Annotated in this window: 40 protein-coding genes and 1 riboswitch (2 of these 41 running past the window's edge); of the genes, 22 read left to right on the forward strand and 18 right to left on the reverse strand. The window is 66.6% G+C overall.

Annotated elements, in window-relative coordinates:
- Positions 1-242: the 3' portion of a hypothetical protein gene (locus tag CYU59_RS12965; protein ID WP_292989984.1), read on the forward strand. 655 nt of this gene lie to the left of the window's left edge; only the last 242 of its 897 coding nucleotides appear in the window; the start codon falls outside the window, past its left edge; its stop codon occupies positions 240-242.
- A 56-nt stretch (positions 243-298) separates the two neighbouring features.
- Here the strand turns inward: CYU59_RS12965 and CYU59_RS12970 are convergent, their stop codons facing one another.
- The 4 genes from CYU59_RS12970 to CYU59_RS12985 form a co-directional block, all read right to left on the reverse strand.
- Positions 299-604: a hypothetical protein gene (locus CYU59_RS12970; protein WP_292989986.1), complete on the reverse strand. Its 306-nt coding sequence runs from the start codon at positions 602-604 to the stop codon at positions 299-301.
- Between the two features lie 47 nt (positions 605-651).
- On the reverse strand, positions 652-3429 hold the full coding sequence (locus CYU59_RS12975) for a LuxR family transcriptional regulator (RefSeq protein WP_292989988.1): 2778 nt from the start codon (positions 3427-3429) through the stop codon (positions 652-654).
- Between the two features lie 223 nt (positions 3430-3652).
- On the reverse strand, positions 3653-3964 hold the full coding sequence (locus CYU59_RS12980) for a DUF732 domain-containing protein (RefSeq protein WP_292989990.1): 312 nt from the start codon (positions 3962-3964) through the stop codon (positions 3653-3655).
- Positions 3965-4105: 141 nt separating this feature from the next.
- Positions 4106-5164 (reverse strand): dihydrodipicolinate reductase, encoded by a 1059-nt coding sequence (locus tag CYU59_RS12985; RefSeq protein WP_292989992.1) that lies wholly within the window; start codon positions 5162-5164, stop codon positions 4106-4108.
- A gap of 489 nt (positions 5165-5653) precedes the next feature.
- Here CYU59_RS12985 and CYU59_RS12990 point away from each other — a divergent pair, with 489 nt between their 5' ends.
- The gene (locus CYU59_RS12990) at positions 5654-6754 is read left to right on the forward strand and encodes a ParB N-terminal domain-containing protein (RefSeq protein ID WP_292989994.1); all 1101 of its coding nucleotides are present in this window, start codon (positions 5654-5656) and stop codon (positions 6752-6754) included.
- A gap of 41 nt (positions 6755-6795) precedes the next feature.
- Here CYU59_RS12990 and CYU59_RS12995 read toward each other — a convergent pair whose 3' ends face one another.
- The 5 genes from CYU59_RS12995 to CYU59_RS13015 form a co-directional block, all read right to left on the reverse strand.
- Positions 6796-7446 (reverse strand): GAP family protein, encoded by a 651-nt coding sequence (locus tag CYU59_RS12995; RefSeq protein WP_292989996.1) that lies wholly within the window; start codon positions 7444-7446, stop codon positions 6796-6798.
- A 34-nt stretch (positions 7447-7480) separates the two neighbouring features.
- On the reverse strand, positions 7481-9217 hold the full coding sequence (locus tag CYU59_RS13000) for an AMP-binding protein (protein ID WP_292989998.1): 1737 nt from the start codon (positions 9215-9217) through the stop codon (positions 7481-7483).
- Between the two features lie 45 nt (positions 9218-9262).
- Positions 9263-10405 (reverse strand): PE-PPE domain-containing protein, encoded by a 1143-nt coding sequence (locus CYU59_RS13005; RefSeq protein WP_292990000.1) that lies wholly within the window; start codon positions 10403-10405, stop codon positions 9263-9265.
- Between the two features lie 57 nt (positions 10406-10462).
- Positions 10463-13462 carry an MMPL family transporter gene (locus tag CYU59_RS13010; protein ID WP_292990002.1) on the reverse strand — a complete coding sequence of 1000 codons (3000 nt, stop codon included), beginning with the start codon at positions 13460-13462 and terminating at the stop codon, positions 10463-10465.
- Between the two features lie 100 nt (positions 13463-13562).
- Positions 13563-14984: a condensation domain-containing protein gene (locus tag CYU59_RS13015; RefSeq protein WP_292990004.1), complete on the reverse strand. Its 1422-nt coding sequence runs from the start codon at positions 14982-14984 to the stop codon at positions 13563-13565.
- 338 nt (positions 14985-15322) lie between these two features.
- Here CYU59_RS13015 and CYU59_RS13020 point away from each other — a divergent pair, with 338 nt between their 5' ends.
- A complete protein-coding gene (locus CYU59_RS13020; protein ID WP_292990006.1) occupies positions 15323-26437 on the forward strand; it encodes a type I polyketide synthase in 11115 nt (3704 codons plus the stop codon).
- Positions 26438-26516: 79 nt separating this feature from the next.
- Here CYU59_RS13020 and CYU59_RS13025 read toward each other — a convergent pair whose 3' ends face one another.
- The 3 genes from CYU59_RS13025 to CYU59_RS13035 are packed head-to-tail and all read right to left on the reverse strand — an operon-like array spanning position 26517 to position 29231.
- Positions 26517-26939 carry a PPOX class F420-dependent oxidoreductase gene (locus CYU59_RS13025; RefSeq protein ID WP_292990009.1) on the reverse strand — a complete coding sequence of 141 codons (423 nt, stop codon included), beginning with the start codon at positions 26937-26939 and terminating at the stop codon, positions 26517-26519.
- An 8-nt stretch (positions 26940-26947) separates the two neighbouring features.
- Complete coding sequence (locus CYU59_RS13030) at positions 26948-28057, reverse strand: acyl-CoA dehydrogenase family protein (protein ID WP_292990012.1); 1110 nt, start codon at positions 28055-28057, stop codon at positions 26948-26950.
- Positions 28058-28070: 13 nt separating this feature from the next.
- On the reverse strand, positions 28071-29231 hold the full coding sequence (locus CYU59_RS13035; RefSeq protein ID WP_292990015.1) for an acyl-CoA dehydrogenase family protein: 1161 nt from the start codon (positions 29229-29231) through the stop codon (positions 28071-28073).
- A gap of 180 nt (positions 29232-29411) precedes the next feature.
- Here CYU59_RS13035 and CYU59_RS13040 point away from each other — a divergent pair, with 180 nt between their 5' ends.
- The 3 genes from CYU59_RS13040 to holA are packed head-to-tail and all read left to right on the forward strand — an operon-like array spanning position 29412 to position 32785.
- A complete protein-coding gene (locus CYU59_RS13040) occupies positions 29412-30245 on the forward strand; it encodes a ComEA family DNA-binding protein (RefSeq protein ID WP_292990018.1) in 834 nt (277 codons plus the stop codon).
- A 5-nt stretch (positions 30246-30250) separates the two neighbouring features.
- A complete protein-coding gene (locus tag CYU59_RS13045) occupies positions 30251-31810 on the forward strand; it encodes a ComEC/Rec2 family competence protein (protein WP_292990021.1) in 1560 nt (519 codons plus the stop codon).
- A 12-nt stretch (positions 31811-31822) separates the two neighbouring features.
- Positions 31823-32785 (forward strand): DNA polymerase III subunit delta, encoded by a 963-nt coding sequence (gene holA / locus CYU59_RS13050; protein WP_292990024.1) that lies wholly within the window; start codon positions 31823-31825, stop codon positions 32783-32785.
- Between the two features lie 136 nt (positions 32786-32921).
- On the opposite strand, the gene rpsT is transcribed toward holA, so the two are convergent.
- A complete protein-coding gene (gene rpsT / locus CYU59_RS13055) occupies positions 32922-33188 on the reverse strand; it encodes a 30S ribosomal protein S20 (RefSeq protein ID WP_292990026.1) in 267 nt (88 codons plus the stop codon).
- Positions 33189-33482: 294 nt separating this feature from the next.
- Here rpsT and CYU59_RS13060 point away from each other — a divergent pair, with 294 nt between their 5' ends.
- The 4 genes from CYU59_RS13060 to CYU59_RS13075 all read left to right on the forward strand — a co-directional run bounded on the left by CYU59_RS13060 (position 33483) and on the right by CYU59_RS13075 (position 37432).
- Positions 33483-35057 (forward strand): circularly permuted type 2 ATP-grasp protein, encoded by a 1575-nt coding sequence (locus CYU59_RS13060; protein ID WP_292990299.1) that lies wholly within the window; start codon positions 33483-33485, stop codon positions 35055-35057.
- Entirely contained in the window at positions 35057-36037 is a 981-nt protein-coding gene (locus CYU59_RS13065) for an alpha-E domain-containing protein (protein ID WP_292990028.1), read from the forward strand. Before CYU59_RS13060 ends, CYU59_RS13065 begins: the two co-directional genes overlap by 1 nt.
- Entirely contained in the window at positions 36037-36876 is an 840-nt protein-coding gene (locus CYU59_RS13070) for a transglutaminase family protein (protein ID WP_292990031.1), read from the forward strand. Before CYU59_RS13065 ends, CYU59_RS13070 begins: the two co-directional genes overlap by 1 nt.
- 127 nt (positions 36877-37003) lie before the next feature.
- Complete coding sequence (locus tag CYU59_RS13075) at positions 37004-37432, forward strand: CBS domain-containing protein (protein ID WP_292990033.1); 429 nt, start codon at positions 37004-37006, stop codon at positions 37430-37432.
- Position 37433: 1 nt separating this feature from the next.
- Here the strand turns inward: CYU59_RS13075 and CYU59_RS13080 are convergent, their stop codons facing one another.
- Entirely contained in the window at positions 37434-38012 is a 579-nt protein-coding gene (locus CYU59_RS13080) for a type II toxin-antitoxin system PemK/MazF family toxin (protein ID WP_292990035.1), read from the reverse strand.
- A gap of 444 nt (positions 38013-38456) precedes the next feature.
- Between CYU59_RS13080 and CYU59_RS13085 the strand changes: the two genes are divergently transcribed.
- The 9 genes from CYU59_RS13085 (at position 38457) to cobM (ending at position 49533) form a co-directional block, all read left to right on the forward strand.
- A complete protein-coding gene (locus CYU59_RS13085; protein ID WP_292990038.1) occupies positions 38457-40166 on the forward strand; it encodes a hypothetical protein in 1710 nt (569 codons plus the stop codon).
- 352 nt (positions 40167-40518) lie between these two features.
- Complete coding sequence (locus CYU59_RS13090) at positions 40519-41559, forward strand: hypothetical protein (protein ID WP_292990040.1); 1041 nt, start codon at positions 40519-40521, stop codon at positions 41557-41559.
- A gap of 315 nt (positions 41560-41874) precedes the next feature.
- Entirely contained in the window at positions 41875-42960 is a 1086-nt protein-coding gene (locus tag CYU59_RS13095) for a hypothetical protein (RefSeq protein WP_292990042.1), read from the forward strand.
- A 129-nt stretch (positions 42961-43089) separates the two neighbouring features.
- Positions 43090-44940 carry a translation elongation factor 4 gene (gene lepA / locus CYU59_RS13100; protein WP_292990302.1) on the forward strand — a complete coding sequence of 617 codons (1851 nt, stop codon included), beginning with the start codon at positions 43090-43092 and terminating at the stop codon, positions 44938-44940.
- A 2-nt stretch (positions 44941-44942) separates the two neighbouring features.
- On the forward strand, positions 44943-45701 hold the full coding sequence (locus CYU59_RS13105) for a sensor domain-containing protein (protein WP_292990044.1): 759 nt from the start codon (positions 44943-44945) through the stop codon (positions 45699-45701).
- Between the two features lie 13 nt (positions 45702-45714).
- Positions 45715-46602, forward strand: a complete 888-nt coding sequence (locus tag CYU59_RS13110) for a nitrite reductase (RefSeq protein ID WP_292990046.1) — start codon at positions 45715-45717, stop codon at positions 46600-46602.
- Positions 46599-47264 (forward strand): precorrin-8X methylmutase, encoded by a 666-nt coding sequence (locus tag CYU59_RS13115; RefSeq protein ID WP_292990048.1) that lies wholly within the window; start codon positions 46599-46601, stop codon positions 47262-47264. Before CYU59_RS13110 ends, CYU59_RS13115 begins: the two co-directional genes overlap by 4 nt.
- Positions 47261-48772, forward strand: a complete 1512-nt coding sequence (gene cobJ, locus CYU59_RS13120; RefSeq protein WP_292990050.1) for a precorrin-3B C(17)-methyltransferase — start codon at positions 47261-47263, stop codon at positions 48770-48772. Before CYU59_RS13115 ends, cobJ begins: the two co-directional genes overlap by 4 nt.
- A complete protein-coding gene (cobM, locus tag CYU59_RS13125) occupies positions 48760-49533 on the forward strand; it encodes a precorrin-4 C(11)-methyltransferase (RefSeq protein ID WP_292990305.1) in 774 nt (257 codons plus the stop codon). Before cobJ ends, cobM begins: the two co-directional genes overlap by 13 nt.
- A gap of 2 nt (positions 49534-49535) precedes the next feature.
- On the opposite strand, the gene cbiE is transcribed toward cobM, so the two are convergent.
- Positions 49536-50750, reverse strand: a complete 1215-nt coding sequence (gene cbiE / locus CYU59_RS13130; RefSeq protein WP_292990053.1) for a precorrin-6y C5,15-methyltransferase (decarboxylating) subunit CbiE — start codon at positions 50748-50750, stop codon at positions 49536-49538.
- A 10-nt stretch (positions 50751-50760) separates the two neighbouring features.
- A riboswitch (cobalamin riboswitch) is annotated at positions 50761-50931 on the forward strand.
- An 86-nt stretch (positions 50932-51017) separates the two neighbouring features.
- Between cbiE and CYU59_RS13135 the strand changes: the two genes are divergently transcribed.
- The 3 genes from CYU59_RS13135 to CYU59_RS13145 are packed head-to-tail and all read left to right on the forward strand — an operon-like array spanning position 51018 to position 54885.
- Positions 51018-52922 carry a VWA domain-containing protein gene (locus CYU59_RS13135; protein ID WP_292990308.1) on the forward strand — a complete coding sequence of 635 codons (1905 nt, stop codon included), beginning with the start codon at positions 51018-51020 and terminating at the stop codon, positions 52920-52922.
- Positions 52922-53536 (forward strand): cob(I)yrinic acid a,c-diamide adenosyltransferase, encoded by a 615-nt coding sequence (gene cobO / locus CYU59_RS13140; protein WP_292990055.1) that lies wholly within the window; start codon positions 52922-52924, stop codon positions 53534-53536. The genes CYU59_RS13135 and cobO overlap by 1 nt, the downstream gene beginning before the upstream one ends.
- Entirely contained in the window at positions 53530-54885 is a 1356-nt protein-coding gene (locus CYU59_RS13145) for a cobyrinate a,c-diamide synthase (protein WP_292990057.1), read from the forward strand. Before cobO ends, CYU59_RS13145 begins: the two co-directional genes overlap by 7 nt.
- A 30-nt stretch (positions 54886-54915) precedes the next feature.
- Here CYU59_RS13145 and CYU59_RS13150 read toward each other — a convergent pair whose 3' ends face one another.
- The 3 genes in view from CYU59_RS13150 to cobN are tightly spaced (each overlapping or abutting the next) and all read right to left on the reverse strand, a layout consistent with a single transcriptional unit that may run on beyond the window.
- Positions 54916-55659: a cobalt-precorrin-6A reductase gene (locus CYU59_RS13150; protein WP_292990060.1), complete on the reverse strand. Its 744-nt coding sequence runs from the start codon at positions 55657-55659 to the stop codon at positions 54916-54918.
- Positions 55659-56417, reverse strand: a complete 759-nt coding sequence (gene cobF / locus CYU59_RS13155) for a precorrin-6A synthase (deacetylating) (RefSeq protein WP_292990063.1) — start codon at positions 56415-56417, stop codon at positions 55659-55661. The genes CYU59_RS13150 and cobF overlap by 1 nt, the downstream gene beginning before the upstream one ends.
- A protein-coding gene (cobN, locus tag CYU59_RS13160; protein WP_292990065.1) for a cobaltochelatase subunit CobN crosses the window boundary here: on the reverse strand, positions 56410-57671 show its 3' portion. It continues 2332 nt past the right edge of the window; 1262 of the gene's 3594 nt are visible here — the last part of the coding sequence; its start codon lies off the right edge, out of view; the stop codon is at positions 56410-56412. The genes cobF and cobN overlap by 8 nt, the downstream gene beginning before the upstream one ends.

Here is a 57671-nt window from a genome sequence, read left to right on the forward strand (position 1 = left end):
TGGCAATCACCAACAAATCGAGTCTGCCCGCGAAATGTAGCTACACCGCCACCAAGAACAGCGGGGTAGGGCCTGGGCAAGTCGACCGCAACATCGACGTCGACGCGAACAGCACCGGCACGATCACCGACCTGTTGTGGCCGACCTTGGGCTCCAGCTACAGCGCCACGGCCAAATGCACGGTCACCTACGACGGCAAACAGACCTCGATCGGTCAGGCCAGCCAAAACGTGAGCGGCTGATCAGCCGGTTGTTCGCTGCAGAATTCACCCCGCTCGCCTCGGCGAGCGGGGTGTTTCTATTTGTGAATCTCCGGTCCGCCGTTGCGATCGGCGATCGCGGCGCTGAGCCGCGTCGGCGGTCGGCCCGCACGCCGGCACGCCTGGGCGACCACGTCCGCCGAGTCGGCCTCGAAAATTCCGAACACCACCTCGTCAGCGGGAACCGCGAGCGCGTACACGCACCGCACCGGCGAGCCTTCGGCGGTCAGCGATGTCGATGAAAGGGCAAGGCCGGCGGAGATGTCGACGAGCTGGTCTTCATCTACTCCAGGGCGATACCACTCGACGAGGTAGCACGTCGGCGGCTTCGCAGCGTTGCCCATCGTCTCGACGGTAGCGGCTGACGAACAACATCGAATCAGGGAATTCCCTACTTGATGAACTGGTCGATGCGGCGCCCCAACTCCGCCCGCGAATGAATGTCGAGTTTCCGATAGATCCGGGTGAGGTTGACTTCGACGGTTTTGACGCTGATGAACAGCGTGGCGGCGACATCACGGTTGGTCATTCCGGACGCTGCTAGCTCGGCGACTCGCTGCTCAGAGGCCGTGAGCACGGAGGTCCGGGGCGTCTTGTTGCCGTCGCGCGACAGCGAGGCTTTCGCGCGCGCCGTCCACAACGGCATGTCGAGCTGCTCAAAGGTCGCGAGCGCTTCCCGCTGGACTGCTGTCGCTGCCTCGCGGCGACGCTGTCGGCGCAACAGTTGTCCGAGAAGCAACTGGGTGCGTGCGCGCTCGAAGGGCATCTGCAGCCGCTCGTGCTCGGACATCGCGTCCTGCGCCGCGGTGACCGCGGCTTCGAGACCACCACGCGCGGCGAGCAGCGTGCTGCGGGCGCGCGAACCGACGGCCAAGATCCACGGACGGTTCAGCCGTCGGCCATTGTGCTCCGTGTTGTCGACGAGGCGCTCCGCCTCGTCGAAGCGGCCTAGTTGAGTCAATGCTTCGATCGCGTCCGGCAGACACGACGCCGGAATGATCTCCGTCGCTCGCGGTTGCGCGTTCAGCATGGCCAGCAGCGGCTCCAAAGCCGCCGCGGCCGCGGCGTAGTTTCCCAACGACACCTCGAGGAAGCCCAGCACGCTTACGGTCCACCCCAGCAGCGCGAACGCGCTACTGCGCTGTCCGGCTGCCAGCGCTTCGCCGATGTCGCGCCGCGCGTCGTCCTCGCGGCCGGCGTAGGCAGCGACTGTGGCCCGCAAAGTCAATGCGATGAAAGCCGGGAAATCGCCGCCGAGTTGCTTCGCGCGTTCCATGGAGTCTTCGGTGACCAGCAGCGCCTCGCTCATGTCGCCGCGCCAAATCGCCTGCAGCACAGTGTGGAAACCGACGAACATCAGCTCGCTCTCTCCACCGGTCTCCACGCATTCGCGGCGGATGCTCAACATCTCCTCGTGAGCGCGATCGAGTTTCCCGACCAAACCGAGCAACATGGCGTTCTGTACGTGAGGACGAAAAGCCAAGGGTACGTTCGCGTCACGGTCCTCGGTCAGGATCGCCTCGGCTATCGACGTCTCGTCGAAGCCGTCGCCGCGCATGAATCGCTGCACCACCCGCATGCTCTGCGCCATGCTGGCCAGATGCGGACTACCGATCTTGTCGGCTTCGGTCGCCGCCGCGTCAATGGTGCGCAGAGCGCCGGCGGAGTCGCCGGAATTGAGGAGGGCGTAGGACAGGGTGATCAAAAGCTGCGCGCGAAGCTCGTCGTTCTGGATCTGACCGTCGAGGCCCTCGTTGAGTAGAGTCGCCGCTTCGGCAAAGCTGTCGTCTTCGAGCCGCACGATGGCAAGTGTGTGCAGTGCCTCGGCACGAGTATCTCCGCGCTGCAGTTCCGACACCGTGTTCTCGAGCAGCGACCGGGCCCGTCCTGTATCGCCTGCCGCGAAATGATGTGTGGCCGTTCGGATTCTGCGTTCCGGCGTGTCTCCACCCCGCTGCAGGGCCAGTTCGAGCAGTTCGGCGGCAGCGGCCGGCGCGCCGCGGATGCGCGCTGACTCGGCAGCGGCGTCGAGAGCCTGAAGGGTCTGATTGTCCTGCCTGGTAGCGCCGAGCGCGAGATGTCTGGCACGAACCTCCGGCTGGTCCACGACGCCGGCAAGCCGGCGGTGCATCACGCGGCGCTGAGCCGGCGTCGCGGCGTCATAGGAGCCCCGCGCCAACAGAGGATGCGCGAATTCGATTCGGCTACCCTCGATCTCGACGATGCCCTTGGCTTCGGCCTGCTCCAGCAAGTCGACCAGGTGACCTGGGGCGGCGTCAGCTGCACGGGCGAGTTGTTCGGTGGTGGCCGACGTCATACAGGCCAGTGCGAGCAACGCGTTCTGTAGGTCGCCGTCCAGACCGTCCAGCCGCGACTGGACTATCTCAGACAGGGTGCGGGGCAGCGTTATTTCCCCTACCGGCAAGCGAGCTTCGATCACCCGGGCGAATTCAACTGCGTAGAAAGGGTTTCCCCGCGACACCTCGAGGATTTTGACCATCGTCGGGCGCGGGAACGACCGCCCGAGTCGCGCGGTGACTACTGCGTGCAAAGCGCCAAGGCTCAATGGCTTCAACGTGATTCGCTGGGCCAGATCGGGCCTGGCGAATTCGAATAGCGGCACGACGTCACCGTGGTTGTCGGTGCGGCGGGTGATGAGCATGCCGACGCCCGCTGCGAGGCGTCGTGCGGCGAAGGCCACCACGTGTCTGCTGGAGGGGTCGAGCCATTGCAGGTCATCGATCGCGACCAACACCGGCGACGTTTCGCGAAGCATTTCGACGATCGCCAGGAATGCCGCTGACGCCGCATGTTGATCGGTAGCGGTGTCGTCGTCGCCGGTGCGCAGCAAGATCCGGTCCACGGCCAGCTTCTGTGGCGGGGGCAGGCGGTCGAGGATCGCGGTGTCGACCCTGCGAAGCAGATCGGCAAGGGATGCGTAGGCCAGACCCGACTCGACCGCGGCGGTCCGGGTCGACAGAATCCGGAAACCGAGTTCGCGTGCCTGTTCCAAGCCGGCCAGCCAGACCGTCGTCTTGCCGATGCCCGGCTCGCCTTCCAGCAGCAGTGCCGCCGGTTCCTGCGCCGCCGAGGCGAGAAACGTTGCGACCGAACCGAATTCCGCCGAACGGCTTACGACACTCGCCGAGCGACGATGGCCGTCACCCATATCGGCCGCGCCTAGCAGCGCCGGCCCGTTGAATTCGCCACATCCGCGTTTTCCAGACGAGAGCAGGACAGCGGAGATGCTACCCAAGTAAACGCGGTTATGTTAGCTGAACGTCTAGAGCGCGGCGCTGCGCTGCGAAGATAGGCGGCCTGACCCGGGTGTTTCTCGTCGCCCTGTGCAGGACGTTTGGTCCTCTTTCGAGCCGCCAGGGGCAGCGGGACCGCTAATGGCCTGGGGCGTCCGGGCACAAATGGGTGGTTGCCGCGCTGACGAACAAGGTGCCCTGGTTGGTGTGATACGTCTTTTCGACGGCGTCCATCTCATCGAGGACGGACGTCCCGCTTCTCAGGTGATTGCACGTCGCGTAGCCCGCCGCGACCTCTTCCGCCGGCGTTTTTCCGGGCAGCGAAACGTGGTTGGTGCTCAATTCGTCGAGAAACGAGCCGTCGCCGGTGGCACCGGCATTCGGCGCGGACATCACGACAGCTGCGGTCGCCGCCATCGGTAAGACGGCAGCGATGATCAACTTGTTCACGACAGGGTCCTCTCGGTAACAGGGAGGCTGCGCGGCCTCGTCCATTCCGGTGGCGATCGGAGTGGCGCGTCGAAAACTATCAACGACACGGGTCCCCTGAAATCAGGGAAATCCCTATGTTTTCTCGCGCGACAGCTACCTCTACCCCGCGGCGCGCCCGGTGACCGGAGGCAGGTCGGCCAGCGTGACGATTCCCGGCTTCGCGGCGACGACGGCGGGCACGGCGTTGGTCACCGGCATCGCGGTGTAGATCATCCCCAGACCCATGAATCCGGGCTCGGTCCAGTCTTTCGGCGGCAGGCAGTGCACCACCGTGCGCATGTTGGGCACACCGAATACCTGGATGACGTGACCGTGTTCGAGGGGCTTGGGCGGTGTCACGTGATTGCCCATGGTCCAGTTGAACCCGACGCTGACGACGTTGCGTTCTCCCACCCAGCCGCGGTGGTAGCCGAGGACGCTGCCGACGGTGCCGGCCGGAATCTGCATGAAGCCCAGGTCGGAGTCACCGGTAGCCGCGGTGAACGTGACGTCGAACGTCATCTTGTCCAACTTCGCCCCGATCGCGTCAGCCATCATGGCGGCCGACTCGGCGAAGACCTCGCTCTCACGCCGGACGTTCTCGGCCAGCCCGGGCGTCTCGGGGTCCTGCGAGAACCCCATCGCGGTCTGGGTCTCCGCCGATTCGTAGGTCGAGCAGTCCACCGACTCGGTGATACGGATTTCGTCGACGCGCTCGCAGGATCCGCTCAGCGCCATCGCGACCAGGTTGGTCATCCCGGGGTGCGCACCGCTGCCGAAAATCGTCGAGTTGCCGTGTGCGCAGGCATCGAGAATCCGTTGCCGGTCCTGCGGCGTCTGCTTGCCACCGGTGATCCAGGCGGCGCTGGAGCAGACGTTAATGCCGGCTTCCAGCAGTCGGACCAATTCGTCGATGTCGGGCCACAAGGGGTTGTAACAACAAGCATCGGGTTGGAGTGCCAACAACGCGTCGATGTCGTTGGTGGCGGTGACCCCGGTCGGCTCGGGCCAGCCGGACAGGTCGGCGGCGTCCACTCCGATTTTGTCCTTGCCATGCGCGTAGACGCCGACCAGTTCCATGTCCGGTCTACCGATGATGGCGTGTAGCGATCGCCGCCCGATGTTGCCGGTGGTCCACTGGATCACGCGAAGCGGATGGCCTGCGGTGTCAGCGCTCATCAGGGGCTCCTCTGCCGGTGTGATTGAACTCATTATGTTCAACCCTGCCGATCGGCGCGGGAGCCGGGCGCCTCTCACCCAGAGTTAATTTTGCCGTGATCGATAATTTGGCGACCGTCTGTCGCAACGAGCGCGCCAACTCTGTTCTGAGCGGCCGCCGGCCAGCTGCGGGCAGCAGCACGGAGCAACCGTATTCAACACCTGTCAATGCCCGCCGGACGTGCTCAAACGCATTGAACAAGCGTTGAACTTGTAGCGAAAAATGCACTGCCGCAAGCGATGGAGGCGCGTTGTTCGGCCCGTGGCGGTCAGTGAGCATTTGTTTACTGAATTTGGCTCAGCAAGTTGACAAGCCACCTTCGCCGTTCTTACTCTTAAGTAACCTACGCCCGGGTAAGTTGTTCGAGCCACCGGAAGGGGTCGGATCACATGGCCACACAGCAAACTTGCAGTGAAAGACGGCCGAGAAGATAACTCGGGGCCGATCGGATGGCGCAACTACACGAGAGCAGTGCACGGATCATCGGCGAGGCCGACATGATCTCTGTTCCACTACCTGCTTACGGTCAACTCGATCCGCTGTCGGCCTGCGCGGTCGAGGAATGGGTGCGGCGGGGGAGCATGCTGCCGGTGGAGAACGTCCCGGTCGCCTCGATCCGCAACTCCTACACCCCTCGGAAGAACAAGGCCAACGAGAGCCACGTTCAGGTGCTGGCGCAGTCGCCACTACCCCTGCCGCCGATTGTGGTCCATCGGGACTCGATGCGGGTGATCGACGGCGTGCACCGACTCCGCGCCACCGAGCTGCGCGGCCACAGCACAATTGCGGCACGGCTGTTCGAAGGCAATGACGCCGAGGCATTCGCGCTCGCCGTGCATTTGAATGTCACGCACGGGCTGCCATTGACGCTTTCAGAGCGCAAAGCCGCCGCGCAAAGGGTCCTGCGATCTTACCCGCATTGGTCAGACCGGTCTATCGGGTTGATCGCCGGGGTCTCGAACAAGACGGTCGGAAAACTACGCGGGTGTACAACCGAGGAAATATCCCAGTTGAACCCCCGACTGGGCCGCGATGGAAAGATTCGACCGGTGAGCCCGGCTAACGGCCGTCGTCGTGCCGCTGAATTCCTTTCCTTGAATCCCCGCGCCTCGCTCCGTAAAATCGCACGCAAGGCAGGTGTCTCGGTGACGACAGCGCGAGATGTTCGTCAGCGTGTGGGCAAGGGCGAGAGTCCGCTGCCCGACAACCTCGCCAAGAGGGTGGCGGCAGCAGCGACGCCGACTGTGGAAAGCGCAGTCCCGGAACTCGCCGACGCGCGCGTCCCGACGCGCACCGGTTCACGGATGGTTCCAGAAGGCCGCGGTCGCGATCTGCTGCAGCGGCTGCGAAACGACCCTTCGGTCCGATCGTCCGAGCGGGGGCGGGCGCTACTGCGGCTGCTGTCGACGGTCGTGGTCGCGATCAGTGCGTGCAACGAGTTCGCCGAAGCCGTGCCGAGCCATTGTTCGGGCACGTTCGCGGAAATCGCGCGGAAGAATGCGCGCGCCTGGCAGGAGATCGCGGACAAGTTCGAGTCCAACGCAAACTGAATCAATCTGAGCGCAAACAGTTTTCGCGCTATGGGTGAAGCTCAGAGTCCCGCGACGCCGGCGACCACGAACGCGCCGCCGACCATCGCCAGCAGTATCGCCACATCCCGTCGCCGACGCGACCGGATCCACTCGTGCAGAGCCGCGACCGCCTTGGCGGTCGGCTTGGGCGCCAAGAGATAGGCCAGCAGCGGAATCTCGACGAGCGCGAAGGCCACCACGTTGAATGCCACCAGCACGGCCACTTGGGTGAGCGCGGCCGCTCCGGAGGCCAGGATCACCGCCAGCGCAGCCAGATAGTCGACCGACGGCAACGCGATGCTGAGGCCGGCGATCCCGGCCACCGACAACGAGTCTCCCTTCAGCAGCCTGGCAGCCGGACTGGCCAACTGGGCCGGCCGCGGACCCAGTCGCCCGAAGAGGTCGATGGCGACTACGGCGGCGAAGGCCAGTATGACCAGCCCAACCAGAACTTGGACCCGGGGCACCGTGACAAAAGACGTTCCGAGCAGAATGCGCCGGAATACGAATAGCACAATCAGTCCGACGGTCGTCCCCATCGCGAATCCGCCACACAAAAATGCGAATAGCTGACGCGCGGGTCGCGGCCTATTCAGCATGACCACCGTCATGCCGATGCGAAATGGTTCAACGCTGACGGCAAGCGCCATTATCAGGACAGTCGCCAGCATGAGTTTGATTGTGGTGGTGCGACCCTCGGCGGGGCTAGGCGTCCAACCGGGCGAATTGGCTCTGCCGGTACAGCTCGACGCAGGCTTGGCGGCGGATTTTGCCGCTGGTGGTGGTGGGTATGGAGCCGGCGGGGACCAGGACGACGTCGCCGACGTTGAGGCCGTGGGCGTTGGAGATGGCGGCGGTGACGTTGCTGCGGACCCCGCTGAGTCGGTGTCGCAGTTCTTCGCCGGCTTCGCCGCGTTTCTTTTTGACCTCGATGACGGTGACCAGTTGTTCGGTGCTGTCGACCTGGACGGAGATGGCGGCGACGCGGCCGTGGGCGACTTGTTGAACGGTGGCTTCGATGTCTTCGGGGTAGTGGTTGCGGCCGCGGATGATCAGCAAATCTTTGATGCGGCCGACGATGAACAGCTCGCCCTGGTGGATGAAGCCGAGGTCGCCGGTGCGCAGCCAGGGACCGGCGGGGGTGCCGGGGGAGGGATCGACCAGTGTCGCGCCGAAGCAGGTCTGCTCGGCGGGGGGTTTGTTCCAGTAACCCTCGGCGACGTTGTCGCCGTGCACCCAGATCTCGCCGATCAGGTCGGGGTCGCATTCGCGGTAGGTCTCGCTGTCGACGATGCGCAGCAGCGGTGAGTGTGGGACGCGGTAGCTGACCAGGGCCGAGCCGCTGCCGGCGGGGCACCGCTCGACGCGGCCGACGCCGAGTTCGCCGACGTCGAAGTTCTTGGTCGGTTCTTCTTCGCTCCAGGTGCCGGTGGCCACGAACACGGTGGCTTCGGCCAGCCCGTAGGAGGGGCGCATCATGTGGTCGCGGAAGTTGAAGTGGGAGAAGCGGTCCACGAAGCGTTGCAGGGTGGCCGGCTCGACTCGTTCGGCGCCGCTGATGATGCCGAGCACCCCGCCCAGGTCGAGCCCGGCCAGGTCGGCATCGGTGGTGTTACGGGCGGCCAGATCGAACGCGAAGTTGGGCGCCGAGGACCACGCGTGGGTGTTCTCCGCCAGCGCCCGCACCCAGCGGGCTGGACGCTCCAGGAACCCGACCGGGCTGGTCAGCTGCGCGTGATAGCCACCCAGGATCGGCGCGCACACCCCCAACACCAAACCCATGTCGTGATAAAACGGCAACCACGACACGATCGTCGAAGCGGGCGGCACCTTGGAGTTCGCGAAAAAGCTCTGCATGAGCTGCTCGAAATTCACCGTCAGATTGCGGTGCGACATCATCACGCCGGTCGGCACCCGCGTCGAACCGGAGCTGTACTGCAGGTAGGCGGTCTCCGGCACCTCGGCCAGGGCGAGGCTGGGACCGTCGGTGGCATCGATGTTCAACGAGTCGATCGCGACGATCTTCGGCGCGGTGTCCATGCGTGACTGATCGACGTAGTCGCCGACGTCTTCTGCCGCCGAGGACGTCGTCAGCACCACCGATGGCGCGGTATCGGCGAACACCGCGCCCACCCGGTCATAACTCGAACCGCGATGCGGCAGCGGAAGCGGGACCGCGATCATCCCGGCCTGCATCGCGCCCAGGAATGCCCGAATGTAGTCCAGACCCTGCGGGGCCAGAATGACCGCCCGATCGCCGGTCGATCCGTGGGCCCGGATTTCGCGCGCCACGTTCAGCGTCTGACGAGACAGCTGCGACCACGTCAGACTCTCGGCGACGCCGGCGTAGTCCTTCTCGTAATCGGTGAACGTGAACGCGACGTCGTTGGGACGCATGCTGGCACGCCCGTGGAGCATCGAGAGGATCGTCGATTGAGGCATATTTCGTCCGTACTGGTAGTCGATTTAAGGGCCCGGACTCAACGGTCAGCTTCCCGATTCGCTTGCGCCGTGCGACAGCACCGACAAGGCACCGCTGAGGGCCTGCGATAACGGATCGGCACCGCCGCCGAATGTGGCTTGGTTCGTCGGAGCGGTGACCACTGCCGGGTCAAAACCGTGCACCGGGTCCACCTGAACCGGCGCCGTCGCCGGATCGTCGTTCCTAATGTAGCCCGCATTTACACGGGGGATAAGTATCGCGTCGAGCTTGTTGAGCGTGTCTTCGGGAATACCGATGTACTTCAAAGGCATGACCAGCGGAAGATGCTGCTCCGGGACCATGATCGTGGTGTCTTTGGCGCCCCGCGCATTGATGGTTGTCCGGATGTTTCCGGGCGGCACCATGCTCGCGTTGGTGAATGCCACCGCTGTGTGACCAGTGGCCAGGCCCAACAGGGTGTTGGCGAAAGCGAACATGTTGTCCGGGCGGTCCGGGAAGTCGGCGATCGAGTCGTAGGCGGCCACGAACCGGTTGGTGTCGAACTGGCTGACGTATTCCGGGGGCATGGTGTAGTCGAGCGCCGGGACGACGCTGCCGACCGGGAACGTCGCCCGGAGGAAGCTCTGGCCGAAGGCATGCCTGCCGATCGGGTCACCGAAGGTGGCGAAGTTCAGCGTGTTGGGCGGGGGAGCGTCCGGGGCCGAAGCCAGCCGGGATTGTTCACCGTCGACCACGAATCCACCCTCGGACAGGCCGATGGCCGTACCGGGCCGACCGGTGGTGCGGATTGCCCCGTCGAGGTTGTCGACACCGACGTCGACTGACTCGCCGACGCTCTGGCCGTCCAGGCCGACGCCCGGGAACTGCTTGTCGATGTTGTTGATTTCGCCGCGGAGGCCCGGGAACAGCCGCGCGAGCACGTGGCCCTGGACCTGGCCGGCGGGGTAGCGGACGATTTGCCGCTGTTGGCCGGGGAACCACTCCGCGCCTTCCATGCGGATGTAGTTGTCGTACGGGACACCCAGAACGTGCGCGCCACCGAGGGCGTAGGCGGTCTGGTCGCCGGGCGCTCCCGGGGTCGGCGGGCCGCTGATCTCCGGGCCGTCGGCCCCAGCGGTCCCGACGCCGAAACACCCTGTGGCACCGACGGTTACCAGTGCCGATACTCCTGCAAGAAGCTTCTTCATACCTACCCCTGACCACGTGGGTGCGTGTCGTAGTTTCACATACATATCGGATGCGCGCTAACTCGTCTGCGCCTGGCTCAGGCCGGCTGCCGGCCTGCGTCGGCCCGGCCGCGAGGGCCACCAGTTGGCCTGACCCATCAGCGCCGCGATGGCGGGAACCGTGATGGTTCGAACCAGGAACGTGTCGAGCAGAATGCCGACGCCGATCACGACACCGCCCTGAACCACTGTGCCGATGCTGGAGAACAGCAAGCCCGCCATCGAGGCGGCGAAAATCAGGCCTGCCGCGGTGATCACGCCGCCGGTCGAACTCAGCGTGCGGATGATGCCGTAACGCGCGCTGTGTGGCGACTCATCGCGCATTCGGGAGACAAGCAACATGTTGTAGTCGGCTCCGACCGCGACCAGCACCACGAAGGCCAACGGCGGCACGCTCCAGTGCAGTTGCTGGCCGAGGATGAATTGGAAGAACACCGCACCGATGCCCACCGCGGACAGGTACGAAATCACGACGGAGGCGACCAGATACAGCGGCGCGACGATCGCCCGCAGCAGCACGATCAGCGTCAGCAGCACGACCAGCAGGGTCGCCGCGATGATGAACCGGATGTCGTGCTGGTAGTAGTCACGGGTGTCCTTGAGGCCGACGGTGTAGCCCGCCATCGAGATCTTGGCGTCCGACAGCGCGGTGTTCGGTTGGGCGCCCTTCGCGGTCGCCAGGATCGAATTCACCTGATCCATGGCCTCGGTGCTGAACGGATTGAGCTTGGTTTGCACCAGGTACCGCACCGAATGGCCGTCGGCGGAGATGAACACCTTGGCGGCGTCCTGGAACTCCTTCAGGTGAAGCAGTTGCGCCGGGATGTTGAATCCGCCCATCGACGGCTGCGCGGCGTCTTTCTTCAGCGACAGCAGGAACGTTGCCGACTCGCTGAGCCCGGCACCCAACTGCTTGACCTGGTCGACCAGCTGGTTGACCGCATCGGCGATCTGGCGGCTGCCACCGGCGAACTGATTGGCGCCGCCTTGCAGCTGGTCGAGATTGCCCTGCAGACCGCCGGGCTGGTCCATTCCCAGCGATTGCAGCACACCGGTCAACTTCTTGATCGACGCCCGCATCTTGTCGGTCGATGCCTTGAGCTGGTTTTTGTCCGGGTAGTCCTGCATCTGGCGGGCCAGGTCGTTGATCGCGTCGAGATGTTCCTGGTCACGGCCGCCGAGCAACTGCTCGAAAGCGCCGCGGGTGTCGGCGCAGGACTCATCGAGATCGCAGGTGGGGTTGCCCTCCAGCGCCTTCACCACCGGGAGGATCCATCCGAACAGGTTCTTGGCCCCGGTGTAGTTCCAGCCCATGTCGTTGCCGATCACGTTGACGTGGTCGATGAGCTGCGCCGCGAGGTCGACCTCGTGAACCAGCGTCTCGCCGCTGTACTGGTCCTTCGACGACTTGAAGGTGCTCTCCAACTCCTGAACGCTGGACGCCAGCTCGGTGACCTGGCCGCGGACCTCGTCGAGTTTGTCGGCCAGCGTGACTGAACCCTCCGACAGCTGGTTGAGGTCGTTGGTGTGGTCGTTGATCAGCGTCGATCCGCCGGCCAGGAACGAGCCGATGGCGCCCGCCTGGTAGGTGGCCCGGAATTGTTCCGGCACGTTCCCGGTGGGTCGGGTGATGCCGCTGATCGCCGCGACGTTCGGCAGCTGGCTGACCCGGTCCGCCATCTGCTCCAGGTCGGCGAGGGCTTGGGGATTACGCAGGTCGCGCGGTGACTGAATGAAGAGGTACTCCGGGATCGACTGGTTCACCGGGAAGTGGTGGTCCAGTGCGGTGTAGCCGAGCGAGCTCGGGGTAGACGCGCCCAGCGCTTTGCGGTCGTCGTAGTTGTAGCGGACCAGCCCCGCGCAGCTGGCCAGTGCCGCCAGCACCAGCAAGCTGGCAACCAAATGGAGCCGCGGCCGGCGCACGATGCGGATACCCGAACGCCGCCAGAAGGGCGCGGTCAGCTCACGTCGCGGCTTGACCCACCCGCGTCGGCCGGCGAGGGCGATGATGGCGGGCAACAAGGTCATCGCGGCCAGGAAGGCCACGCCGATACCGATCGCCGAAGCGATACCGACCGTCTGGAAGATGCCCATTCGGGCGAAGCTGATGACCAGGAAGGTGATGCCGACGGTGCTGGCGGACGCCGCGATCACCTTGCCGATCGAGAGCAACGCCTTCTTGAGCGCCGTTTCGTGGTTCTCGCCCAGCCGCAGATAGTCGTGATATCGGCTGATCAAGAAGACGGCGTAGTCCGTTCCGGCGCCGGCCATGATGGCACTCAGGAAGACGATGGACTGATTCGAGACTCCGGCGCCGGTCACAAAGGAGTAGGCGGCGACCACCGACTGGGCGATCACCAGCGACAGCCCGATCGAGATCAGCGGCAACAGCATCGTGATCAGGCTGCGGTAGACGATCAGCAAGACGACGAGCACGAGGACGCCGATAGCCAGCTCGATCGGCATCCGGTCATGTTGACCCGCGACGGTGAGGTCGGCGACGGTGCCCGCGGGCCCGGTCAGATTCGCCTTCAGCGAGCTCCCGGCGACGGTGTGTTTGACGACGTCGGCGATGTGGTTGAACGCCTCGTAGGACCGCGGCGTGCCCAGCTCGCCGGCCACCCCGACAGGCAGCACCCAGGCCTTGTTGTCCTTGCTGGTGACGATCGACTTCAGCGGTGGCGTACTGATGAAGTCCTGCAGCATCACCACATTGGCGGTGTCTTTGCGCAGGGTGTCCGCCAGCGCGCGGTAGGTGGCCTCGTCCGCGGGGCTGAGCCCCTTGTCGTCGGTGAGGACGACCAGCAGGAGATCCTCGGAGCCCGCTTCGTGGAAGGCCTCGGTCATCTTGCGCGCGGTGACGTTGGACGGCGCGTCGCTGGGCAGGATCGACAGCGGATGCTTCTCGGACATCTCGTTGAGCGACGGGAACGACAGCGGCAGGGCTACCGCGATCGCGACCCAGACCCCGATCACCACCCATGGCCATCGCACTACGAAATCGGCTAGTCGTCGCATTTAGCTTTCCCCCCGGGATGAGTTACACCGCACAATTTCGCACCGTTCCCATCCGGCGATTGCGCACTTCAGACTGGCCGCAGCCATCGACGAGCCCACGTCAGGCGACGCGTCCCCAGTGCCCGCTGTCGGCGACCCGCACGCACACAGACCTCATCGCCTCCATGTAGCGGGTGGCCGACTTCAGGGCAATGGGGTTGTCGGGATGCATGATCGCCATCACCGTGCCCTCTTTGTATCGGAAAATGTAGATAGTCAGCTGGTAGGAGAACCGGCCGTCGGGATAGATCCCGATGTTGTCCGCCAGGCCCAGGTCGCCCGCCGCGAGGATGGCGTTGAGCGGAGCGGCCCCACCGTGCAGAAAGTTCGACACCGGGAAGTTCGGCTGCGGCCACTTCAGCCACGGCGCCAGCTCCAGAACGCGGTAATACGGCACCCGCGCCATGTCCAGGCCGGAGTCGAACGAGGTCTGCGCCGCGTAGGCCGCCTCGTTGAACGACGTCGCGGCGATCGGCACGGTGACCGGTATCAGGCCGGTGAACCAGCCTTGCGTCATGAAATTGTCCGCGCCGGTGCGCGAATCCCGTGGCGTGAGCCCGTAGTAGGTCAGGGCGCCGGTGAACTCGTGCTCCACCAGGGCCAGACATGCGTAGATACCACCGACGAAACGCGCGCCGGCCGTCCCGCACGCCGCGTCGAACCGCTCGGCCTGGGCTGGATCCATCAGCAATTCAGACGACATCTCGCTGCTGATCGTCTTGTTCGGGTCGCCCAGCGGAAGGGGGAACTCGGGGAAGCCGCCGTCGTTGTTCTCGGCGAAGTCGATCCAGGCCTGTACGCCCGGCGAATCCAGCGTCAGCTGGGAGGTGGATTCGCGCTCGCGGACGCAGAAATCGTCGAAGCTACCGGCGTCGGGGAGCTCGAGTGCCTCACCGCCGCTGCTCAGCGCGGCATACATGCCGTTGGCCTCGATCATCGTGGTGCCGATCAGCGTCGCGTCGCCGTGAACGTGGTCCATCGCGACGAAGAAGGTGAATTGGCCCTCGCGTTGGACCACCCCGAAGGTGAAGCAGCCCCACTCCAGCGGACTGGGAATCGCGGTGGTGTGCCGGTGGATCTCGTCGACGGTCATGTAGCCCTGGTCGACCGGCTCGAATTCGATCTCGGAGGGATCAGTGATCGTGTGCCGGATGAATCCGCCGTCGTCGGTGCGCTCGAACCAGCTGCGGAAAGTGTCGTGTCGGCGCAGGTAGGCGTTGAGCGCGACGTCCATGGCGGCGATGTCGCACTCACCCTTGGCGTCGCAGCTGGCGATGATCTGCCGGGAGAAGTTCAATCCGGCGGCGTCCCGCTCGTAGTAGTTACGTAGGTGCTGGCCCTGCATATAACTGACCGGCACCGAGCTCACCGGCGCCTGGCGCGCTTTGTCCGCAGCCGTAGGAGTCGGGTGCCAGGAGGTGACATTGCCCGGGGTCAGCGTCCACTCACTCAGTGAGCCGACCGTAATTTGCCCGATGCGCAAAAGAACTTCCTCCTCAGTTGAACGGCTCCGGGCCGGCCGCTGGTGCTCGCGGCGAGACCAAGATAGCCCGCTCGGCTGTCAGTGTCGCCCCAGCAACAGACGCCTGTACGCATTGCCCGACCGGGTCAATGATGTCAAGCCCGACACCTATTGACATAGATCCACACGGCGTGCCTAAGGGTGACCTTAGCCATACCCTGCGGTACGGTTCGCGGAGTCCGGCACCGTCGCCGGAGCCACACTTGCAATAGTCGCCCGCGGCAGCAATTCTGTTGCGCATCCGGGCCGAACGCGGCGACCGAATCTTTCTCACCGTCCCCAAGTCGAGAGGACAACGCATGGCATCCGTCGAAGGCCAGCAGCAGTCAACACCCCGTTTTGCGATCGTCGGTTACGCCGCACGCCTCCCTGGAGCCGCGAACGCCGACGAGTTCTGGGATGTGCTGCGCGAGGGCCGGGACGCGATCTCCGAAGTTCCCGCCGACCGGTGGGATGTCGACGAATTCTTCGACCCCGACCCCGACACCCCGGGCAAGGTCGCGACGCGGCGGGCGGGTTTCGTCGACGACGTCACAGGGTTCGACGCGCCGTTCTTCGGCATGTCGACGCGCGAGGTCAGGATGCTGGACCCGCAGCACCGGTTGCTGTTGGAGACGGCCTGGCGGGCGGTCGAGCATTCCGGAACTGCGCCAACATCTTTGGCGAATTCCAACACCGGTGTGTTCATCGGTTTGGCCACTCACGACTACCTGGGCATGGCGTCCGGAGAGCTGACGTTCCCCGAGATCGAGGCCTACATGGCGATCGGGACGTCCAACGCCGCCGCGGCCGGCCGGATCAGTTTCCGGCTGGGTCTACAGGGCCCGGCCGTCGCCGTCGACACCGCGTGCAGCTCCTCGCTGGTGGCCATCCACCAGGCATGTCAGGCACTGCAGCTCGGGGAGTGCGACCTGGCCCTGGCCGGTGGCGCGAACGTCCTGCTCACCCCGGCGACGATGATCACCTTCTCCAGCGCACACATGCTCTCGCCCGACGGCCGATGCAAGACCTTCGACGCGGCCGCCGACGGCTACGTACGTGGTGAGGGTTGCGGCGTCATCGTCATCAAACGACTCGAAGACGCGATCAACGACGGCGACCACATCCGCGCCGTCATCCGCGGCAGTGCGATCAACCAGGACGGCGCCTCGGGCGGCCTGACCGTTCCCAATGGTGTTGCGCAACAACGGGTTATCACCGACGCGCTGAAACGCTCCGGCCTCACCCCGGCCGACGTCGACTACCTGGAGGCGCACGGCACCGGAACGTCGCTGGGCGACCCGATCGAAGCGCAGGCCGCCGGCGCGGTACTCGGAGAGGGCCGCAAGGACGGCGCCCCGCTGCTGATCGGTTCGGCGAAGACCAACATCGGGCACCTGGAGGCCGCCGCGGGCATCGCGGGTGTCATCAAGGTGATCCTCTCGCTCGAGAACGAACTGATCCCCGCGCACCTGCACTTCGAGAACCCGTCGCCGCACATCCCGTGGGAGCGGCTGGCGCTCGAGGTGGTCAAGGAGGCCACCCCGTGGGAGCGCACCGACAAGCCACGCATCGCCGGCGTCAGCTCGTTCGGGTTCGCCGGCACCAACGCGCACGTCATCCTCGAAGAAGCACCCGCGCAAGTTGCGCCGGTGATCGACGCCCCGACCGACGAGGCCGCGGACAAGCGATTCCACATCCTGCCGGTCTCGGCCCGCACACCGGAAGCGCTGGTTCAGGTTGCCGAGCAGTACCGCGACTGGCTGAGTGCCAATCCGGACGCGACGCTGGCCGACGTCTGCCTGACCACCGGGGTGGGCCGCGCGCACTTCGAGCATCGGGCCGCATTGGTGGTCAACTCCAAGGAAGCTGCCGGCGACCTGCTCGGTGCAGTCGCCGACGACCGCCCGGCACCGGGCCTGGTGCGTGGGGTGTCTGATGCCGCGCCGAAAACCGCATGGTTGTTCACCGGTCAGGGCAGTCAGTACCCGGGCATGGCGCACGAGCTCTACCTCACCGAGCCGGTGTTCGCCGAGACCCTGGACCGTTGCGCCGCCGCGGTGGCCGACGTGCTCGAAAAGCCGTTGCTGGACGTAATTTTCGACATCGACGGCCCAGATGCCGAAGAGACGCTGAAGCAGACCACCTACGCGCAGCCGGCGTTGTTCGCGGTCGAGCTCGGGCTGGCCCGGCTCTGGCAGTCCTGGGGCTTCGAGCCGGCCGTGGTCCTAGGCCACAGTGTCGGCCAGTATTCGGCGGCATGCGTCGCCGGCGTGTTCAGCTTGGAAGACGGGGCGAAGCTGATGGCCGAGCGCGGCCGCCTCTTCGGCAGCCTGCCCGCCGGTGGCCGGATGGTCGCGGTGTTCGCCGCCGCCGAGCGCGTCGAGAGCCTCACCGACCAGTTCCCGAGTCTCTCGGTCGCGGCATACAACGGTGCGAACACGGTATTGTCCGGTCCCGCAGGCGATTTGGACAAGGCAGTCTCAACCCTTACTGCTGACGGTGTGCGCTGCGACTGGCTGGAAACCAGCCACGCGTTCCACTCGGCGCTGCTGGACCCGATCCTCGACGAATTCGAGAAGTACGCCGACGGCTTCAAATACGCATCGCCGCAACGGATTCTGGTCGACAACCGGACCGGTGCAGTGATCGGCCGCAGTCAGAAACTGGACGGCAACTACTGGCGCCGCCACGCGCGTCAGCCGGTCGAATTCGCCAAGAGCGTGCAGACGTTGTCTGAACTGGGTTGCAAGGTGTTGCTGGAAATCGGCCCGCAGCCGGTGCTCACCGCGTCGGCTCTGCGGGCCTGGCCGGACCCGGCGACGTCACCGCGGGCGATCGCGTCGCTGCGGAAGAACACCGCCGACCACCGTCAGATCACCGAAGCACTCGCCGACGCTTACGTCTTGGGGGCCCTGCCCGACTTCGGGGCGGTACAACACGGACCGGCACGCAAGCTCGACCTGCCGACCTATCCGTTCCAGCACCGCCAGTACTGGTTCCGCGAGAACCGCGAGCTGCCGACGCAGCAGTCGCACGTCACCTCGACCAGCGAAACGGTCCGCCTGCTCGAAGACGGCAAATTCGAGGACCTGGCCAAACTCCTCGGCGGAGCCGACGACAACGGCCAGACCGTCGGCGTGCTGACAAAGCTTGCGGCACAACACAATGCCCAGCGCAAGACCCAATCCATCTCCGATGCGCGTTACGAGTTCCGCTGGGACAAGGTGAACGCGGCGGCCCCCGCCGATCTGAGCGAGGCGTCGACCTGGCTGCTCATCGGCGAAAACGGCGACGCGGTGGCCCCGCTGATCGAAGCGCTGGCCGCCGCCGGTCAGCAGCACCGGATCCTTGGGTTGCCGGCCTCGGATGCCGAGGAGCAGGAGCTGACGGCAGCGTTGCGCGCCGCCGCCGACGAGTCGCCGAACCTGCGCATCCTGAACGTCGCCGCGCTCGAGAGTGACACCGTCCCGTCGCAGCGGTCGCTGCAGCGGGTGCAGCATCAGGTGCTGGCCGGTAGCCGTCGGCTTTTCCGTGCCGCGGCAGCCGCCGAACTGCGTGCGCCGATCTGGGTGATAACCCGTGGCGCACAACGAGTTACCGACGGCGACACCGTCTCACCGGAGCAGACTGCTCTGTGGGGATTCGGTCGCGCCGCCTCATTGGAACTGCCGCACCTGTGGGGTGGTTTGGCCGACTTGGCCGAAGGGACTGCCGACGAGTGGACGCGCCTGGTCAACCAGGTGACGGCCGAGGCGCGCCGCGAGGAGCAGTTCGCTGTTCGTGAGGGGTCGGTTTACGTACCCCGGCTGGTCCGGCGATCCGGTGCGCCGAGTTCGGCCCCGCTGGCATTGCGGGACGACGCAACGTATCTGGTGACCGGCGGCCTGGGCTCGATCGGACTCGAGATTGCCGGCTACCTGGCCGCGAACGGCGCCAAGCACCTGGTTCTGACCAGTCGTCGTGCGGCGAGCGAAGCCGCGCAACAGCGCATCGACGCGTTGATCGAGCAGCACGGCAGCGACATCCGGATCGTCTCGGCTGATGTCGCCGATGCGAACGACGTGTCGCGACTGCTGGCCACCGTCGAGTCCGATTTGCCGCCGCTGGCCGGCATCGTGCACGCCGCAGGCGAAATCGGCACCACCCCGCTGAGCGATCTGGACGACGCCGAAGTCGATCGGGTTTTCGCTGGAAAGGTTTGGGGGGCTTGGTATCTGAGTGAGGCCGCGGCGGGCCTGAAGCTGGACTTCTTCGTCACGACCTCCTCGATCGCGTCGGTGTGGGGTGGGTACGGCCAGACCGCCTACGGCGCGGCCAACGCCTTCCTGGACGGCTTGACCTGGCGACTTCGCGAGCAGGGGGTCGCCGGTGTCAGCGCGAACTTCGGTCCGTGGTCGGCTGGGATGGCCGACGAGGAGTCACGGGCCAAGCTCGCCAAGCGTGGCATCAAGACCCTGGCACCGGCCGACGCACTGGCGGGTCTGGCCGAGTTGATCGCGGTCGCCGGCGAGCAGGGTGCCGCACAGGGTGTGGTGGCCCGAATCGACTGGGCGAAATTCCTCCCGCTGTATCAGCAGGGTGGCCGCCGGGCATTCCTGGCCGAGTTGGAGCGTGAGGTGCCCAGCGCGGCACCGGCGACGTTGCCGTCCGGAAAGACCGAGCTGGTCGAACGCCTGACCAATGCGCCAGTGCAACAACGCCGCAAGCTCCTGTTGGACTTCTTGCGCGACGCGGTGGCCGATGTCACGCGGGTCGATCCCGCCGAGATCCGGGAAGACGCCGGGTTCTTCGACCTCGGGATGGACTCGCTGATGGCCGTCGAGTTGCGCCGGCGCATCGAGCAGGGGGTTGGCAGGGAGATCCCGGCGACGCTGGCGATGGACCACCCGCGGCTCTCCGACACGGTGGACTACCTGCTGCGCGACGTGCTCGATTTGGGCGAACAGAAGACCGGTCCGTCGCTGGCGGCCGCGGTGACTCGCACCGACGAGCCGATCGCGATCATCGCGGTGTCGTGCCGCTTCCCCGGTGCGCCGAACCCGGAAGCGTTCTGGGAGCTGCTGTCCGGCGGTGTCAACGCGATCCGCGAAGTCCCCGAGGACCGGTTCGACATCGACGAGTTCTACGACCCGGACCCCGACGTCGCGGGCAAGACCTACACCCGTTTCGGTGGATTCCTGGAGGGCATCGACGGATTCGATCCCGAGTTCTTCGGCATCTCCCCGCGTGAGGCGGTGTGGATCGAGCCGCAGCAGCGGTTGATGCTCGAAACCGTATGGGAAGGCCTGGAGCGGGCCGGTTACTCGCCGGCCGCGTTGCGCGGCAGCCGAACCGGTGTTTTCGCCGGCGTCGCCGCCAACGAATACGCGCACTTGTTGTCCGCGGAGTCGATCGACAAGATCGAGCCCTACTTCATCACCGGTAACGCACTCAACGCGATCTCCGGCCGAGTGGCGTTCGCGCTCGGATTCGAGGGGCCTGCCGTCGCGGTCGACACCGCCTGCAGCTCGTCGCTAGTGGCCGTGCACCAGGCCGTCCAGGCATTGCACTCGGGTGACTGCGATCTCGCGGTCGCCGGCGGTGTCAACGTCCTACTGAGCCCGGTGACCGTCGTCGCCGCCTCCCGCGCCCGGATGCTGTCACCGGTCGGTCAGTGCAAGACCTTCGACGCGTCGGCCGATGGCTATGTCCGTAGCGAGGGTTGCGGCATCCTGGTGCTCAAGCGGCTCAGCGACGCCGAGCGTGACGGCGACCGGATCGCCGCCGTGATCCCGGGCAGCGCGGTCAACCAGGACGGCGCGTCCAGCGGTCTGACCGTGCCCAATGGTGGTGCGCAGCAACGTCTCATCGCCACCGCCCTGGCTCGCGCCGGACTGTCCGGCGGCGAGGTCGACTACCTCGAGGCACACGGCACGGGAACCCCGCTGGGCGACCCGATCGAGGTCCAGGCGGCCGGAGCCATCTACGGCGGCTCCCGCGACGCCAACCGCCCGCTGCTGATGGGATCGGTGAAGACCAATATTGGTCACACCGAATCCGCCTCTGGCGCAGCGGGTCTGATCAAGGTCGTGCTCTCGCTGCAGAACAGTCTGCTGCCTCAGAGCCTGCACTTCGACAACCCGTCGCCACACATCCCGTGGGGTTCGCTGCCGGTGAAGGTCGTCGACAAGTCGACGCCGTGGGAAGCCAACGGCAGGCCGCGTCGGGCCGGCGTGAGCTCGTTCGGCTTCACCGGCACCAACGCGCACGTGCTGATCGAGGAGGCGCCGGCGGCGCAGCCGGTGATCGTCGACGAGCAACCGGCCGATGGGGCCGATGACGCTGTGGCAGCACTGGACTCGGGCGCTGCCGACTCGGTCAACGTGTTGCCGCTGTCGGCGCGCTCCGCGGAGGCGCTGGTCGAACTGGCCGAGCGGTACGGGTCCTGGTTGGCTGCCAACCCGGACGCCGACATCGCCCAGGTGTCGCTGACGGCCGGCGTCGGACGCTCCCACTTCGAGCACCGCGCCGCCCTCGTCGTCGACTCGGTGCACACCGCGAGCGCCGGTCTGGCCGACCTGGCCGCGGGCCAGTTGCGTCCCGGGGTGGTCCGGGGCGAATGCACCGACCGCCCGACCACGGCATGGCTGTTCACCGGGCAGGGCAGCCAATACCCGGGTATGGCGCGCGAATTGTTCGCTGCCGAGCCGGTTTTCGCCGAGACGGTGAAACGGTGCGCCGACGCCGTCGACGGGATCCTGGAGCAGCCGCTGCTGGAGGTGATCTTCGCCACCGACCGTGAGACGGGCGGCAAGGCAGGAGAGACGCTTAAGCACACGTCGAACGCGCAGCCCGCGCTGTTCGCCGTCGAGATGGGGCTGGCCCGGCTGTGGCAGTCGTGGGGCATCGAGCCGGATGTGGTGCTGGGGCACAGCGTGGGGCAGTACGCGGCGGCCTGCGTCGCCGGAGTGTTCAGCCTCGAGGACGGTGCCCGGTTGATGGCCGAGCGCGGTCGGCTGTTCGGCAGCCTGCCCGTGGGCGGGCGGATGGTGGCGGTGTTCGCCGACCCCAAGCAGGTCGAGCAGGTTGCCAGCGAGTTCCCGAAGGTGTCGGTCGGGGCGTACAACGGCCCCAACACCGTCCTGTCGGGTCCGGGAGACGACCTCGCGCAGATCGTCGACAAGTTCAGCGAGGAGGGGGTGCGCTGCACGTGGCTGGAGACCAGCCACGCCTTCCACTCGGAGCTGCTGGAGCCCGTGCTGGACGAATTCGAGTCGTTCGCAAGCCAATTCGAGTTCGCGACGCCCACGCTGCCGCTGGTCTGCAACCGAACCGGCGCCATCTTGACCGCGGAGACCCCGCTGGACGCCCCGTACTGGCGGCGGCACTCCCGCCAGCCGGTTCAGTTCTCGGAAAGCGTGCGCACCGTCGCCGCACTGGGATGCTCGGTGCTGATGGAGATCGGGCCGCAGCCCGTGCTGACCGGCGCGGCGGTGCAGGTCTGGCCGGAGCACCTGGCGGCGCCGCGGGCCATCGTGTCGCTGCGCAAGGGTGTGGGTGACCGGGGCCAGATTGCTGACGCACTGGCCAACGCTTACGTCAGCGGACACCGGCCGAAGTTCGAGGCGTTGCACGAGCGGCACGGTCGCCGGCTTGAATTGCCGACGTATCCGTTCCAGCGTCGGCGTTTCTGGCCGAAGAGCTCGGCGATCACCGTCGACGGTCCCGCGATGTCCGGATTGCTGGGCAGCGGAAAGGATCTCGCCTCCGGCGACTCGGTCTACACCAGCCGGCTGTCGGTGAAGTCTCAGCCATGGCTGAACGACCACGTCATCTACGGCACCGTCGTCGTTCCCGGCGCGACGTATGCCGCGATGGCTCTGGCCGCGGTTGGTACGCCGGCGCACGTCAAAGAGGTCTTCTTCTACGAGCCGATCATCCTGCCGGAGAAGGCGTCTCGCGAGGTGCAGCTGACGCTGAGCCCGCTCGACGAGGGCTGGAAGTTCCAGGTGCACAGCCGGCCCTACGGCGTGAAAGACGCCGAATGGTCGCTGAACGCCGACGGAACCGCGATCGCCGGCGCCGGAGAAGAGCCCGAGTCGACCGAACCCGCCGAACCGATCGACACGGCGATCGAGCGGATGGAGCGCATGCGTCCGCAGGAGCTGTTCGAGACCTTCGATGACATGGAGCTGCACTGGGGCCCGAACTGGTCCGGATCGCTGAAGTCGCTGTGGCTCGGCGACGGTGAAGCCATTGGCGACATCTCGGTCGGTGAGGAACTGACCGAGAACCTCGGCACCGAACCGATGCACCCGGTGCTGATGGACCTGTGCACCGGTGTCGCCTTCCCGGCGTTCCCGGCGCTGCGTGCCGCCGAACAGGGCGTCAACGGGCTGTTCCTTCCGCTGCGATACGAGCAGGTGACGCTGAAGGACAAGATGCCGCGCCGGTTCTACTGCCGGGCGAAGTGGCACACCAACGAGCTCGACAGCGAAACGCAGGTGTTCGACCTCGATTACCTCGATCGGGACGGCCGCAACCTGGGCGGAATCCGCGGCTTCACCGTGAAGCGGGCGCCGCGAGAGGCGTTGCTGCGCGGGCTCGGTGGCGACACGACCCGGCTGCTGTACACCCTGGGATGGCACGAGGTGCCGATCGCTCCCACCGAGGAAGCGACGACCCCCAGCGGTACCTGGCTGGTGGCCGGGTTCAGCGAATTGGCCGCCGCGCTGCCGGGTTGCATCCCGTTCGACCGGACCGGCGACTCCGAGCTGCTGGGTCAGGTGCTGGCGCAGGCCCACGAGAAGGGCATGCCGTACGCCGGCATCGTCTGGCGCAGCTCTGGGCGCAAGTCCGAAGAGTCGACCGCGGAGCAGATCTCGAGGCTGGAAGCCGAGGTCGAGAACCTGCTCAGCGCGGTGCACGCCGCACAGGCCGACAACTCGGTGAAACTGCCGGGCGGGCTGTGGATCGTCACCGAACGAGCGGTGGCCACCGAGTCGGGTGAGCCGGTCGACGCGGTGCAGGCTGCGCTGTGGGGGCTCGGGCGCACAATCCTCAACGAGGAACCCGGCCTGCGCAGCAAGCTGGTCGACGTCGACGGATCGCCGGAGGCCGTGAAGCTGCTGACCGGTCTGCTCGCGTCACCGATCGACGAGCCGGAAATCGCTGTGCGCCAAGGCAAGGCGCTGGCATCCCGGCTGCTGCAGTGGTCGCGTAGTGGTCACCTCAACGTGCCGCGTGCCGACGACTACGCCTTGCTCCCCACCGAGCGTGGCGCGATCGACAACCTGCGTCTGACCGAGAAGGAAGTGGAGGCGCCGGAACCGGGCTACGTGCAGGTGCGGGTCGAGGCCGCCGGTCTCAACTTCCGTGACGTGCTCAACGTGCTGGGCCTCTACCCGGGCGACCCGGGACCGGTCGGTGGTGACTTCGCCGGCACCGTCACCCAACTGGGTGAGGGGGTGAGCCATGTCGAGGTCGGTCAGCGGGTTTACGGCTCGATGCAGGGTGCTTTCGCCAGCCGATTCAACGTGCCGGCGCAGTTCCTGGCGCCGATCCCGGACGGGGTGAGCGCGGTGGAGGCCGCGACCATTCCGGCTGCGGCGCTGACGGTTCGGCTGTCGTTCGACTGGTCGGGGCTCAACCCTGGCGACAAGGTGCTGATCCACGCTGCCAGTGGTGGTGTCGGACTGGCCGCCATCCAGATGGCGCAACAGCACGGTGCCGAGGTCTACGCGACCGCGAGCACCTTCAAGCGGGCGACGCTGCGCAAGCTCGGTGTCAAGCATGTGTATGACTCGCGGACAACCGATTTCGCCGACCAGATCCTCGCGGACACCGACGGTGCCGGCGTGGACGTGGTGCTCAACAGCCTCACCAGCGAGGGGTTCATCGAGGCGACCGTGCGGGCCACCGCCAAGAACGGCCGGTTCGCCGAGATCGCCAAGCGCGACATCTGGACTCCCGAGCAGATGGCTGAGGCCCGGCCTGACATCGCCTACGAGATCGTCGCGTTGGACACGGTGATGTTCACCGAGCCCGACCGCATCCGCGACCTGCTCACCGAGGTGTCCGACGGGTTGGCCAAGGGGGAGTGGACGCCACTGCCCGCGGAGGTCTATCCGTTGACGGAGGCCAGGACGGCGTTCCGGCGCATGCAGCAGGCACGGCACATCGGAAAGATCGTGTGCCAGATGCCGACTCCGCTCGCGCCGCGACCGGATCGCACCTACCTGGTCACCGGTGGCCTTGGTGCCATCGGCCTGAGCACGGCGTCGTACCTGGCGCAGCGCGGAGCCGGTGACATCGTGCTGACCAGTCGGCGTGAGCCGGATGCACAGGCGCAGAAGACGATCGAGGAGATCACCGACCGCTACAAGACGCGCATCCACACCTTCGCGGCCGATGTGAGCGTGGAATCGGACGTCGAGAAGCTGCTTGAGCGCATCCGCGGTGAGCTCCCGCCGCTTGCGGGTGTCGCGCACCTGGCCGGTGTCCTCGATGACGCGCTGCTCAACCAGCAGGATCTGGACCGGTTCCGGACGACGTTGGCGCCCAAGGCGTTCGGCGCGTTCTATCTGGACCGGTTGACCAGGGACGAGAAGCTCGAGTTCTTCATCGTGTCGTCGTCGGTGTCGAGTCTGCTCGGCCCGCCGGGACAGGCCAACTACTCGACGGCCAACGCGCTGCTCGACGGTCTGGTCGCGGACCGCAAGGCCCACGGCTTGCCGGCCACCGGAATCAACTTCGGTCCGTGGGGCGGGGCGGGTATGGCGTCTTCGGAGGCCGCCAGCTCCAACATCAGTGCGCAGGGTCTGCTCCCACTGGATGCCTCGGGTGCCCTCGGCGCCCTCGCCGAAGTGGTCGCCAACGGAACCGGGCAGGCAACGGTGCTGAAGGCCAACTGGGCGCGGGCGGCGAAGGTGATGGGCAGCTCGCGGCCACCGATCCTGGATCTGGTGCTGCCGAGCGAGATGGCCGAAGTCGTCGACAGCGAGTTGCTCAAGCAGCTGCAGGAGCTTCCGGTGTCCGAGCGGGCGACGTTCATCACCGAGTTCCTGCAGCGCGAGGTGCAAGGCTTCCTGCGACTGGCTCAGCCGCCCGCAGCGACGAGCCGGTTCCTGGACCTGGGCACCGACTCGCTGATGGCGGTGGAACTCCGAAACCGGCTGCACAGCCAGTTCGGTGGCAAGTTCACGATCAACGCCACCGCGGTGTTCGACTACCCGACAATCGGCGGGCTGGGCGAGTACCTCGCGGCTCAGATGCCGGACTCGGACGGCGAACCCGCCTCGGAGGAGGCACCGGCCGAGGTGGCTGCGGAGCCGGCGGACGGTGCGGCTCCGGACGCTGCCGAGGGGCAGGCCGAGCCGGCCGCGACGTCGAACGGCTCGAACGGCTCGAACGGGGCAGTTGCACCGGCAGAATCGGCCGCCGAGTCGACATAGAGCGTCGAGATCGACGTTAGCGTGAGAAAACTCGAGAAGCCCTCGCGCTAACGTCGATCTCGTTGCAAGCCGCGGCGGTTCAGTCGGCGACGCGGAACATCGCGTTGACCTTCGTCGGCTGAACCCGCACCACCAGCTCGCCGGGTACGCCGTTGCGGCGCCCGAACTCCTCGGCGCGGTCCGCGCCCATGTAGCGGCCACCGATTCGCGTCGCGATGTCGAGCAGGTCCCCGGCGCCGTCGTAGGTGGTGGCGATGCCCTGGACCTGGACGAACGAGAACGGCGGACGCGGGTCGTCCACGCAGATCACCACGCGTGAATCTCGGCTCAGCGCACGGCCTTTCGCGCTCGCGGCGCTGGTGTTGAACACCAGCTGGCCGCCGTCGATGATGAACCACACCGGCGCCACCAGCGGTCGACCATCCGACGCCAGGAACCCAAGCATCCCGGTGCGAGTTCCCTTCGAGAGGAACTCGACCACTTCCGGTGTCAGGTCAGCCATGTCGGGTCTTACAGGGTGACGACTTCGTATTCGTTGACCTGGTCGATCAGTGCGTGCAGCTGATCCTGCGACGACCCCAGGGTGTGATCGATCGCGGTGAGCCGCGCCGCATAGTGGCCGACCGGGTACTCGTTGGTCATCCCGATACCGCCGTGCAGCTGGATCGCCTCCTGGCTGATGTGGCGTCCCGACCGACCGATCTGCAGCTTGGCGCGTGCGGCGATCACCGGATCGAGATTGCCGTTGGCAACGGACACGCCGGCGTAGAGGTTCATGCTGCGCGCCAACTCCAGCGACACGTACATGTCGGCGGCCCGCTGGGTCAACGTCTGGAACGTGTTCAGGGTGACGCCAAACTGCTTGCGCTGCTTGAGATAATCGGTCGTCAACCGCAACGCTTCCTCCATGGCACCGACCGCCTCCGCGCATAGCGCGGACTGGATGCGCACGACGCCGTTGCTGATGGCCTGCGACGCGTCGACCGCATCGCCGAGCGGTTCGCCCGCCGCGTTGTCGAGGTCGATCTGCGCGCCGCGTAGACCGTCGAAGGTGCGGTACGGGTGGCGGGTGACGGCATCACCGTCGACCAGGAACAGGCCTACACCGCCGTCGGGCAGCTTCGCGCTGACGATCAGGGTGTCGGCCGAGTCGCCGGCCAGTACCGGGTTCTTCTTCCCGGAAAGAACCCATGAATCTCCTTGCTGCACAGCCGTCGTCGCGACCTTGTCGTGCGACGTGCCGCGGGCGCCGGGCTCCAGGTGTGCGAATGCGAGCAGCCGCTCTCCCTCGGCGACCTCCGCGAGGAGTTCCTTCTGGGCGTCGGTGCCGATCTCGGCGACGATCGCGCCGGGTCCGAGCGCGGCGTGTATGACGGGTTCGGGCGCCAGCCGCCGACCGATTTCGGTGAGCACGGTGATCACTTCCAGCTGCCCGGATTCGTCGGGGTCGAATCCCAGTCCGAGGATGCCGGTTTCGGCCAGTTGCTTCCACACTTCCCGGCTCCAGCCCAGCTCGGATTCGACGGCTTTGAGGCGGCTCTCGACGTCGTAGCTCCGCGACAGCAGCTCACGGGTGGTGTCGCGAAGCAGCGTCTGCTCTTCACTCAGTTGAAAGTCCATGTCAGTTCCTGCCTTACAAGCCGAGGATGGTCGACGCGATGATGGTCCGCTGAACTTCGTTGCTGCCGCCGTAGATCGAAGTCTTGCGGTAGTTCAGGTAGTGCGGCGCGCTGCCCTGTGCCCAGGACGGCGAGGCGATGTCGTGACCGGCGTCGAACGGCAGCGAGTCGGGGCCTGCGACCTCGACGAGCAACTCGGTGGCGATCTGCTGCAATTGGCTGCCCCGCAGCTTCAGCACTGACGACGCCGGGTTCGGCTTGCCCTCTTTGGAACCGGACGCGACCCGCATCTGGGTGAGTTCCAGTGCGAGCAAGTCGTTTTCGGCCTCGGCGACGCGGGAAGCGAACAGCGGATCGTCGAGCAGGCCGTTTTCGGCGGCACGCTTTTTCACGTCCGCGAGCTTGACCTTGGTGCGACCGATCTGCGCGATGCCGGTGCGCTCGTTGCCCAGCAGGAACTTCGCGTAGCTCCAACCCTGGTTCTCTTCACCGACGAGCTGGTCGGCGGGAACGCGGACGTCTTCGAAGAAGACTTCGTTGACCTCGACGCTGCCGTCGATCAATTTGATCGGACGCATCGTGATGCCTGGGGTGTCCAGATCGATGAGCAGGAAGGAGATTCCGGCCTGCTTCTTCGGTGCCTGCGGGTCGGTGCGCACCAGGCAGAAGATCCAGTCGGCGTACTGGCCGAGCGTGGTCCACGTCTTCTGCCCGTTGACGACGTAACTGTCGCCGTCACGCAGCGCGGTGGTACGCAGCGACGCCAGGTCGGAGCCGGCTTCGGGCTCAGAGAACCCCTGGCACCACCAGATGTCCAAGGCGGCGGTGGGCGGCAGGAAACGTTCCTTGATCTCCTGGGACCCGAACTCGGCGATGACGGGGCCGACCATCTTCGCGTTGAAGTTCAACGGCTCCGGCACCGAGGCCAGCTGCATCTCGTCCAGCCAGATCTGATGCTGGGCCGGCGTCCAGTCTTTGCCGCCCCATTCGACAGGCCAACTCGGTACGGCCAGTCCGTGCTCGTTGAGGATTTTGTGACTGGTCGCGATGTCATCGCGGTCGAGCCCCTCACCCGAGCGGGTGCGCTCGCGGATCTCCGCCGGGATCTTCGTCGTATAAATCTCGCGTAGCTCGTCGCGGAAGGCGGCTTCGTCCTTCGTGAGCGCCAGTTGCACGGCAGTCTCCTCTAGCTGGGTCGGTCGTACCTGTGTTGCACGTTATCCGCCTGTTCAACCAACCAGTCAGGCGGCTCGACGCTGAATCGTTCATGCACAGTCGCGCGTTGATCCACAGCGGAGCCGTGACGGGCGTTCTCACAGCGCCGCGACGGTGGCCGGCGGCCCTACCGTCGCCGCATGCGAACAGAACTGCCTGCCGAACGACTGCACCGGCGACTCGGCGCCCAACCGAGCTCGGAGGCGCGGTCTGAGCATGACGCCGAGGGCGGCGACGATGCCGACAGCGACCCGAACTCGCTGCTGCCGCGCTGGCTGCCAGAAGGCGCGACCCAGGACGGCAGCTGGTTGGCCAAGGTCCGCGCCGATCCCGGCCGCGCCGGTGCCGTCGCGCTGGCCGCGGTCGCGGCGGTGGCCGTGCTCATCACCATCTTCACGTTGATGCGCGAAGACCGCGCACCGGTGGCATCGGCCAAGCTGCCGCCCGTCGACATGGCGGCGACGGCGAGCCGAAGCCAGAGCCCGGCTGCGCACCCGAACCAGCCGGTGGTGGTCAGCGTGGTCGGCCTGGTACACACCCCGGGGCTCGTCACGTTGGCGCCGGGGGCGCGGATCGCCGACGCGCTGAAGGCGGCCGGCGGCACGACCGACGGCGCCGACACCATCGGGCTCAACATGGCCCGCCAGGTCGACGACGGCGAGCAGATCGTGGTCGGCATCGCGCCGGTCAAAGGGCAACCCACCGTGTTGGGAAGTTCGGTGAGTCCGGGTTCGGCCACGCCTGGTCCGACCAGTTCGGCGGCCAGCCCCGCCAAGGGTGGGCAGGTGGTCAATCTCAACACCGCCACCGCCGAGCAGTTGGACACTCTGCCCGGTGTGGGGCCGGTGATGGCGAAGGCGATCGTGGCGTGGCGCCAGGCGCACGGGAAGTTCACCAGCGTCGACCAGTTGGGTGAGGTGGACGGTATCGGCCCGGGCCGGCTGGAGAAGCTTCGTCCACTGGTTCGTGTCTGAGTCCGGTGGCGCAGCCAGTCGGCGCCGATCCCGCGGTTGCGCCGCTGGACGCGCGGCTGGTGCCGGCGGCGCTGACCAGTTGGGCAGTCACCGGCACAGGGATCATCTGGCCGGTCGGCGCGATCCTGGGGGTGGCCTGCCTGGCGGCCGGCGCGGCCGGATTGTTGCTCTGGCGCTTCGGGCCCCGACGTCGCGGGGCGCGGGCCATCGGCGCCGGTGTGGTCGCCGCTGGAATGGTCGGCGCGGGCTTCGGATTCGCGATTGCGCTGCGTGCCAACGCCGTTGCGCATCACCCGATTGCGGCAGCGTTCGGCACCAGCGGCGAGGTGACGGTCACGCCGACCGAGAGCGCAGTGTCGGTAGGTCAGGGTCGGTTGTTGTTCCGGGCCAGCCTGCGGCAGTTCGGCGACGACCAGATATCCGGGCGCACAGTGGTTTTCGCACAGGCACGTGACTTCGGCGCGGTGATGGCCGGTCAGCCGATGCGGTTTCGCGCGCGGATCAGCGCGCCGACTCGCCGAGACCTGAGCGTCGCGGTCATCACCGCGATCGGCGCACCGACGGTGGGCCGTGCTGGGCCGTTGAACCGTGCCGCGTACGCGGTGCGCGCCGGGTTCGCGGCCTCGGCCGATCGCGTGTTGCCCGCGGACCAGGCGGCGATGCTGCCCGCGCTGGTGCTCGGCGACATGTCGACGGTCACCCCGGTGACCGGTCGAGAGTTCCGCACGGCGGGTCTGACTCATCTGACCGCGGTGTCCGGCGCCAACGTGACGATCGTCTGCGGCGCCGTGTTGTTCTCGGCGCGGCTGGTCGGCCCGCGAGCCGCGGTCGGGCTGGCCGGGCTGGCGCTGGTGCTGTTCGTCATCGTGGTTCAGCCCTCGGCCAGCGTGCTGCGGGCGGCGGTGATGGGCGCGATCGCGCTGGTCGGTGTGCTGTCATCGCGGCGCCGCCAAGCGATCCCGGCGCTTGCGGCCACCGTGCTCGTGTTGATGGTGATCACTCCACAATTGGCGGTGGATGTGGGGCTGGCCCTGTCGGTGGTGGCGACGGCCGCGCTGGTGGTGATCGCGCCGATCTGGTCGCGACGGCTGGTGGCGTCGGGTTGGCCCAAGCCGGTGGCGGACGCCGTCTGCGTGGCGTGCGCGGCCCAGTTGGTGACGGCTCCGTTGATCGCCGGCATCTCCGGCAGGTTCAGCGTGGTGTCCGCCGCGGCCAATCTTGCGGTGGCGGTGCTGGTCGCACCGATCACGGTGCTGGGGACCGCGGCGGCAGCGCTGTGCCTGCTCTGGCCGGTTGGAGCGCAGGTGCTGATCCGGTTCACCGGGCCTGAGGTGTGGTGGCTACTGCGAATCGCGCACTGGGCCGCGAATGTGCCTGGCGCGAGTGTGCCTGTGCCGCCTGGGCTTTCCGGAGTGTTGACCGTTGGGGCCGGTGGACTGTTGACGGTTCTGCTGTGGCGATGGGCGTGGTTCCGGGCCGCGATGGCGCTGGCGGCATGTGCGCTGCTGGCATGGTCGTTGTCTGGTCTGCTGGCGGGGGCCGGGGGACCTGTCGGCCGAACATGACACGATCAACCGGTGAGCCAGCAGGGGTCGGCGGTGCATCTCGTCCTGGGAGATGAGGCGCTGCTGGTCGAGCGGGCGGTCGCGGCGGTGCTGCGAACCGCGCGCAAGCGTGCCGGCACCGACGATGTGCCGGTCGACCGGGTGCGGGCCGGGGATGTCGGCGTCTACGAACTCGCCGAGCTGCTGAGCCCGTCGCTGTTCGCCGACGAGCGCGTCGTCGTGCTGGAGTCCGCCGGCGAGGCCGGCAAAGACGCCGCGGAATTGATCGCCAAGGCTGCCGCCGATGTGCCGGCGGGCACCGAACTGGTCGTCGTGCATTCCGGCGGCGGCCGCGCCAAGGCGTTGGTCGGTCAGCTGCAGAAGCTAGGTGCAGAAACCCACCCCTGCGCGCGAATCACCAAGGCCGGCGAGCGATTCGACTTCGTCCGTAGAGAATTTCGCGCGCTCAAAGTCAAGGTCGACGACGACACGCTCACTGCCCTGCTCGACGCGGTCGGCTCCGATGTGCGCGAATTGGCTTCGGCGTGTTCACAATTGGTCGCCGACACGGGTGGCAACGTCGACGTGGCCGCGGTGCGGCGCTATCACCACGGCAAGGCCGAGGTGAAAGGGTTCGACATCGCCGACAAGGCGGTGATGGGCGATGTCGAGGGCGCGGTCGAGTCGCTGCGCTGGGCGATGCTGCGCGGCGAGCCGCACGTGGTGCTCGCCGATGCGCTCGCCGAAGCCGTGCACAGCATCGGCCGGGTCGGGTCGCTGTCTGGCGATCCCTATCGGCTGGCGTCGGAGCTGGGGATGCCGCCTTGGCGAGTGCAGAAGGCGCAGAAGCAGGCGCGGCGCTGGTCCCGCGATCAGGTGGCGGACGCGATGCGGCTGGTGGCGGCGCTGAACGCCGACGTCAAAGGGGCAGCGGCGGATGCGGATTACGCGTTGGAAGCCGCAGTGCGGAAAGTCGCGGAGCTGGTCGCCGATTGACGATGCGGGCCGGGACGGCCCGAGGAGGAGACGGCGGTTCGGGCGGCGCGATTGACGATGCGGGCCGGGACGGCCCGAGGAGGAGACGGCGGTTCGGGCGGCGCGATTGACGATGCGGGCCTGACGGCCCGAAGGTCTACTGCGCGAGCTTGTTCAGTGCGTGGGCCAGTGCCGACTTCTTGTTGGCCGCCTGGTTCTTGTGGATGACGCCCTTGCTGGCAGCCTTGTCCAGCTTGCGGTTCGTCGACACCAACAGCTCGGCTGCCTTGTCCTTCTCGCCGGCCTCGGCGGCCTCGCGGAATGCGCGGACAGCCGTGCGAAGCGACGACTTCACCGACTTGTTGCGCAGGCGTGCGCGCTCGTTGGTGCGGTTGCGCTTCTGCTGCGACTTGATGTTGGCCACGCGTAATTCCTCTTCAAATATCAGCGGCTGGTTCTGTCACGGGTCTGCCGGAGCGTACTGACGCTTAGGCGGCGACTGCTCAGGGTATCAGTCCCGGATGCTTTCTCCCAAAGTCAAGAACCTGGCCCTGCGGAGTGTGACGATCTGATGCAGCATGGCAGCGTGGCCAACCGACCCGTTTCCGCAGAGACCAAGCGGCAGCAGCAGAGTAAGTCGCAGCAGCAGTCGCAGACATTCGAGCAAATTTTCGATGGCTATAACGCCGTCAACGGCTACTCCGAAGCCTTCGACGAGATGTTCGACGGGCACGGCAACGTCCGCGGCCCCTACAAGGGCATCTACAAAGAGCTGGCGCCCTCCAGCGCCGACGATCTCGACGACCGCGCCGAAGCGCTGAGCCGGGCGTTCGTCGACCAGGGCATCACGTTCTCGTTGTCCGGTCAGGAGCGCCCGTTCCCGCTCGACCAAGTGCCCCGCGTCATCTCCGCCGCCGAGTGGTCCAAGCTCGAGCGTGGCCTGGTCCAGCGCGTCAAAGCCCTCGAGGCCTACCTCGACGACATCTACGGCGACCAGGAGATTCTGCGCGACGGCGTCATCCCGCGCCGTCTGATCACCTCCTGCGAGCATTTTCACCGTCAGGCCGTCGGGATCATGCCGCCCAACGGCGTGCGGATCCACGTCGCCGGCATCGACCTGATCAAAGACGAGAAGGGCATCTGGCGGGTGCTCGAGGACAACCTGCGTTCGCCGTCGGGGGTCTCGTATGTGATGGAGAACCGGCGCACGATGGCGAGGGTCTTCCCGAACCTCTTTGCCAGCCACCGGGTCCGGGCCGTCGACGACTACGCCTCTCACCTGCTTCGGGCGTTGCGGAATTCCGCGGCCACCAACGAAGCGGACCCGACGGTCGTGGTGCTCACGCCGGGTGTCTACAACTCCGCCTACTTCGAGCACTCGCTGCTGGCCCGCCAGATGGGCGTCGAACTGGTCGAAGGCCGCGACCTGTTCTGTCGCGACAATCAGGTCTACATGCGGACCACGGAGGGTGAGCAGCAGGTCGACGTCATCTACCGGCGTATCGACGACGTCTACCTGGACCCGATGCAGTTCAAGCCGGACTCGGTACTGGGCGTCGCGGGCCTGCTCAACGCCGCACGGGCCGGCAACGTCGTGATCTCCAGCGCCGTCGGCAACGGGGTGGGTGACGACAAACTCGTCTACACGTATCTCCCGACGATCATCGAGTACTACCTGGGCGAGAAGCCGCTACTGGCGAACGTGGACACCTATCGGTGCTGGTTGGACGACGAGCGCGAGGAGGTGCTCGACCGGGTTGCGGAATTGGTGATCAAGCCCGTCGAGGGCTCGGGTGGCTACGGCATCGTCTTCGGCCCGGAAGCGTCGAACAAGGAACTCAACGCGATCAGCAAGAGCATCCGCGACGACCCGCGTGGCTGGATCGCTCAGCCGATGATGCAGCTGTCGACGGTCCCCACCCAGATCGGCGACACCCTCACGCCGCGCTACGTCGACCTGCGCCCGTTCATCGTCAACGACGGCGACGAGATCTGGGCGCTGCCCGGTGGGCTGACCCGGGTGGCGCTGGTCGAGGGGTCCCGGGTGGTCAACTCCAGCCAGGGCGGAGGGTCCAAGGACACCTGGGTGCTGGCCTCGCGCACCTCGGTGGCCGACCGCGAACTCGGGGCCGCCGAAGTGGTCAAGGCGCTACCCAGCCCGGCCACCGCCGAGGACGAAGCCAAGACGGAGAAGGCGTCGACTCAGCAGAGTCAGCGGCAGTCCCAGATGAAGGCCGGTCCGGCAGCGCAACCGGGCCAGCAGCAACAACAACGGCAGGCGGTGATTCGCTGATGCTCGCGCGCAACGCGGAAGCGCTGTACTGGATCGGTCGCTATGTCGAACGCGCCGACCAAACGGCACGGATTCTCGACGTCACTGTGCACCAGCTGCTGGAGGACTCCAGCGTCGACCCTGACCACACCTCACGAGTGTTGTTGCAGGTGCTCGGAATTGAAGAGCCGGACAACGAACTCAACTTGTGGTCGCTGACCGACGTGGTCGCATTCCGGCGCAACACACTCGGTGGTGGGAGCTCGATCGTCGACGCCATTTCGGCAGCGCGCGAGAACGCCCGGTCTGCCCGAGAGGTGACCTCGACCGAGGTCTGGGAGTGCCTCAATACCACCTACAATGCGCTGGGCGAACGCGAGCGTGCCGCCAAACGTCTTGGGCCGCATGAGTTTTTGTCGTTCATCGAGGGCCGCGCGGCGATGTTCGCGGGGCTGGCCGATTCGACGCTGTCTCGCGACGACGGTTACCGCTTCTTGATGCTCGGCCGGGCGATCGAGCGCGTGGACATGACCGTGCGCATGTTGCTGTCTCGAGTCGGCGACAGCGCGGCGTCCCCGGCGTGGGTGACCGTGCTGCGATCCGCGGGCGCCCACGACACCTACCTGCGCACTCATCGCGGTGTGCTGGACGCCAATCGGGTCGTCGAGTTCATTCTGCTCGACCGGCGTTTCCCGCGGTCGATCTTCTACTCGCTGAAGATGGCCGAGCATCACCTCGACGAGTTGTTGCGCGACTCCTACAACAGTGTCGGCACCATCTCCGAGGCACAGCGACTGCTGGGACGAGCCCGCAGCGAACTGGAATTCGTCCGGCCCGGTGTGCTGCTCGAATCGCTCGAGAAGCGACTGGCCGGGCTGCAGAAATCCTGTTTCGACGTAGGAGAAGCGTTGGCAGTGCAGTACTTTCACGCGGTCCCGTGGGTTGCCTGGACTGATGCCGGCTACCGCGATCCCGCACCGGCCAAGCAGGGGAAGAACTGATGTGGCGTCAGCGTGTGTTGCACGCGACCGGCTATGCGTATCCGTCTCCGGCGACCGCTTCGTACAACGAAGCCCGTCTGACCCCGAGATCGGACTCGCGACAGAACGTCGTCCTCAACCGGGTCGAAACCGTTCCGGCGACCAGGTCCTACCGCTACGTCGATTACTGGGGCACCGCGGTCACCGCGTTCGACCTGCACGCGCCGCACACCGAACTGACGGTGACGTCGGCGTCGGTGGTCGAGACTGAAAAGCCCGATCCGGTGGCCGAGGAGCTCACTTGGTCGGACCTCGGCCACGAGACCGTCGTGGACCGTTACGACGAGTTCCTCACGCCCACCGAACACGCCCCGGCGAGCAAACGCGTTGCAGCCGTGGGCAAGAAGATCGCCAAGGAGCACTCGCCCGCCGATGCCGTGCTTGCCGCATCGGAGTGGGTGCGCAGCGAACTGGATTACGTGAAAGGCACGACGAGTGTGCATTCGTCCGGGCTGGACGCGTTGCGCGAGGGTAAGGGCGTCTGCCAAGACTTCGTCCACCTGTCGCTGATTTTGTTGCGCAGCATGAGAATTCCCGCACGCTACGTCTCTGGCTACTACCATCCCGATGTCGACGCGGTGATCGGGGAGACGGTCGATGGGCAGAGCCATGCCTGGATTCAGGCCTGGACCGGCGGCTGGTGGGATCACGATCCGACCACCAACAGTGAGATCAACGAGCAGTACATCACCGTCGGTGCCGGACGTGACTACGCGGACGTGTCGCCGCTGAAAGGCATCTACTCCGGACAGGGCGCCACCGATCTCGACGTCGTCGTGGAGATCACCCGATTGGCATAGCCCGCTGCTGACGTCCCCGCCGCGCGCGCGTCAGTCGGCTGTTTACCCGATCTTTGCTAGTTACTTACGAGTCGGCCGTTCGCGCCGTAGCCTGGGTGTGAAGCTGGTCACACTGACGGGAGGCTCGATGCGAATTGCAGATGTGTTGCGCGGCAAAGGCGGCGCGGTAGTGACGATCAACCCCGATGCCACGGTTGCGGAACTGCTCGCAGGGCTCGCCGAGCACAACATCGGCGCCATGGTGGTGGCCGCCTCCGACGGCGTCAAGGGCATCGTTTCCGAACGTGACGTGGTGCGACAGCTCCACAATCACGGGGCGTCGGTGCTGTCGCGGGCGGTGGAGAACATCATGACCGCCGTCGTCTCGACATGTACCAAGGAGGACACCGTCGACAGCCTCACGCTGCTGATGACCGAGAACCGGGTGCGGCACGTGCCGGTATTGGAAGACGGCAAGCTGGTCGGCATCGTGAGCATCGGCGACGTGGTCAAGACGCGTATGCAGGAGCTGGAAAGCGAGCACGAGCAGCTGCAGTCCTACATCACCCAGGGCTAGCTCAGCTCCAGGAGTAGTCGCGCCGCAACCGTGCGGCGACCCGATCGAAAATCGGGCGTTCGACGATCGCCCCTTCGCGCCTGATGCTCTCCTCGGGCACGTCGAGCACCCGGTCTAGGCGAACCCAGCTGGGCCTGCCTTCGCCGTCCCAGCTGCCGCTGCCGATGCCCACCCAGGATCGGTCGGTTGCGTGCCGCTCCTGGCTCGACATGATCAGGCCGAGCAGCGTCGCGTGATCGCGTCCGACGACCAGCACCGGGCGATCCTTACCGCGGGTCGGGTCTTCCTCGTAGGTGACCCATGTCCACACGACCTCGCCTGGGTCGGCGCGGCCGTCCAGGTCGGGGGAGTAGACGATCTTGCGAGCCCGATGCGCAGTGGGCGCACTCTTTTTGGTCACCGGCCGGCCGGCGGTGATCTCAGCCGGCGATTCGGTCACCGAGCCTGCGAGCACCTCGAGTCCGAGCCTGATGCTGCGACGGACGGTGGGTGACTGCTGCAGCTGCCGGACCAGTTTCGGGGCGTCGCTGAACACCAGATTCTCGGCTAGCCGTTGAAACGTTCTCCATTGCGACGGCATCTACGCAGTTTAAAGGGCGGGCGAGGCGCGACGGGCTGGCAGAGACCGGCCCGGCCGCCAAGGTGAGCACGCGCGCCTACGTGAGCGGTCGTCTTGGTGACATAGCTGAGACTGAGCGAGCGACAATTTGTTTCTCAGGTTGGGTTGACCGCAGCGCGCCACCCTAGACGCGATACGCACCCGGTCCTCGACCCTCAAGAGGCCGTGCCCCGCCGCCTTCCAGCGGTGATAGGCCCAGCTTGGCGGCTAAATTAACGCTGGTGCGAATACTTCATCGTCTACCTAGACTATTGAAAGATTTTTTCTGTGGAACTCTGTTGTGACACACATCTGTTTGTTATCTTTTTCTCAGGTTCCATAGCGGAGTGGTGTTGAGCCAGGTTGCTGGGGGGACCTCCGGCGACTTACTCCCGAGGCGTCGGAACGCCCGTGAAAGGTCATCAGATGTACATCCGCAAAATCGCCGCAGCGGCAGGCTTTGCCTGCGGGGCGGCCATGGCGTTCGCGCCAGTCAGTGCGGCGGACACCGCCACCGCTGCAAGTAGCTTCTGGCCCGGCATCGACGGCATCCTGGCCGGCTTGCCTGCTGCCGACACCCCGGCGCTGAACCTGGCCATCTCATTCGACGGCATCAGCTTGCTATCGAGCGGCGATGCCACCGCGACGACGGTTTCTGGACAGTACGGCTTCGCGCTCGCCTACGGCGACCATGCGAGCGCTTACGCCGCAGGCGGGTTCGGAAACTCGGCATCGGCTATCGGCACCTACGCGCTGGCCGACGCCGGATCGAAGACCGAAGGTGCCACCGGATTCAACTTCAACTCGGCCACCGACATCGGCAACAACGCCGACCCCTCGACCTACACGGGCGCACCAGATGGCGCCTACGCCGGCGGCGGCAGCCTGATCGGCAACACCGACGCTCTGACCGCAAGCTCCAACAACACCGCGCAGTTCATCGGCAACGGCGGCACTGACACAGAGACGCTCAACGGCGGGAACTCGGGTGCCTTCGCGGGTGACAGCGGACTGATCGGCTACAACCACGTCGCCGGCAGCGGTAACACCGCCTACACCTCCGGTGACATCAAAGGTTTCGGTGACGGTTCCGCCGCGGTCGGCGGCACCGGCAACTCCGCCTTCACCAACGGCACTGAGACCGGCACCAACGAAGGCGCGTTCTCGGGCTTCGGCAACTACAACTCCGCTACCGCCGACACCAACTACACGCTCGACAACCACGGCGTATCGGCAACCTTCGGCAATTACAACTACGCGTCAATTTACGGGCCCGCGAACAGCACCGGGCACGCGGGCGGAGTCGCGGCGACCGCGACCACCGTCGAGCACGATGGCAACGGCAACATCGCCCTTGTGTCGGACCCGTTCGGTAGCACGGCCGACAGCGCTACCGCCGGCTCGACGACGGGGGCGTCTGGTAACAGCGACCTCGCCGAGGTACTGCTCACCCACGGCAACGCGAGCGCCACGGGCGGCAACAACCTCTACGACATCATCTCGCTGTTCGGTAACGCTCACTCGGCTTCGTTGCCAGCTGCCGACGCATTGTCCGCGGCTGCGGCGCCGGCTGCCTCCGACCCGTTCTTATCGCTCGTCAACACCGAAATCGCGGGCGAGAACTCAACCTTCGAGTTCAACGCGTTGCTATCGGGCGTCTATCAGGACCTCAACATCGCCACCACAGCCGGGACGTTCGACACCTTCAAATCGGCGGACTTGCTGGCCAAGGACGCGCCTTTGCTGACCAGCGAGGCCGACGCCTCGAAGGTCACCCCGCTGGAGTACCTGACCTACGGGGTTGACCCGATCAAGGCAGGCATCGCTACAGACGGCACGGGTCCGTTCAACGTCTTCAACGGCGCTGAGACCAAGTTCGACGACGCGTACAACGTGTTCCTGTACGCCGCGGAGAACAAGGGCGACCTGATTCCTGTCGCCGACGTGTTCGGAAACCACCTCGAGTTCGTGACTGGAGCGGGCGCCACGGCTGCCACCGCGTTCTCAGACTTCTGGAACTTCGGGGTGGGCGACTTGGGCGGCTACCTGGGGGCGAATCTGAGCTTCCTCGACATCAGCCACGCGGCTGCTGCTGACCTGTTCAGCCTGTTCGACCCGACCGCATTGATTCAGTAGCTCTCCCACGACGAGCCCCCGGAGGCAACTCCGGGGGTTTCGTTTTGCCTGACAGCGCCGCTGCTGGTAGCGCCATTGGCAGGTCGTTGACCCGTAGGCGACCTTTCGCAGGCCCGGGGTGCGGCGACGAGGCCCCAGCTGAGAGAGGCCCACCGGTCATACACATCAAGAACGCTGGGGAAGCACCTATAAAACCAAAAATTTCTCAGCTGAAACTCTTTTGAAACGCATACAAGATTGTTATCTTCGTCTCAGGTTTCCAACAGCGGGGTCAGGCATCGGCAGCCTGTGTTGGGGGGGACCTCCGGCGGTCAGCCCAAACCGTCGGCGGATATTTCGAAAGGCAGCAATGATGCAAACTCGTAAAATCGCCGCCGCGGCCGGTCTCGCGACGGGAGCGGCGCTGGCATTCGCACCCCTGGCAGCTGCGGCACCAGACCCGACGCTAGTCACCAGCACGCTCGACAGTGAGATCGCCTACCAGAACTCTCTTTTCGAGACCTACGCGGCGCTGAGCGGCAACACCGGGGACATCATCAAAGGTGGCGCCGGCGTCTTCGATCAGATCAAGCCGGACGACCTCTCAACCGTGGCCCCGCACCTGCTCCCCGGCGAGGCCAACTTCGGCCAAGTGACGCCACTCGAGACGTTCCTGTACGGGACCAACCCGATCGTGGCGGGCATTTCTGGCAACAGCGGCCCGTTCAGCGAGTTCAACGGTGCGCTGACCCAGTTCGAGAACGCCTACAACGTCCTGGCTTACGCCGCGGTCAACAACGGGCAACTGGACACCAACATCAATGACTACATCTACAACTCGGCGATTGCCCATGTTCTGAGTACGCCTTCGCTGGAGACCACATCTTCGGCGTACCAGTACCTGCTCAACTACGGTCTGGGCGACCTCAAGGGGTTCGAAGCGCTCTTCACCCCTGACGCCACCAGTGTCGGCGACATCCACCCCGCGATTGCGAGCGAAATCGGCCAGCTCAACACCATCTTCGAACAGGATGGTCAGCTCGCCGACGTCTACAAATTCATCATTCCGGACACCGACTCGGCGCAGGGCACCTACATCAACTTCGACACGATTCCGACCGCAAACCTGAACACCACGTTCAACGACCTTGTTTTCGGAGCTGCTGGCCCGAGCACGGACCCCGGTTCTTACGACGTCTACAACGGGGCGCTCACCGAGTTCTACAACGCGTTCAACGTCGCGGACTACGCGCTGGTCAACAACGGTGGCATCTTGCCGACCGACCTCCTCTTCGGGACGCACGATTTCCTGGGTGACGGCGTGGGTACCGCGTTCAGCGAGTACCTGAACCTCGGTTTCCAGGACCTGCTCGGTTACTTCGTCCCCGCGGCCACAACCGCGGCGCTTGGGTAGCCAAAACTTTTCAACAACGAACCCCCGGAGGCAACTCCGGGGGTTTCGTTTTGGCCGTCGGACCTCGGTTTTCATGGTGCACGCCGCGCGGCAGCTGATCAGCAGAAAATTTGAGTGTGCGGTGAGAGAAATCGGGGATCGATAGGCATCAGGTTTGTTCCTTATAAATTTCTGTGAATAACCTTTTAAAAACCTGGGGATATTGTTATGTTCCTCTCAGGTTTCCAACAATGGGGTCAGGCGTCGGCAGCCTGTGTTGGGGGGAACTTCCGGCGGTACGCCCGAACCGCCGGCAGTAGACCGAGAGGGAACACAATGAAAGTTCGCCAGATTTCGACGGTCGCCGGTCTCGCTACCGGTGCCGCCATCGCATTCGCGCCGCTGGCATCCGCCGCGCCGACCGACCTCATCGACTTCGACGCGATCAACGCCAGCCAGATCGCTTCGCTGAACTCGATTTTCACGCTCGGAGCCACATTTACCGGCGTTCCTGCTAGCGCATACGCCGAAGCTGGGCCCGGCGGTTTCCTCGCCCTCACGCCCGCGGGCATCGAAACCTACGCGCCGGTCGTAACCGACCCGGCGGACGTGACCGCGTTCGAATACTTCCTGTACGGCGTGGACCCGATCGACGCCGGCATTTCGTCCGGCTCGGGCGCTTACAACGTGTTCAACGGTGCGCTGATTCAGTTCGCCGACGCGTCCAACGCGACTCTCTACGGCCTCTTCAACCCCGGCGACGAGCTGCCGACCGACATCTTCCTTGGCTCGGAGAACAACGTCACAGCGGCGCTGGCGTCCGACAACCCTGCCGCCTGGTTCTTCGACCGCGGCCTCGGCAACTTGTCCGGCTACTTCCAGATCGATTTGGACGGCCCGGACGCTGCCAGCGCGGCTGCCGGCGACATCGACTTCAGCGATGTTCTGAGCTCGCAGATTTCCACGCTGAACTCGGTCTTCGACACCGGCGCTCTGCTCAGCGGGGTTCCTGCAAGCGCCATCACTCTGGACGCGGGAGGCTTCTCGACGGTGCCAGAAGAGTTCCTGCCGGTCGCCGGCGCCGACGTGGAAGACCTCACCCCGTTCACCTACTTCGTCTACGGCCTCGACCCGATCGATGCTGGGCTTTCGACGGACCCGGGAAGCTACAACGTGTTCAACGGTGCGCTCACCCAGTTCTTCGACGCTTACAACGTCGGGCTGTACGCGCTGCTCAGTGGCGGTGACCTGGTGCCCGAGGCCAACTACGGCGACTTCCTGCTCGGGGCAGAGGGCTCCATCCTCGACGCCATCGGTGGCGAAGATGCCACGGTCTTCAGTGCCATCTCGGACTTCCTGAGCAATGGATTCGCCAACCTGGCCGGATACTTCGACATCGGTTCACTCATGCCGTCGATGTAATAAGTCCGCTCTACAACGAACCCCCGGAGGCAACTCCGGGGGTTTCGTTGTGGGCCACCGGACCACGATTGTGCTGCGACGCCTCTCGCTCGATACGCTGATAGCGCCTCACCCCGGCTTCACCAGGAGATTCCCATCAGCAGTTTCGCCGACCAAACGTTCACTGCGCCGGCGCAGATTCGGAACTTCTGCATCATCGCCCACATCGACCATGGCAAGTCCACGCTGGCCGACCGGATGCTGCAGCTCACCGGCGTCGTCGACGAGCGGTCGATGCGCGCCCAATACCTCGACCGGATGGACATCGAGCGCGAGCGCGGCATCACCATTAAGGCGCAAAACGTCCGGCTGCCCTGGCAGGTCGACGGCGTCGAACACGTCCTGCACCTGATCGACACCCCCGGCCACGTCGACTTCACCTACGAGGTGTCCCGCGCGCTGGAGGCCTGTGAGGGTGCGGTGCTGCTGGTCGACGCCGCCCAAGGCATCGAGGCGCAGACGCTGGCCAACCTGTATCTGGCGCTGGACCGCGACCTGCACATCATTCCTGTGCTCAACAAGATCGACCTGCCGGCCGCCGACCCGGAGCGCTACGCCGCCGAGATCGCGCACATCATCGGGTGCGAACCCGACGACGTGCTGCGGGTGTCCGGAAAGACCGGTGAAGGTGTCGCCGAACTGCTCGACCACGTCGTCCGCGAGGTGCCGGCACCGGTCGGCGACGCCGACGCACCGACTCGCGCAATGATTTTCGACTCCGTCTACGACATCTACCGGGGTGTGGTCACCTACGTCCGTGTCGTCGACGGCAAGATCACTCCACGCCAGAAGATCACCATGATGTCCACCGGCTCCACCCACGAACTGCTGGAAGTCGGCATCGTCTCGCCTGAGCCCAAGGCCTCCGTCGGCCTCGGCGTCGGCGAAGTCGGCTATCTGATCACCGGAGTGAAAGACGTTCGCCAGTCCAAGGTCGGCGACACCGTCACAACGGCGAAACACGGTGCCACCGAACCGCTCACCGGGTACCGCGAACCCAGGCCGATGGTGTACTCCGGTTTGTATCCCGTCGACGGGTCCGACTACCCCGATCTGCGCGATGCTCTGGAGCGCCTGCAACTCAACGACGCCGCGCTGACCTACGAGCCGGAGACGTCGGTCGCGCTGGGTTTCGGCTTCCGCTGCGGCTTCCTCGGACTGCTGCACATGGAGATCACCCGTGAGCGTCTGGAACGGGAGTTCGACCTCGACCTCATCTCGACATCGCCGAACGTCGTGTATCGCGTTGTCAAAGAAGACAATTCCGAACTCGTCGTCACCAATCCGTCGGACTGGCCGGAAGGCAAGGTCCGTGCCGTCTTCGAGCCCATCACCAAGACCACCATCATCACGCCCAGCGAATTCATCGGCACCATCATGGAGCTCTGCCAATCCCGGCGCGGTGAACTCGGTGGCATGGATTACCTGTCGCCCGAACGCGTCGAACTGCGCTACACGATGCCGATGGGGGAGATCATCTTCGACTTCTTCGACTCGCTGAAATCACGCACCCGCGGTTACGCCAGCCTCGATTACGAGGAGTCGGGTGAGCAGGAGGCGGCGCTGGTCAAGGTCGACATCCTGTTGCAGGGCGAGGCCGTCGACGCGTTCAGTGCGATCGTGCACAAGGACGGTGCCGCGGCCTACGGCAACAGGATGACCGTCCGGCTGAAGGAACTCATCCCGCGCCAGCAGTTCGAGGTGCCGGTGCAGGCAGCGATCGGATCCAAAATCATTGCCCGCGAGAATATTCGCGCCATCCGCAAGGACGTGTTGTCCAAATGCTACGGCGGTGACATCACCCGCAAGCGCAAACTGCTGGAGAAGCAGAAGGAAGGCAAGAAGCGGATGAAGACCATCGGCCGGGTCGAGGTGCCGCAGGAAGCGTTCGTCGCCGCGCTGTCCACGGACGCCGCGGGCGACAAAGGTAACAAGAAGTAGCCATGCGCGGCCTCCGATTGGCGACGACAGGTGCGGTGATTGTCGCTGTCGCAGTCGGCTGCGGGCCAGTGATCGCCGGCACGGCGAAGCCGGCGCCGAATCTGAAGCCAAAACCGTTGTCCGGCAGGGTCGTCGAACGTGTGTTGCGCAACGGCAAGGTGCTGTCGCGGATGCTCGGCCAGCCGTTCGTCGGCCGTCAACCCGCGAAATACGGCGGCGCGGACATGCTCGATCAGCGAGATGCGCCGCCGGAGTCGGCCGGCTGCATGGGGGTGACGGCGATGTTGCAGAAGAGCGTGTACGACTCCGCGGCCATCCAGGACGTGGCCTCGGTGTCGTGGTGGAACAACGGCGACCCCGCCCAGGTGATCAGCGTGATGGAGGGTGTGGTCGCGCTGCCCGATGCCGAACAGGCGCAGGCGTTGTTCGCCAAGTTCCCGGAGCAATGGCAGCGATGCAAAGGTCAGACGACGACCGAAGAAGCCGGGCCGATCAGCACCACGACGCTGATCGGCGACGTGCACACCTTGGATTCCGTTGTCGCAGTGACCAATACCGCGACGTCCACGCTGCCCAACATGCCGGCGCTGACGCCTACTCCGCAGGCGCGTGCTGTCGGCGTCCGGCTGAACTGCATCGTCGAAGTCGAGATCGTTTTCTTCGGCGAGCGGCGGCCCTCGGATCCGGGATCGGCGAAGCCGGACACCAGTGCGGTCGATGTCGCCCACGCGATGATGGAGAAGGTCAGCGAGCTGAGCTGACCGGACGACGCTGATGAGCATCCACACCCGCACTCGGGCAGATATGTGCCCCGGTGTGTGGCGACCGTGGCAGGCCGACGATGGGCTACTGATCCGCCTCCGGCTGATGGGCGGCCTGCTGCCCACGGCGGCCTTGCGACGCCTGGCCGACGTCAGCCTGCGCCACGCCGACGGTCGCATCTACCTCACTCGGCGGGCAAACCTGCAACTGCGTGGCTTCGCGGCCGACGGCTCCCAACTCACGGCCGCCGCCGCGACGGCACTCGAGTCGACCGGCCTGATCCCGACGCGCACACACGAACTCGTCCGCAACGTGCTCGCCTCACCGCAGACGGGTCTGGCCGGCGGCCGCGCCGATCTACGCCCGACGATCGAACGCCTCGACACCTTGCTGTGCGCCGACCCCGATCTCGCTCTGCTGCCCGGGCGGTTCCTGTTCACCCTCGACGACGGCCGCGGCGATCTGCTGGATCGGCTGACCGGAGCGGGAAAGCGCGGGACCGACCTGGGATGCGTCGTGCTGGGCGACGGAGCGGCTCAGTTGCGCATCGGCAACCAGTGGGGTGACGTGGTGGCCCTCGACGAGATCGCCTACCAGTTGGCTGATTTGGCGTCACAGTTTTACCGGGTGCGGGGCAACGGCGCCGACGCGCCGTGGCACATCCGCGAGCTCGCCGTGCCGCTACGGCCGCCGGTCGCCCCCGATCCACGTATCCCGGCACCCGCCCCGCCATTGCCGTACGGGGAAGTGCCGGGCGGCACCCACGTGGCCGCCGAGAACGGCGTGCTCGCGCCCGAGGCTCTCCAGTCGCTACTCGAACTGGCAACTCACGCAACGTATGTCGTCGTCACGCCGTGGAGCGGCATCCTCGTCCCGGGCACCCACGAGGTGGCCGGGTGACCGAGACCCGCAAGCCGACCCGGCGCTACGACTACATCGCCGACGGCCCCGCCATCTACGTGGACTCGTTCGCCACCATCCGTCGCGAAGCCGACCTCTCTCGGGTCCCCGCCGACGCCGAGAAGCTCGCCGTACGAATGATCCACGGCACCGGTCAGCCCAATCTGGTCGACGACTTGGTGATCCACACCTCGCTGGTGTCGGCCGCGCGCTCCGCGTTGCAGGCAGGAGCCCCGATCCTCTGCGATGCGCGGATGGTCGCGACCGGCATCACGGCCGGCCGGTTGCCCGCTGACAACGAGGTGCACTGCTTCTTGAACGAACCCGGAATCCCGGAACTCGCGAAGCTATGGAACACCACCCGCACCGCGGCCGCCGTCTCGCTGTGGGAGCCGCTGCTGGCCGGCGCGGTCGTCGCCATCGGCAATGCGCCGACCGCGCTGTTCCATCTGCTGGAGATGCTGATCGACGGTGGGCCTCGGCCCGCCGCCATCGTCGGTTGTCCGGTGGGATTCATCGGGGCCGCGGAATCCAAGGCGGCACTCGCCGCGCTGTCTCGCGACCACGGCATCGACATCCCGTTCGTGACGGTGCGCGGCCGGCGTGGCGGCTCGGCGATCACCTCGTCGGCCATCAACGCGCTGGCCTCGGAGGTCGAATGACGGCCGCGCGCTTCTACGGAATCGGCTTGGGCCCAGGCGATCCCGAGTTGATCACCCGCAAAGCCGCGCGAGTCATCAGTGAATCCGACGTCATCGCCTACCACGCCGGCGTCAACAAACAGTCCTACGCACGGACCATCGCCGCGGATCTCATTCCAGCGGAGGCCATCGAGGAGGAACTGCGCTACCCGCTGACCACTGGAACGACCGATCACCCCGGTGGATACGCCGGAGCGTTGGCCGAGTTCTACGAGGAGTCAGCCGCCCGGCTCGCCGTGCATCTGGAGGCTGGGCGCACGGTCTCCCTTCTCGCCGAAGGGGATCCGCTGTTCTACGGCTCCTTCATGTACATGCACGACCGGCTCAGCACCCGCTTCGACACCGAAGTCATACCGGGAATCCCGGCCTTCGCCGCGGCGACTGCGGCGGTCGCCTCGCCCCTGGTCCGGCAGACCGACGTGCTGACCGTCCTGCCGGGGACCCTCCCGGAGCCCGAGCTCGCCCGGCGCCTGGCCGACACCGACGGCGCGATCATCATGAAGCTCGGCCGTACCTTCCCGGCCGTCTGCCGCGCACTCGCCGCAGCCGGACGTCTGGAGCACGCGATGTACGTCGAGCGAGCCAGTCATCCTCAGCAGCGCTGGATGCCGGTCACCGAGGTCGACGCATCGAGCGTGCCGTACCTGTCGCTGATCGTGGTCAACGGCGACTCGATCAACGGGTCGCGGTCCCGGGTCATGGTCGAAGAGCCCAGTCCTGCAACAGTTTCCACCGGAGTGGCCGAACTGCTGGTGATCGGACTCGGCCCCGGCCCGGACGGCTGGCTGACACCTGAGGCGGCGGCGGCGCTGTCGGAGGTGCGGCACGTGGTCGGCTACGCGCCGTACGTGGCGCGCGTTCCGCAGCGAGAAGGGCTGCAGCGGCACGCATCCGGTAATACCGTCGAGGTCGACCGCGCCCGCTTCGCACTCGACCTGGCTCTGAGCGGCGAATCCGTCGCCGTCGTCTCCGGCGGCGACGCAGGCGTGTTCGGCATGGCCTCGGCCGTGTTCGAGGCCGCCGACGACGAGCGGTTCGCCGAGGTTCCCATCCGGGTCCTGCCCGCTGTGTCGGCCGTCCACGCCGTTGCCGCGCTGGCCGGCGCGCCGCTTGGCGCGGACTTCGCGGTGATGAGCCTGTCGGATCGGCTCAAGCCGTGGTCGGTGATCGAGAAGAGGTTGCGCGCCATCGCCGATGCCGACTTGATACTGGCGATCTACAACCCGGCGTCGCGGTCTCGCCCCGAGCAGATCTCCCTGGCCAGGGAGATTCTGCTCGAACACCGTCGACCCGAAACGGTCGTCGTGGTCGGTCGGGACGTCGGACGAGCCGAAGAATCCTTGACCGTGACCACGCTGGGCAACCTCGACACCGACACCATCGACATGAAAAGTCTTGTCCTGGTGGGCGCATCGAGCACCCGGGCCACGGCGTCCGGTCGGGTGTGGACGCCGCGGTGGGTGCGGTGAGCGCCGTCCAGTTCGTCGGCGCCGGACCGGGCGCCGCCGACCTGTTGACCGTGCGGGCCACCCGGTTGCTGGCGGCGGCCGACACCGTGCTGTATCCGGGCAGCTATCTGGACCCCGAAGTGCTGCAAACCTGTTCCAACACAGCGGAACTGATCGACACTCAGAAGCTTGACCTGGACGACATCGTCGCCGCGATCGTCGAGGCGCACGGCGCCGGACGACGGGTCGTGCGCCTGGTGTCGGGTGACCCCTCGCTGTACAGCGCGGTTTCGGAGCAGGTGCGACGGCTCGACTCAGCCGGGGTGCCGTGGGCCATCACGCCGGGGGTTCCGGCCTACGCCGCCGCTGCCGCGCGGGTCGGTCGCGAACTCACTGTTCCACTGGTCGCGCAATCCGTCGTGTTGACCCGCGTCCAGGCGCGCTCCACCGCGATGCCCGAGACCGAGTCGCTGGCCGCCTTCGCCGCGACCCGGGCAACGCTCGTGCTGCACTTGGCCATCACCGCGATCCGGGAAGCGATGGACGGGCTGAGGCCGACACACGGCCCGGACTGCCCGGTCGTGGTGGTCTACCGGGCCTCGCAGCCGGAGGAGGTTGTTCTGCGCGGGACGATCTCCGACATCGCCGGGCAGGTCGAGTCGGCAGGCTTCCGGCAAGCCGCCGTGATCCTGGTGGGTGACGCACTCGGCGAGAGCACCGACCCGCCAGCGGGGGAGAGTCATCTGTACGACCCGCAGCGCGACCGATCGGCTCCTCGGTGACCTCAGCCGGTCGGCCTGGTGAACGCCCACTGCGTCACCGCGCGGGCCGGCGCGAAGCCGGTGAACGACCCGACCGGCGCGGCGTGTTCGACGTGGATCCGGGTGAGCTCACCGCCGTGCTCGGTGTACGCCGCGGCCAATACGGCTTCGGTCTCCACCGTCACGCCGTGCACCACGATCCGGCCGCCGGCCGACAGCGCGTCCAGGCACCGCGCCAACACCCCGGGTTTGCTCGCGCCACCGCCGACGAAGACCGCATCGGGAGCGGCCAAGTCGCTCAACGACTCTGGTGCGGAGCCGTGGACCACCTGCAGAGCGGGCACCCCCAGCGAACGGGCGTTGCGGCCGATGCGTTCGGCGCGAGCCGGGTCAGCCTCGACGGCGACGGCCCGACAGCTCGGGTGCGCGCGCATCCACTCGATGCCCACCGAACCGGCGCCGGCGCCGACGTCCCAGAGCAGCTGACCAGGTGTCGGCAGCAGGCGGGCGAGCGCCGCGGCGCGCAGATCCCGCTTCGTGAGTTGGCCGTCGTGGGAGAACAATTCGTCCGGCAGGCCGCTCGTCCACCCGGCGAGCAGCGGGCCATCCAATTGCAGCGCAACGATGTTCAGCCGGGGTGCCTCGCCGTCGAAATCGCCGGCCGTCGACTGCCGAATCGTCTCCTGCTCGCTGCCGAGGTCACCCAGTACGACGAAGCGGCTCGTCCCGTATCCCCGCGCAACGAGCAGATCGGCAAGAGCCGCAGGGGTTTTCTCGTCCGACGAAAGCACCAGGACCCGGCGTCCGGGAGCGAGCTCCCGCAGCGCGGCGTGTACGTCGCGGCCGACGACGCTGACCACCGCGGTGGATTCCGCGGACCAGCCCAGCCGGGCCCGGGCGATGGTCACCGACGACAGATGCGGGATAACGGTGACCCGGTCGGCGCCCAGGATGTCGACGAGCGTGGTGCCGATTCCGCTCAGCATCGGGTCACCGGAGGCCAACGCGACCACACGACGCCCCGCGTACTGCGTCAACAGGTCCGGCAGCGCCGCGCTCAACGGGGACGGCCACGGCTGATGGAGCCGGCCCTCCGCGGCCGGCAGCAGCGCCAGCTGACGCGGGCCACCGAGCACGATTTCCGCTGCTGCGATGGCGGTCCGCGCGAGCGACGACAGGCCGTCCCAGCCTTCGGCGCCGACGCCGATGACTGTTACCCGCAGGTCGGAGGCTGGCACGGCGGCGATGCTAGCGTAAGGCCCGCGAGGCACCCCGCGAACAGGCGTAATCGTTTCGTGGGGGAACGAGGGAAGCCGGTGAGATTCCGGCACAGGCCCGCTACGGTGATCCGTCGCGCCGCCCGGTCCATGGGCGCACGAGCGGTCAGTCCGACTGCCGGCCTCGCATGAAACGAGCGGAGCCTCACCATGACCACAGCTGATCAGCTGTATCCATTTCCCGCCGTGCTCGGCGGCGATCCCGACGCGCCCGGTGGGCTGGACGACATGGCGCTGGCGCTGGTGCTCAGTGTCATCGATCCCGGCATCGGTGGCGTGCTGGTACGCGGCGAGAAGGGCACCGCGAAATCGACCCTGGTGCGCGCACTCACCCGCGTGCTGCCGCCGATCGACGTCGTTGCCGGTGACCGATTTTCCACCGACCCCGCCGAACCGAACCCCGCCTCTCCGGACGGCACCTTTGCGCCCGGCGCACCCGTCGAAACCCGACCCGTGCGACTGGTCGAGCTCCCCGTCGGCGCCACCGAGGATCGCGTCGCGGGATCGATCGACCTCAAGCAGGCGCTGAGCGACGGCGCCGTGCACTTCGAGCCCGGGCTGCTGGCCAAGGCGCACCGCGGAATCCTCTACGTCGACGAAGTCAACCTGCTGCACGACCACCTGGTCGATCTGCTGCTCGACGCGGCCGCGATGGGCACCGTCACCGTTGAACGCGACGGCATCTCGGTCACCCACGCCGCGAAGTTCGTTCTGGTCGGGACGATGAATCCCGAAGAGGGTGAACTGCGTCCGCAACTGCTCGACCGCTTCGGCCTCACGGTCGAGGTCGCCGCGCCGAAAGATCCTGCGCAGCGGGCCGAGGTCGTGCGCCGGCGGCTGCAGTTCGACGCCGACCCGAAAGCCTTCCGCGCGAAGTACGCGAACGCCGAACAGCGGCTTGTCCATCGGATCCAGCACGCTCAGTCGGTGCTGGGTCGAATCCAGCTGACCGACGCCGCACTGCTCAGAATCGCCGAAGTGTGCGCCGCGGCCGGTGTCGACGGGATGCGGGCCGACATCGTCATGGCCCGGGCCGCCGCGGCCCACGCCGCGTGGCACGACCGCGACCACCCCAACATCGACGACCTGCGTGCCGCCGCGAAACTCGCACTGCCACATCGTCGTCGGCGCAACCCCTTCGATGCTCCCGGGCTCGACGACGATCAACTCGACGAGCTCTTGCCGCCCGGGACCGACCAGTCGCCCGAGCCCGACCCGGACAACGATCCCGACGACCCCGGTGGCGGCCAGGATGCCCCAGACACCACACCGCCCAATCCCGGCGGTGGGCAACAGAATTCGGCATCACCGCCGCCGGTCGGTGCCGGTGAGCCGTATAGGACAAAACTTTTCACGGTCCGCGGTGTGGGGGACGGGCACGCCGGTCGACGCAGCCGCGCGCGAACGACGACGGGCCGACGCACCGGGGCCAGCCCACTGTCGGATGCGGGTATCCACCTTGTCGAGACCGTGCGCGCCGCGGCGCCGCACCAGGCCGCGCGCGGGCGCAGCACCGGCCGCCTGCTGCTGCGGCCCACCGATCTGCGTCGAGCGGTCCGCGAGGGACGGGAAGCCAACCTGGTGGTGTTCGTCGTCGACACCTCAGGGTCCATGGCGGCGCGCGAACGCATGCAGCAGGTCAAGACCGCGATCCTGTCGCTGCTGCTCGACGCCTACCGGCGCCGCGACCGGGTCGGGGTCATCACCTTTCGCGACCGGGCGGCCGAGATCGCCCTGCCGCCCACCGGGTCGACCGACATCGCGGCCAAGCGACTCGACGACCTGCCGGCCGGCGGGCGGACGCCGCTCGCCGAAGGGCTGATGAAGGCCGCCGAGGTGGTCCGACGCGAACGTTTGCGAGACCCGGGTCGACGCCCGCTGCTGGTCATCGTCACCGACGGCCGGGCGACCGCGGGGCCCGATCCCGTCGCGCGGGCTCATCAGGCGGCGGCACTTCTGCTGCACGAAGGCATAGACAGCATCGTCGTCGACTGCGAAAGCGGGCGCATGCGAATGGGTCTGGCTGCCAACCTCGCCGAGCACCTCAACGCCGAGCACGTACCGCTGGCCCAGGTGAACGCTCAGGCGCTGGCCGACATCGTCCGCGGCGCAACCACACCCGGGGCGGCCTGATGCCGCAGGGTCAGGTCTCGGTGGTGCCCGATGACCACCTCACCACCCGGCAGCGGCGCAACCGGCCGCTGCTGCTGGTGCACACCGGCGACGGAAAAGGGAAATCCACCGCGGCTTTCGGATTGGCGCTGCGCGCCTGGAATCAGGGCTTTCGCATCGGGGTGTTCCAGTTCGTCAAGTCGGCGAAGTGGCGTATCGGCGAGCAGAACGTGCTCGAGCGGTTGGGCGCGCTGCACACCGAGACGGGTGAGGGCGGACCGGTCGAATGGCACAAGATGGGGTCGGGTTGGTCGTGGAGCCGCAAGGCGGGCACCGAGGTCGACCATGCGCAGGAAGCCGCGGCGGGCTGGACTGAAATCAAACGGCGCCTGGCCGCGGAGACCCACGACTTCTATGTGCTCGACGAATTCACCTACCCGATCAAGTGGGGGTGGGTCGACATCGACGATGTGGTCGACGCTCTCGCCAATAGGCCCGGGCGCCAACACGTCGTCATCACCGGCCGCGCCGCAGACCAGCGACTGCTCGACATCGCCGACCTGGTCACCGAGATGACCAAGGTGAAGCACCCGATGGACGCCGGCCAGAAAGGCCAGCGGGGTATCGAGTGGTAGCCGCCGAGCTCGCCCGCATCGTCGTCGCCGCGCCCGGTTCCGGACACGGAAAGACCACCGTTGCAACCGGTTTGATGGCCGCACTGGCTGATCGCGGGATGGCGGTATCCGGTCACAAGGTCGGCCCCGACTTCATCGACCCCGGCTATCACGCCCTGGCCACCGGGCGACCGGGTCGCAATCTCGACCCGTTTCTGGTCGGCGAACACCGCGTCGTCCCGCTGCTGCTGCACGGCGCGCGTTCGGCGGACGTCGCGGTGATCGAAGGTGTGATGGGGCTTTTCGACGGCCGATTGGGCACCGGTGGCGAATCGTCGACCGCACATGTCGCCGCGCTGACAACGACGCCGGTGGTGCTGGTGGTCGACATCTCGCACGCGTCGCGAACGCACGCCGCCGTGATCGCCGGGCTGGCGGCATTCGATCCGTCGGTGCGTATCGGGGGCGTGATCCTCAACAAGGCGGGCAGCGCCCGGCACGCCGACGAGGTCCGCGATGCCTTGCAGCCGAACGGTATTCCGGTGCTCGGTGTCCTGCCGCGTGACGCGGATATCCAGACGCCGTCACGGCACCTCGGCCTGGTGCCTGCGGCCGAGCGCCCCGAATCAGAGGTCACCGTCAAGCGAATGGCGGAAGTGGTTGCGGCTCATGTGGATATCGATGCGATCCTGGGCTTGGCGCGCAGCGCCGAACCGCTCACCGGCACCCCGTGGGATCCGGCGCGGGAAGTGCAGGCGCCGAGTGCAGCCCGGCCGGTCGTCGCGATGGCCGGTGGCCGCGCCTTCACCTTCCGCTACGCCGAGACCGAAGAGTTGTTGCGCGCCGCTGGATGCGATGTCGTCGAATTCGACCCGCTGGTCGACGTGTCGTTGCCGCCCGGGACGGCCGGCATCTACCTCGGCGGGGGCTTCCCCGAAGTCCACGCCGCCAATCTCGCCGAGAACCGTTGCTTGACAACCGAATTGCGTTCCGTCATCGCCGCGCGAGTTCCGACCGCTGCCGAATGTGCCGGGCTGCTCTACCTGTGCCGATCGCTGGACGGCACACCGATGGTCGGTGCGGTACCCGCCGATGCGGCGATGACACCGCGGCTCACCCTCGGTTACCGGACCGCGACCAGCCCCACGGATTCCCTACTGGCGACGAAAGGCACCGAGGTCACCGGGCACGAATTCCACCGCACCACAACCACTACGCTCGGTGGCGAGCCGGCCTGGGACCTCGCCGGGAGTCCGGAGGGATTCGCCACCGCGACGCTGCACGCCGCCTACCTGCACACGCACTGGGCCGGTCACCCGGCCATGGCGCAACGCTTCGTCGACGCCGTCCACAAGGTCGGTCAACGCTAGTCCAGCACCGAGTGCACAGTCGAGGCGCCACTAGACCTTGGGGGATGCGCGTAACCACTCGACGGCGTCGTCCACGTCGGACACCACCGGCACTCCGGCCGGCACCGAGGGGCGCCGCACAACCACAACCGGGATGCCCAACTCGTCGGCGGCCTGCATCTTCGGCCAGGTGTACTCACCACCGGAGTCCTTGGTCACCAACACATCTCCACGGTGTTCGCGCAGCAACGTCAGCTCGCCGGCCAGTGCGTAGGGCCCGCGGTCGCGAACGACCTGCCACGCCGGCGGCAACGCGATCTCCGGGTCGTCGACGACGCGCGCCAGCACCGCCGATCGGCCCAGCGGCGCGACGAACTCCGGCAACTGCTGACGGCCGACGGTCAGCAGCGGCCTATCGCCCAGCCGCACCGCCTCGGTGGCGGCTTCGGCGTGCGAGTTCACCCAGTGCCAGGACGGTGTGGCGCGGTCGGCCCAGCCGGGACGTTGCAGCCGCAGCAGGGGAACCGCCTCGTCGGCGCAGGCGCGAACCGCGTTGGCGGAGATCGTCGCCGAGAACGGATGCGTCGCGTCGACCACGACGTCGAATTCCTGCAACGCCTTTCGCAACCCCTTGACGCCACCGAACCCGCCGATCCGTACCGCTCCCTCGGGCAGCCGCGGCTGTGCGACCCGGCCGGCCAGCGAACTCGTCACGTCCACCCCGTCGGCGACCAACGCCGCTGCGAGCGTGCGGGCTTCCGAAGTCCCGCCCAGCAGTAGCACCCGCCGCGCCATCAGCGTCGCCGCAGCAGGTAGATGTCCATCACCCACCCGGTGTCGGCGCGAGCCTGTGACCGCGCCTCGGCGATCTGCCCCGCGACGTCGGCGAGTCGCCCGGAGAGCAGCCGTTCGCCGGACGAGCCGAGATTGGCTGCCCACCACACCGACCAGTCGTCCAGCCCGGTCAGGTCGAGCCGGTCGGGAGGGGGGTTGAGCATCGCGACGATGTTGTCCTGCCCGGCGGCGACGGCCTCCTGCAGCAGACGCCCGGTGGTGACGTGCACCGGGCGGCCGACGTCGTGCAACACGATCCGATGGCGGGCGGCGAGCACCTGCGGAGCACTGATGCCCGGGAGCACATCGAATTCGACTGGCACGCCGAGGGTCTGGATTTTCTCGATCACGCGGATCGTCGAGTCGTACAACGACGGGTCGCCGAATACCAGAAACGCAGCGGTGCCGCCGCGGGTGCGTAGCACGTCGGCGTAGGCCTCGGCGCGTGCGTCGTGCCAGTCGGCCACCGCGCGCTGGTAGTCGTCGCCGGTCAGTGCGGTCGAGCGGTCGCGTTCCGGGTCGCGGACCGCCACGACGTCGACGGACCCGTCGGTGTACGCATCGACGATCTCCCAACGCAGCGCCAGAAGTTCGTCGTCGGCGCCTTTGAACGCGGCCAGCACGTAATCGACCGACCGCAACGCCTCGGCTACCTCCGGCGTGACGTGTTGGGGGCCCATGCCGACCCCCAGGACGCGAACCCGGACCGGGTCAGGCACCGGCGCGACCCTCGATGTCGCCTTCCACCTCGAGGTAGGCCTGCCGCAGCGCGGCCAGCGTCTCCGGCGAAGGATCGGCCCACAGGCCGCGGTCGGCGGCCTCCTGCAGGCGCTCGACCATGCCGTGCAGCGCCCACGGGTTGGACCGGTCGAGGAACTCGCGGGTCTCCGGGTCGAGAACGTAAGACTGGGCCAGCTTTTCGTACATCCAATCGTGGACGACGCCCGCGGTGGCGTCGAAGCCGAACAGGTAGTCGACGGTGGCGGCGAGTTCGAAAGCACCCTTGTAACCGTGCCGGCGCATCGCCGAGATCCAGCGCGGGTTGACCACCCGGGCGCGGAACACCCGTGCGGTCTCCTCGCCCAGCGTGCGGGTGCGCACCGCGTCGGGTGTGGTCGAATCTCCGACGTAGGCCTTGGGATCGGACCCGGTCAGCGCGCGCACCGTCGCGATCATGCCGCCGTGGTACTGGAAATAGTCGTCGCTGTCGGCGATGTCGTGTTCGCGGGTGTCGATGTTCTTGGCGGCCACCTTGATCCGCGCGTAGTTGGTGCGCATGTCGTCTGCTGCCGAGGCGCCGTCCAGCCCGCGACCGTAGGCGAACCCGCCCCACGCGGTGTAGACCTCGGCCAGGTCTTTGTCGTCGCGCCAGGTGCCCGCTTCGACGACCTGCAGGATGCCCGCGCCATACGATCCCGGCTTGGAGCCGAAAACCCTTGTGGTCGCTCGTCGCTCGTCGCCATGCTCGGCGAGGTCGGTGCGGGCGTGGGCGGCCACGTAGTTGTCGTCGTCCGGCTCGTCGAGCAGCGCGACCATGCGCACCGCGTCGTCGAGCATCGTCACCACATGCGGGAAGGCGTCGCGGAAGAATCCCGAGATGCGAATCGTCACGTCGATGCGTGGGCGTCCGAGCTCCTCGAGCGGGATCACCTCGAGCCGGCTGACCCGTCGCGACGCCTCGTCCCACTCCGGCCGAACACCAAGCAGCGCAAGCACTTCCGCGATGTCGTCACCGGACGTTCGCATCGCGCTGGTGCCCCACACCGACAACCCGACCGACCCCGGGTAGGAGCCGGTGTCGTCGAGGTAGCGTTGCAGCAGCGACTCGGCCATCGCCTGACCGGTCTGCCACGCGAGCCGCGACGGCACCGCCCGGGGGTCGACGGTGTAGAAATTGCGCCCGGTGGGCAGCACGTTGACCAGACCGCGCAGCGGCGAACCCGACGGGCCGGGCCGCACGAAACCGCCTGCCA

The organism is Mycobacterium sp., assembly GCF_002863225.1.
Classification (GTDB): domain Bacteria; phylum Actinomycetota; class Actinomycetes; order Mycobacteriales; family Mycobacteriaceae; genus Mycobacterium.

What these genes read in the sequence shown, in the direction of transcription:
- CYU59_RS13105 (WP_292990044.1), top strand. Translation starts at nt 44,943, where the DNA reads ATGCGCGGCCTCCGATTGGCGACGACAGGTGCGGTGATTGTCGCTGTC.
- CYU59_RS13075 (WP_292990033.1), top strand. Translation starts at nt 37,004, where the DNA reads ATGCGAATTGCAGATGTGTTGCGCGGCAAAGGCGGCGCGGTAGTGACG.
- CYU59_RS13025 (WP_292990009.1), bottom strand. Translation starts at nt 26,939, where the DNA reads ATGGCTGACCTGACACCGGAAGTGGTCGAGTTCCTCTCGAAGGGAACT.
- CYU59_RS12990 (WP_292989994.1), top strand. Translation starts at nt 5,654, where the DNA reads ATGGCGCAACTACACGAGAGCAGTGCACGGATCATCGGCGAGGCCGAC.
- CYU59_RS13005 (WP_292990000.1), bottom strand. Translation starts at nt 10,405, where the DNA reads ATGAAGAAGCTTCTTGCAGGAGTATCGGCACTGGTAACCGTCGGTGCC.
- CYU59_RS13080 (WP_292990035.1), bottom strand. Translation starts at nt 38,012, where the DNA reads ATGCCGTCGCAATGGAGAACGTTTCAACGGCTAGCCGAGAATCTGGTG.
- CYU59_RS13010 (WP_292990002.1), bottom strand. Translation starts at nt 13,462, where the DNA reads ATGCGACGACTAGCCGATTTCGTAGTGCGATGGCCATGGGTGGTGATC.
- CYU59_RS13020 (WP_292990006.1), top strand. Translation starts at nt 15,323, where the DNA reads ATGGCATCCGTCGAAGGCCAGCAGCAGTCAACACCCCGTTTTGCGATC.
- CYU59_RS13060 (WP_292990299.1), top strand. Translation starts at nt 33,483, where the DNA reads ATGTTCGACGGGCACGGCAACGTCCGCGGCCCCTACAAGGGCATCTAC.
- CYU59_RS12975 (WP_292989988.1), bottom strand. Translation starts at nt 3,429, where the DNA reads ATGGGTGACGGCCATCGTCGCTCGGCGAGTGTCGTAAGCCGTTCGGCG.
- CYU59_RS13150 (WP_292990060.1), bottom strand. Translation starts at nt 55,659, where the DNA reads ATGGCGCGGCGGGTGCTACTGCTGGGCGGGACTTCGGAAGCCCGCACG.
- CYU59_RS13070 (WP_292990031.1), top strand. Translation starts at nt 36,037, where the DNA reads ATGTGGCGTCAGCGTGTGTTGCACGCGACCGGCTATGCGTATCCGTCT.
- cobO (WP_292990055.1), top strand. Translation starts at nt 52,922, where the DNA reads ATGCCGCAGGGTCAGGTCTCGGTGGTGCCCGATGACCACCTCACCACC.
- CYU59_RS13135 (WP_292990308.1), top strand. Translation starts at nt 51,018, where the DNA reads ATGGCGCTGGCGCTGGTGCTCAGTGTCATCGATCCCGGCATCGGTGGC.
- CYU59_RS13110 (WP_292990046.1), top strand. Translation starts at nt 45,715, where the DNA reads ATGAGCATCCACACCCGCACTCGGGCAGATATGTGCCCCGGTGTGTGG.
- CYU59_RS13065 (WP_292990028.1), top strand. Translation starts at nt 35,057, where the DNA reads ATGCTCGCGCGCAACGCGGAAGCGCTGTACTGGATCGGTCGCTATGTC.
- CYU59_RS13030 (WP_292990012.1), bottom strand. Translation starts at nt 28,057, where the DNA reads ATGGACTTTCAACTGAGTGAAGAGCAGACGCTGCTTCGCGACACCACC.
- CYU59_RS13090 (WP_292990040.1), top strand. Translation starts at nt 40,519, where the DNA reads ATGCAAACTCGTAAAATCGCCGCCGCGGCCGGTCTCGCGACGGGAGCG.
- CYU59_RS13095 (WP_292990042.1), top strand. Translation starts at nt 41,875, where the DNA reads ATGAAAGTTCGCCAGATTTCGACGGTCGCCGGTCTCGCTACCGGTGCC.
- CYU59_RS12995 (WP_292989996.1), bottom strand. Translation starts at nt 7,446, where the DNA reads ATGCTGGCGACTGTCCTGATAATGGCGCTTGCCGTCAGCGTTGAACCA.
- cobJ (WP_292990050.1), top strand. Translation starts at nt 47,261, where the DNA reads ATGACGGCCGCGCGCTTCTACGGAATCGGCTTGGGCCCAGGCGATCCC.
- CYU59_RS13085 (WP_292990038.1), top strand. Translation starts at nt 38,457, where the DNA reads ATGTACATCCGCAAAATCGCCGCAGCGGCAGGCTTTGCCTGCGGGGCG.
- CYU59_RS12970 (WP_292989986.1), bottom strand. Translation starts at nt 604, where the DNA reads ATGGGCAACGCTGCGAAGCCGCCGACGTGCTACCTCGTCGAGTGGTAT.
- CYU59_RS13000 (WP_292989998.1), bottom strand. Translation starts at nt 9,217, where the DNA reads ATGCCTCAATCGACGATCCTCTCGATGCTCCACGGGCGTGCCAGCATG.
- CYU59_RS12985 (WP_292989992.1), bottom strand. Translation starts at nt 5,164, where the DNA reads ATGAGCGCTGACACCGCAGGCCATCCGCTTCGCGTGATCCAGTGGACC.
- CYU59_RS13040 (WP_292990018.1), top strand. Translation starts at nt 29,412, where the DNA reads ATGCGAACAGAACTGCCTGCCGAACGACTGCACCGGCGACTCGGCGCC.